52 protein-coding genes and 1 pseudogene (1 of these 53 running past the window's edge) are annotated in these 56,537 nt (G+C 65.7%); 24 read left to right on the top strand and 29 right to left on the bottom strand.

The window, feature by feature from the left end:
• The 11 genes from EV663_RS12785 to trpS form a co-directional block, all read right to left on the bottom strand.
• Nucleotides 1-72, bottom strand: the 5' portion of a protein-coding gene (locus tag EV663_RS12785; RefSeq protein WP_132952473.1) for a sulfite exporter TauE/SafE family protein. The gene continues 843 nt to the left of window position 1, outside the view; only the first 72 of its 915 coding nucleotides appear in the window; it begins with the start codon at nt 70-72; the stop codon falls past the left edge of the window.
• A 49-nt stretch (nt 73-121) separates the two neighbouring features.
• Entirely contained in the window at nt 122-1,087 is a 966-nt protein-coding gene (locus EV663_RS12780; RefSeq protein WP_132952471.1) for an ABC transporter permease, read from the bottom strand.
• The gene (locus EV663_RS12775; RefSeq protein WP_132952469.1) at nt 1,087-2,181 is read right to left on the bottom strand and encodes an ABC transporter permease; all 1,095 of its coding nucleotides are present in this window, start codon (nt 2,179-2,181) and stop codon (nt 1,087-1,089) included. The genes EV663_RS12780 and EV663_RS12775 overlap by 1 nt, the downstream gene beginning before the upstream one ends.
• A 3-nt stretch (nt 2,182-2,184) precedes the next feature.
• A complete protein-coding gene (locus EV663_RS12770) occupies nt 2,185-3,753 on the bottom strand; it encodes an ABC transporter ATP-binding protein (RefSeq protein WP_132952467.1) in 1,569 nt (522 codons plus the stop codon).
• 6 nt (nt 3,754-3,759) lie between these two features.
• Nucleotides 3,760-4,749, bottom strand: coding sequence for a BMP family lipoprotein (locus EV663_RS12765; RefSeq protein ID WP_132952465.1), 990 nt, complete (start codon nt 4,747-4,749; stop codon nt 3,760-3,762).
• 129 nt (nt 4,750-4,878) lie between these two features.
• Nucleotides 4,879-5,295, bottom strand: a complete 417-nt coding sequence (locus tag EV663_RS12760; protein WP_132952463.1) for a GNAT family N-acetyltransferase — start codon at nt 5,293-5,295, stop codon at nt 4,879-4,881.
• Complete coding sequence (gene tsaB, locus EV663_RS12755; protein WP_132952461.1) at nt 5,292-5,951, bottom strand: tRNA (adenosine(37)-N6)-threonylcarbamoyltransferase complex dimerization subunit type 1 TsaB; 660 nt, start codon at nt 5,949-5,951, stop codon at nt 5,292-5,294. Before tsaB ends, EV663_RS12760 begins: the two co-directional genes overlap by 4 nt.
• 3 nt (nt 5,952-5,954) lie before the next feature.
• Complete coding sequence (locus tag EV663_RS12750) at nt 5,955-6,515, bottom strand: NifU family protein (RefSeq protein ID WP_132952459.1); 561 nt, start codon at nt 6,513-6,515, stop codon at nt 5,955-5,957.
• A 74-nt stretch (nt 6,516-6,589) separates the two neighbouring features.
• Complete coding sequence (locus tag EV663_RS12745; protein ID WP_132952457.1) at nt 6,590-7,045, bottom strand: universal stress protein; 456 nt, start codon at nt 7,043-7,045, stop codon at nt 6,590-6,592.
• Nucleotides 7,046-7,243: 198 nt separating this feature from the next.
• Nucleotides 7,244-8,107: a branched-chain amino acid aminotransferase gene (locus EV663_RS12740; RefSeq protein WP_132952456.1), complete on the bottom strand. Its 864-nt coding sequence runs from the start codon at nt 8,105-8,107 to the stop codon at nt 7,244-7,246.
• Between the two features lie 295 nt (nt 8,108-8,402).
• The gene (trpS, locus tag EV663_RS12735) at nt 8,403-9,434 is read right to left on the bottom strand and encodes a tryptophan--tRNA ligase (protein ID WP_132952454.1); all 1,032 of its coding nucleotides are present in this window, start codon (nt 9,432-9,434) and stop codon (nt 8,403-8,405) included.
• 80 nt (nt 9,435-9,514) lie between these two features.
• Here trpS and EV663_RS12730 point away from each other — a divergent pair, with 80 nt between their 5' ends.
• Nucleotides 9,515-10,201 (top strand): rhomboid family intramembrane serine protease, encoded by a 687-nt coding sequence (locus EV663_RS12730; protein ID WP_132952452.1) that lies wholly within the window; start codon nt 9,515-9,517, stop codon nt 10,199-10,201.
• Here the strand turns inward: EV663_RS12730 and murJ are convergent.
• From murJ to EV663_RS12715, 3 genes are read right to left on the bottom strand one after another with little or no spacing between them, the layout of a single operon-like run.
• On the bottom strand, nt 10,192-11,736 hold the full coding sequence (murJ, locus tag EV663_RS12725; protein WP_132952450.1) for a murein biosynthesis integral membrane protein MurJ: 1,545 nt from the start codon (nt 11,734-11,736) through the stop codon (nt 10,192-10,194). The two genes, EV663_RS12730 and murJ, sit on opposite strands and share 10 nt — an antisense overlap.
• Nucleotides 11,733-14,549 (bottom strand): [protein-PII] uridylyltransferase, encoded by a 2,817-nt coding sequence (locus EV663_RS12720; RefSeq protein WP_165910195.1) that lies wholly within the window; start codon nt 14,547-14,549, stop codon nt 11,733-11,735. Before EV663_RS12720 ends, murJ begins: the two co-directional genes overlap by 4 nt.
• Nucleotides 14,509-15,675, bottom strand: coding sequence for a penicillin-binding protein activator (locus EV663_RS12715; RefSeq protein ID WP_132952446.1), 1,167 nt, complete (start codon nt 15,673-15,675; stop codon nt 14,509-14,511). Before EV663_RS12715 ends, EV663_RS12720 begins: the two co-directional genes overlap by 41 nt.
• Nucleotides 15,676-15,759: 84 nt before the next feature.
• Between EV663_RS12715 and rsmI the strand changes: the two genes are divergently transcribed.
• From rsmI to gshB, 3 genes are read left to right on the top strand one after another with little or no spacing between them, the layout of a single operon-like run.
• Nucleotides 15,760-16,620 (top strand): 16S rRNA (cytidine(1402)-2'-O)-methyltransferase, encoded by an 861-nt coding sequence (gene rsmI / locus EV663_RS12710; RefSeq protein ID WP_132952444.1) that lies wholly within the window; start codon nt 15,760-15,762, stop codon nt 16,618-16,620.
• Entirely contained in the window at nt 16,617-16,970 is a 354-nt protein-coding gene (locus EV663_RS12705; RefSeq protein WP_132952443.1) for a YraN family protein, read from the top strand. Before rsmI ends, EV663_RS12705 begins: the two co-directional genes overlap by 4 nt.
• A 59-nt stretch (nt 16,971-17,029) precedes the next feature.
• Nucleotides 17,030-17,971 (top strand): glutathione synthase, encoded by a 942-nt coding sequence (gene gshB, locus EV663_RS12700; RefSeq protein WP_132952441.1) that lies wholly within the window; start codon nt 17,030-17,032, stop codon nt 17,969-17,971.
• Here gshB and EV663_RS12695 read toward each other — a convergent pair.
• Entirely contained in the window at nt 17,968-19,485 is a 1,518-nt protein-coding gene (locus tag EV663_RS12695) for a YifB family Mg chelatase-like AAA ATPase (RefSeq protein ID WP_132952438.1), read from the bottom strand. The genes gshB and EV663_RS12695 overlap by 4 nt on opposite strands.
• 302 nt (nt 19,486-19,787) lie before the next feature.
• Here EV663_RS12695 and EV663_RS12690 point away from each other — a divergent pair, with 302 nt between their 5' ends.
• From EV663_RS12690 to EV663_RS12670, 5 genes are read left to right on the top strand one after another with little or no spacing between them, the layout of a single operon-like run.
• A complete protein-coding gene (locus EV663_RS12690) occupies nt 19,788-20,666 on the top strand; it encodes an RNA polymerase factor sigma-32 (protein ID WP_132952436.1) in 879 nt (292 codons plus the stop codon).
• Nucleotides 20,663-21,478: a ChaN family lipoprotein gene (locus tag EV663_RS12685; RefSeq protein WP_243697962.1), complete on the top strand. Its 816-nt coding sequence runs from the start codon at nt 20,663-20,665 to the stop codon at nt 21,476-21,478. Before EV663_RS12690 ends, EV663_RS12685 begins: the two co-directional genes overlap by 4 nt.
• A gap of 59 nt (nt 21,479-21,537) precedes the next feature.
• Nucleotides 21,538-22,743 (top strand): bifunctional phosphopantothenoylcysteine decarboxylase/phosphopantothenate--cysteine ligase CoaBC, encoded by a 1,206-nt coding sequence (gene coaBC, locus EV663_RS12680; RefSeq protein WP_132952434.1) that lies wholly within the window; start codon nt 21,538-21,540, stop codon nt 22,741-22,743.
• Nucleotides 22,740-23,207 (top strand): dUTP diphosphatase, encoded by a 468-nt coding sequence (gene dut, locus EV663_RS12675; RefSeq protein ID WP_132952432.1) that lies wholly within the window; start codon nt 22,740-22,742, stop codon nt 23,205-23,207. The genes coaBC and dut overlap by 4 nt, the downstream gene beginning before the upstream one ends.
• Nucleotides 23,207-24,247 (top strand): HesA/MoeB/ThiF family protein, encoded by a 1,041-nt coding sequence (locus EV663_RS12670; RefSeq protein ID WP_132952430.1) that lies wholly within the window; start codon nt 23,207-23,209, stop codon nt 24,245-24,247. The genes dut and EV663_RS12670 overlap by 1 nt, the downstream gene beginning before the upstream one ends.
• A 73-nt stretch (nt 24,248-24,320) precedes the next feature.
• On the opposite strand, the gene EV663_RS12665 is transcribed toward EV663_RS12670, so the two are convergent.
• Together EV663_RS12665 and EV663_RS12660 are read right to left on the bottom strand one after the other, a co-directional pair.
• Nucleotides 24,321-25,199, bottom strand: coding sequence for a cation diffusion facilitator family transporter (locus EV663_RS12665; protein ID WP_132952428.1), 879 nt, complete (start codon nt 25,197-25,199; stop codon nt 24,321-24,323).
• A 51-nt stretch (nt 25,200-25,250) separates the two neighbouring features.
• Entirely contained in the window at nt 25,251-25,769 is a 519-nt protein-coding gene (locus EV663_RS12660) for an SH3 domain-containing protein (RefSeq protein WP_132952426.1), read from the bottom strand.
• Between the two features lie 96 nt (nt 25,770-25,865).
• Here EV663_RS12660 and EV663_RS12655 point away from each other — a divergent pair, with 96 nt between their 5' ends.
• Together EV663_RS12655 and EV663_RS12650 are read left to right on the top strand one after the other, a co-directional pair.
• The gene (locus EV663_RS12655; protein WP_132952424.1) at nt 25,866-26,852 is read left to right on the top strand and encodes a 2-hydroxyacid dehydrogenase; all 987 of its coding nucleotides are present in this window, start codon (nt 25,866-25,868) and stop codon (nt 26,850-26,852) included.
• A 227-nt stretch (nt 26,853-27,079) separates the two neighbouring features.
• Nucleotides 27,080-29,578 (top strand): GcvT family protein, encoded by a 2,499-nt coding sequence (locus tag EV663_RS12650; RefSeq protein WP_132952422.1) that lies wholly within the window; start codon nt 27,080-27,082, stop codon nt 29,576-29,578.
• 112 nt (nt 29,579-29,690) lie between these two features.
• Here the strand turns inward: EV663_RS12650 and EV663_RS12645 are convergent, their stop codons facing one another.
• The 7 genes from EV663_RS12645 to EV663_RS12615 form a co-directional block, all read right to left on the bottom strand.
• Entirely contained in the window at nt 29,691-30,047 is a 357-nt protein-coding gene (locus EV663_RS12645) for a carboxymuconolactone decarboxylase family protein (RefSeq protein ID WP_132952420.1), read from the bottom strand.
• Nucleotides 30,048-30,121: 74 nt separating this feature from the next.
• Nucleotides 30,122-30,778: a DUF938 domain-containing protein gene (locus tag EV663_RS12640; protein WP_132952418.1), complete on the bottom strand. Its 657-nt coding sequence runs from the start codon at nt 30,776-30,778 to the stop codon at nt 30,122-30,124.
• Nucleotides 30,778-31,857 carry an NAD(P)/FAD-dependent oxidoreductase gene (locus EV663_RS12635; protein WP_132952416.1) on the bottom strand — a complete coding sequence of 360 codons (1,080 nt, stop codon included), beginning with the start codon at nt 31,855-31,857 and terminating at the stop codon, nt 30,778-30,780. The genes EV663_RS12640 and EV663_RS12635 overlap by 1 nt, the downstream gene beginning before the upstream one ends.
• A 98-nt stretch (nt 31,858-31,955) precedes the next feature.
• Nucleotides 31,956-33,035 carry a BMP family ABC transporter substrate-binding protein gene (locus tag EV663_RS12630; RefSeq protein ID WP_132952414.1) on the bottom strand — a complete coding sequence of 360 codons (1,080 nt, stop codon included), beginning with the start codon at nt 33,033-33,035 and terminating at the stop codon, nt 31,956-31,958.
• A gap of 50 nt (nt 33,036-33,085) precedes the next feature.
• Complete coding sequence (locus tag EV663_RS12625) at nt 33,086-34,018, bottom strand: ABC transporter permease (protein ID WP_132952412.1); 933 nt, start codon at nt 34,016-34,018, stop codon at nt 33,086-33,088.
• Nucleotides 34,018-35,103 carry an ABC transporter permease gene (locus tag EV663_RS12620; protein WP_132952410.1) on the bottom strand — a complete coding sequence of 362 codons (1,086 nt, stop codon included), beginning with the start codon at nt 35,101-35,103 and terminating at the stop codon, nt 34,018-34,020. Before EV663_RS12620 ends, EV663_RS12625 begins: the two co-directional genes overlap by 1 nt.
• A gap of 126 nt (nt 35,104-35,229) precedes the next feature.
• Nucleotides 35,230-36,750 (bottom strand): ABC transporter ATP-binding protein, encoded by a 1,521-nt coding sequence (locus EV663_RS12615; protein WP_132952408.1) that lies wholly within the window; start codon nt 36,748-36,750, stop codon nt 35,230-35,232.
• Nucleotides 36,751-36,931: 181 nt separating this feature from the next.
• Here EV663_RS12615 and dnaE point away from each other — a divergent pair, with 181 nt between their 5' ends.
• From dnaE to EV663_RS12570, 9 genes are all read left to right on the top strand, one after another.
• Nucleotides 36,932-40,435, top strand: coding sequence for a DNA polymerase III subunit alpha (dnaE, locus tag EV663_RS12610; RefSeq protein WP_132952406.1), 3,504 nt, complete (start codon nt 36,932-36,934; stop codon nt 40,433-40,435).
• 80 nt (nt 40,436-40,515) lie between these two features.
• Nucleotides 40,516-41,283, top strand: coding sequence for a glucose-1-phosphate cytidylyltransferase (gene rfbF / locus EV663_RS12605; protein WP_132952404.1), 768 nt, complete (start codon nt 40,516-40,518; stop codon nt 41,281-41,283).
• Nucleotides 41,284-41,286: 3 nt separating this feature from the next.
• Nucleotides 41,287-42,333, top strand: a complete 1,047-nt coding sequence (gene rfbG / locus EV663_RS12600; protein ID WP_132952402.1) for a CDP-glucose 4,6-dehydratase — start codon at nt 41,287-41,289, stop codon at nt 42,331-42,333.
• Nucleotides 42,330-42,875 (top strand): dTDP-4-dehydrorhamnose 3,5-epimerase, encoded by a 546-nt coding sequence (gene rfbC / locus EV663_RS12595; protein WP_132952400.1) that lies wholly within the window; start codon nt 42,330-42,332, stop codon nt 42,873-42,875. Before rfbG ends, rfbC begins: the two co-directional genes overlap by 4 nt.
• On the top strand, nt 42,872-44,101 hold the full coding sequence (locus EV663_RS12590) for a class I SAM-dependent methyltransferase (protein ID WP_132952398.1): 1,230 nt from the start codon (nt 42,872-42,874) through the stop codon (nt 44,099-44,101). The genes rfbC and EV663_RS12590 overlap by 4 nt, the downstream gene beginning before the upstream one ends.
• Nucleotides 44,098-44,943, top strand: coding sequence for an NAD-dependent epimerase/dehydratase family protein (locus EV663_RS12585; RefSeq protein WP_132952396.1), 846 nt, complete (start codon nt 44,098-44,100; stop codon nt 44,941-44,943). Before EV663_RS12590 ends, EV663_RS12585 begins: the two co-directional genes overlap by 4 nt.
• Nucleotides 44,940-45,995: a class I SAM-dependent methyltransferase gene (locus tag EV663_RS12580; RefSeq protein ID WP_165910194.1), complete on the top strand. Its 1,056-nt coding sequence runs from the start codon at nt 44,940-44,942 to the stop codon at nt 45,993-45,995. Before EV663_RS12585 ends, EV663_RS12580 begins: the two co-directional genes overlap by 4 nt.
• A complete protein-coding gene (locus EV663_RS12575; RefSeq protein WP_132952395.1) occupies nt 45,988-46,758 on the top strand; it encodes a cephalosporin hydroxylase family protein in 771 nt (256 codons plus the stop codon). Before EV663_RS12580 ends, EV663_RS12575 begins: the two co-directional genes overlap by 8 nt.
• A 3-nt stretch (nt 46,759-46,761) precedes the next feature.
• Complete coding sequence (locus EV663_RS12570) at nt 46,762-47,625, top strand: glycosyltransferase family 2 protein (RefSeq protein WP_132952393.1); 864 nt, start codon at nt 46,762-46,764, stop codon at nt 47,623-47,625.
• 2 nt (nt 47,626-47,627) lie between these two features.
• Here EV663_RS12570 and EV663_RS12565 read toward each other — a convergent pair whose 3' ends face one another.
• Genes EV663_RS12565 through EV663_RS12555 form a run of 3 tightly spaced genes read right to left on the bottom strand, consistent with a single transcriptional unit; the run spans nt 47,628 to nt 49,468 of the window.
• The gene (locus tag EV663_RS12565) at nt 47,628-48,524 is read right to left on the bottom strand and encodes a glycosyltransferase family 2 protein (RefSeq protein WP_132952391.1); all 897 of its coding nucleotides are present in this window, start codon (nt 48,522-48,524) and stop codon (nt 47,628-47,630) included.
• Nucleotides 48,521-49,213: an FkbM family methyltransferase gene (locus tag EV663_RS12560; RefSeq protein ID WP_132952389.1), complete on the bottom strand. Its 693-nt coding sequence runs from the start codon at nt 49,211-49,213 to the stop codon at nt 48,521-48,523. Before EV663_RS12560 ends, EV663_RS12565 begins: the two co-directional genes overlap by 4 nt.
• 51 nt (nt 49,214-49,264) lie before the next feature.
• Nucleotides 49,265-49,468 (bottom strand): SlyX family protein, encoded by a 204-nt coding sequence (locus EV663_RS12555; RefSeq protein WP_132952387.1) that lies wholly within the window; start codon nt 49,466-49,468, stop codon nt 49,265-49,267.
• Between the two features lie 89 nt (nt 49,469-49,557).
• Here EV663_RS12555 and hisS point away from each other — a divergent pair, with 89 nt between their 5' ends.
• From hisS to hisG, 3 genes are read left to right on the top strand one after another with little or no spacing between them, the layout of a single operon-like run.
• Nucleotides 49,558-51,063 carry a histidine--tRNA ligase gene (gene hisS, locus EV663_RS12550; RefSeq protein WP_132952385.1) on the top strand — a complete coding sequence of 502 codons (1,506 nt, stop codon included), beginning with the start codon at nt 49,558-49,560 and terminating at the stop codon, nt 51,061-51,063.
• The gene (locus tag EV663_RS12545) at nt 51,060-52,169 is read left to right on the top strand and encodes an ATP phosphoribosyltransferase regulatory subunit (protein ID WP_243697961.1); all 1,110 of its coding nucleotides are present in this window, start codon (nt 51,060-51,062) and stop codon (nt 52,167-52,169) included. Before hisS ends, EV663_RS12545 begins: the two co-directional genes overlap by 4 nt.
• The gene (gene hisG, locus EV663_RS12540) at nt 52,166-52,864 is read left to right on the top strand and encodes an ATP phosphoribosyltransferase (RefSeq protein WP_132952381.1); all 699 of its coding nucleotides are present in this window, start codon (nt 52,166-52,168) and stop codon (nt 52,862-52,864) included. Before EV663_RS12545 ends, hisG begins: the two co-directional genes overlap by 4 nt.
• A gap of 94 nt (nt 52,865-52,958) precedes the next feature.
• Here the strand turns inward: hisG and EV663_RS12535 are convergent, their stop codons facing one another.
• Entirely contained in the window at nt 52,959-53,396 is a 438-nt protein-coding gene (locus EV663_RS12535) for a DUF1489 family protein (protein WP_132952379.1), read from the bottom strand.
• Nucleotides 53,397-53,507: 111 nt separating this feature from the next.
• Here EV663_RS12535 and EV663_RS12530 point away from each other — a divergent pair, with 111 nt between their 5' ends.
• Nucleotides 53,508-55,805: an adenosylcobalamin-dependent ribonucleoside-diphosphate reductase gene (locus EV663_RS12530; RefSeq protein WP_132952377.1), complete on the top strand. Its 2,298-nt coding sequence runs from the start codon at nt 53,508-53,510 to the stop codon at nt 55,803-55,805.
• Nucleotides 55,806-56,108: 303 nt separating this feature from the next.
• On the opposite strand, the pseudogene EV663_RS16070 reads toward EV663_RS12530, so the two are convergent.
• Nucleotides 56,109-56,405: pseudogene (locus tag EV663_RS16070) on the bottom strand (IS3-like element IS1133 family transposase); the annotation flags it as partial.
• Between the last annotated feature and the right edge of the window lie 132 nt (nt 56,406-56,537).

Genomic DNA, 56,537 nt, shown 5'->3' with positions numbered 1-56,537 from the left:
GACCAGCCCACCCAGCCCCAGCAGCAGGAAGGCATTCACGGAAACCTCGGCGATGGGCAGGTAGATGTGCATGTCCGGTCCCTAGGCGAGCTGCCCCCCTTCTGGCAAGCATCCCGGTGATCTATCTTTCCTTGACATAGGGCTCGCCGCCCGCACGGGGAGGGATGGCGCGTCCGACGAATCCCGCCAGGATCACCACGGTCAGGATATAGGGTAGGGCGTCCATTGCCTGAACCGGAACCGTCACGCGGCCCAATTCGAGGCTCTGATAGCGCAGCGCCACCGCCTGCAAGAGCCCGAACAGCATGGTCGCCATCAACGCATGCCACGGCCGCCACTTGGCAAAGATCAGCGCGGCCAGCGCGATATAGCCGCGCCCCGCCGTCATGTCCTTGGAAAAGCCCGCCTGCAGCGCCGTGGCCAGATACGCCCCGGCGATCCCGCACAAGACCCCGCAGATCAGAACGGCCGCATAGCGGGTGCGGATCACCGAAACACCCGCGGTATCCAGCGCCTCGGGGCTTTCGCCGACTGCGCGCAGGCGCAGGCCGAAACGGGTGCGGAACAGAACCCACCAGGTCACCGGCACCATCGCGAAGGCGAAATAGACCGGGATCGTGTGGCCCGAGATCAGGTCGTGATAGATCGGCCCGAAAACCGGCACCGCGCGCAGGGTCTCGGCCAGGGGCAGGGTGATCGCCTCGAACCGCGCACCGCCCATCAGCGAGGGGGTGCGCCCGCCCTGCTGGAACCAGTCCTGCGCGATGACCACGGTCAGGCCGGCGGCCAGGAAGTTGATCGCCACGCCGGAAATCAGCTGGTTGCCCCGGAAGGTGATCGAGGCCAGCCCGTGGATCAGCGCCATCAGCAGCGCAGCAAGGATGCCTGCCCCCAGCCCCAGCCAGACCGATCCGGTGACCGCCGCCACCGCCGCAGACAGGAAGGCCGCGGCCAGCATCTTGCCCTCCAGCCCGATATCGAAGATGCCCGCGCGTTCGGAATAAAGCCCGGCCAGACAGGCCAGCAGCAGCGGCGTGGCCAGCCGCACGGTGGAGTCGAGCACTTGCAGAAGCGTCGCCAGATCCATCACCCGCGCCCCCTGCCAATTGCCATGAAGGCCCGTTCCAGCGGCGCGCGCACCATGTTGTCCAGCGCGCCGGTGAACAGGATCACCAGGGCCTGGATAACCACGATCATCTCGCGCGGGATCGAGGTCCACAGCGCCAGTTCGGCGCCGCCCTGGTAGAGGAACCCGAACAAGAGCGCCGCCAGCAGCACCCCGAACGGGTGGTTGCGCCCCATCAGCGCCACCGCGATCCCGATAAATCCCGCCCCCTCGACCGCGTTCAGCACCAGCCGCTCGGCCTCGCCCATCACGTTGTTGACTGCCATCATGCCCGCCAGCGCGCCAGAGACCAGCATCGCCAGCATCACGATCCGTACCGGCCGGATGCCGGCATAGACCGCGGCCGGTGCGGACTGGCCCAGCGCCCGGATCTCATAGCCCAGCCGCGTGCGCCAGATCAGCAGCCAGACCAGCACGCAGGCGGCCAGCGCGATCAGCAGGGTGACATTGGCCGGCGCCGCCTTGGAAAAATTGATGCCGATGGGCGCCAGCACTTCATGCAGCGTGGGCAGGTTGGTGCCCTCGGGAAACTTCGCCGTCGCCGGGTCCATCGAGCCCATGGGCCGCATCACGTTGACCAGCATGTAATTCAGCAGCGCGCCGGCGATGAAGTTGAACATGATCGTGGTGATCACGATATGGCTGCCCCGTGTGGCCTGCAGCCAGGCCGGGATCGCCGCCCAGGCCGCCCCGAACAGCGCCGAGGCGATCACCGCCGCAGGCAGGGCCAGCCCCCAGTGCGGCCAGGGCAGCGCCAGGCAGATCAGCGCCACGCCCAGCCCGCCCAGCGTGGCCTGCCCCTCGCCGCCGATATTGAACAGCCGCGCGTGAAAGGCCACGGCCACGGCCAGCCCGGTGAAGATGAAATTGGTGGCATAATAGAGCGTGTAGCCCCAGCCATAGGTCGACCCCAGCGCGCCCGTCACCATCAGCCTGACCGCGTTCACCGGATCCTCGCCGATGGCCACGATCACCAGCGCCGACAGCGCGAAGGCAAGGATCAGGCTGATCAGCGGGATCAGCAGCACATCGGCCCATTTCGGCATTCGCTCCATCGCCTACGCCGCCTCCGTCCGCATGCCGGCCATCATCAGGCCCAGTTCCTTTTCATCCGTCTGGTCCGCCGGGCGTTCGCCCATGATGCGCCCGTCGAACATCACCGCGATTCGGTCTGACAGCGACAGGATTTCTTCCAACTCGACGCTGACCAGGATGACCGCGGCGCCCGCATCGCGCAGGTCCAGGATGCGCTGGTGGATGAATTCGATCGCGCCGATATCCACCCCGCGCGTGGGCTGGCCGACCAGCAGCAGGTCGGGGGTGCGCTCGATCTCGCGCGCGAGGACGATCTTTTGCTGGTTGCCGCCGGAAAAGCTGCGCGCCGCCAGGTCGGGATTGGGCGGGCGCACGTCGAACCGCGCCATCTTGGCGGCGGCCTCGGCCCGGATGGCCGCATTGTCCATCAGCAGGGCGTTTGCCTGCCAGGCCGGGTCGTGGTGATAGCCGAAGATCGTGTTTTCCCAGGCGTGGAATTCCATGATCAGCCCTTCGCGCTGGCGGTCCTCGGGCACATGGGCGATGCCCGCCGCGCGCCGCGCCTGCCCGTCGGCGGCCCGCCCGGTCAGGGCGATGTCCTGCCCGTTCATCCGCAGCCTGCCGGTCGCGGCGCGCATGCCCCCCAGAACCTCCAGCAGATGCGACTGCCCGTTCCCGGCCACGCCCGCGATGCCGAGGATCTCACCGGCCCGCACCGTAAGCGAGACGTTCTTCAGCCGCTCCACCCCGTCCGCGTCGGTGAGGCAGATATTGTCGGCCTCCAGCACGGTGCGCCCCGGCTTGGCCGGGGATTTGTCCAGCCGCAACAGAACCTTGCGGCCCACCATCATCTCTGCCAGCGCCTCGGGCGTGGTGTCCGCGGTTCTGACTGTCGCGGTCATCTCGCCCCGACGCATGACGCTGACCGTGTCGGTCGCGGCCATGATCTCGCGCAGCTTGTGGGTGATCAGGAGGATCGTCTTGCCCTCGGATTTCAGGTTTTCGAGGATGCGGAACAGGTGGTCGGCCTCGGCGGGCGTCAGCACGCCGGTGGGTTCGTCCAGGATCAGGATACCGGCCTGCCGATACAGCGCCTTCAGGATCTCGACCCGCTGCTTCATCCCGACGCCCAGATCCTCGATCCTGGCGTCCGGGTCGACGTTCAGTTCGTATTCCTCGGCCAGCTTCCTGAGGATGCCGCGCGCCTTGGCCAGCGAGGGTTTCAGCAGCCGACCCTCCTCGACACCCAGGATGACGTTTTCCAGAACCGTGAAATTCTCCACCAGTTTGAAATGCTGGAACACCATGCCGATGCCCGCGCGGATCGCGTCGTGGCTGTCGTGGATTTCCGTCCGCTGGCCGGAGATGAAGATCTCGCCCGCATCGGCCTTGTAGAACCCGTAAAGGATCGACATCAGCGTGGATTTGCCCGCGCCGTTCTCGCCGATGATGCCGTGGATCGTGCCGGGCATCACGCGCAGCGAAATGTCCCGGTTCGCCTGAACCGGGCCGAACGCCTTGGAAATGCCCCGCAACTCGATGACGGGGGCGGCCGCGTCGGACCGCCCCTTGCCCCTGTCAGGCCCGGCCATGGCCGCCTACTGTACGGGGCAGGTGTTGTCGGACATGTAGTCGTGAACCACCAGCGCGCCCGAGATGATCTGCGCCTTGGCCGCATCGACCGCGGCGATCATCTCTTCGGTGACGAGGTCTTCGTTATACGCGTCCAGCGCATAGTCGATCCCGTTCTCGGCCAGCCCCAGAACCTGCACGCCGGGCGCCAGATCCGCGCCTTCTGTGAAGGCGTCATAGACCGCCACATCCACCCGTTTCAGCATGGAGGTCAGCATGTGCCCCGGATGCAGGTAGTTCTGGTTGCTGTCCACGCCGATGCCCAGGATTCCCTCATCCGCGGCGGCCTGCAGAACGCCCAGGCCGGTGGACCCGGCCGCGGCATAGATCACGTCCGCCCCCTGGCCGATCTGCGCGCGGGCCAGCTCGCTGCCCTTCACCGGGTCGGCCCAGGCCGCCGGCGTGGTGCCGGTCATGTTCTGGATCACGGTGGCGTCCGCGTTCACCGCCTTGACGCCCTGCGCATATCCGCAGGCGAACTTGCGGATCAGCGGGATGTCCATGCCGCCGACGAACCCGACCGTGCCGGTATCCGAGGCCATGGCCGCCATCATGCCGACCAGGTAGCTGCCCTCGTGTTCGGAAAACACGACCGAGCGCACATTGGGCTGATCGACCACCGCGTCGATGATGACGAAGCGGGTGTCGGGGTAATCGGGTGCGACCTCTTCCAGCACCGAGCCGAAGGCAAAGCCTGTCATCGCGATCGGGTTCATCCCGGCCTCGGCAAAGCGGCGCAGGGCCTGTTCGCGCTGGGCCTCGGACTGCATCTCGATCTCGCGATAGTCTTCGCCGGTCTCGTTGGCCCAGCGTTGCCCGCCATTATGAGCCGCCTCGTTGAAGGACTTGTCGAACTTGCCGCCAAGATCAAAAACCAACGCCGGCTCTGCGGTCGCGCCAATCGTGCCGAGCGCCAGCGCCGATACGGCGCCCGTAAGCGTTTTCACCAAGGTCATCAGGCTCTTCTCCCCGTGGGTGCTGCGGGTTTCGGGGGCATCGCGCCAATTGACTGTCTTCGCCCCCCTAATCCTTGGATTAAGGCCGCGCCCCCTTCCGAGCGTCAACAGGTTTCTCAGCCCCCGAGTTCAAGGCGCAAGACGCTTGTGGAGCACCAGCGCATCACTTCGGACACCGTCGGCAGAGCCATAATATCCTGGACGCCGACCGGCCTCGCGATAGCCTGCGCCGGCATATAGGGCGCGTGCCGCAATGTTGTCGGCGGCAACCTCCAGAAAGGCGGTCCCGGCCGAGCGGGCGCGCGCCTCCGCCTCGAATGCGGCAAGCCGCGCACGGCCCAGCCCCCGGCGCCGGGCCGCGGGTGCGACGGCGAGGGTCAACAGCTCTGCCTCGTCCGCGACTGCGCGGCCCAGTGCAAAGGCCGTGGAATCGCCGCAAAGATAGACGCCGGGCAGGCCCATCAGCGCGGCGAATTCCGCTGCCCCCCAGGGCCGTGGCGTAACAAAACACGCCGCGTGCAGCGCGGCCAGCGCATCGGGCGTCACGGCAGGATCACCGGCGGCGGATCAGAAGGCGGCGCGGCATCAGCCGGCCGCAGGTAAAGTGGCGCCGGACGCGGCTGCGCTTCGCCCAGGCGTGCGGCGGCCACGCGCGCGATGCGTGGCGCGATGTCGTCGATGCCGCGCGGCAGCGCCGGCAGGCCCAGACCCGCCCCCAGTATGCCGGCCTGCGCGCCGATCACCCGCGTGCCGGGCGCCAGCGTGAGTTCCGCGACGGCCTCGGGCGCAATCTGTATCGGCGCCGATACGTCCCGGCCATGCACCATCGCCTGAAGGTAAACGCTGCCGCGCGGTGCCGACAGGCTGACAAGGACCGGACCTTCCTCGCCCTCCGCCAGCGCCTCGAAGCTCGAAACCCCGATTGCGGGCACGCCAAGCCCCAGCGCCAGCCCGCGCGCCAGGGCCACCGAAATCCGGATGCCTGTGAAATTGCCAGGACCCACGCCGACACCCACCGCGTCCAGCCCCCGCCAGTCGGTTCCGCCCTCTTCCAGCAAATCCTCCAGCAGCGGCACGATCTGCTCTGCCTGGCCGCGCCCCATCTCGACGCGCCGGCTGACCAGGATACGGCCGCCCCGCAACAGGGCGGCCGCGCAATGCGCGGCCGATGTGTCAAAGGCCAGCAGGGTCGGGTTGCCCATGGATCACTCGGCCACGGGGCGAACCTCGATCACCTCGGGAATGTAGTGGCGCAGCAAGTTCTCGATCCCCATCTTCAGCGTCAGTGTCGAGGACGGACAGCCTGCGCAGGCGCCTTGCATGTGCAGGTAAACCACGCCGCGGTCAAAGCCGTGAAACGTGATGTCACCGCCATCCTGGGCTACCGCAGGGCGCACCCTGGTATCGAGCAACTGCTTGATCTGAGTAACGATCTCGGCGTCTGGACCATCATGTTCGGCATGTCCCGCCTGGGCCTCCGCGCCGGTGATAGCGGGTTGGCCGGACTGGAAATGTTCCATGATCGCCCCCAGGATCGCGGGCTTGATATGGTCCCATTCGACGGCGTCGATCTTGGTCACGGTCACGAAATCGGTCCCGAAAAAGACACCTCGCACCCCGTCTACCGCGAAGATGCGCCGGGCCAGGGGCGATGACCCGGCCGTGTCGGGCGCGGGGAAATCGGCAGTGCCCGCCTCCAGAACGGCCTGGCCGGGCAGGAATTTTAGCGTGGCAGGATTCGGCGTGGATTCGGTTTGGATAAACATGGATTTATTCCTTAGCTTTCCTGTCGGATATGCGCCCGCAAGCCGTGAATGTCAACCTTTGGAACGATTCCAACCTAGCAGACGGCCTCCAGCCCTTCCTTTGACAGGCTGCCCGGCACGACGGTCAGGGGCACCGGCAGGCTACCGGCTGTTTTCGACAATTGCGTCACCAGCGGCCCCGGCCCTTTCTTGTCAGCCCCCGCGCCAAGGACCAGGACACCGATATCGGGGTCATGGCGAATCTGGTCCAGGATCTCGGCAACCGCCTCGCCCTCGCGGATCACCAGTTCGGGGTCGATCCCCTGCCGGTCGCGCATCCACTTGGCAAAGACCTCGTAATGCGCCTCGATCCGCTCGCGCGCCTCTTCGCGCATCAGGTCGCCCACCCCGATCCAGTGGTTGAAATCCTCGGGTGGAATCACCGCGAGGATCTGCACGCCGCCACCGGTCTTGGCCGCGCGCATGGCGGCAAAGCGCATCGCGTTCAGGCATTCGCGGCTATCATCGAGAACGACAAGGAACTTGCGCATGGCTTTCTCCCTGGCTTGTCGGCAACCATGACCCAGCCGCTGCCCCGTGGCAACCACCCCCGCGCACCTGCCCGGTGCCATCGCGTCGCGGGGCTGTCGGACCACGGGTATTTTTACCAAGAAGAAGCAGCCCTGTCTTCTTCTTGGCCCAAATACCCATGTCCTTGCGCGGCCAGGCGTGCGCGGCCAGGCAGGGCATCAGGCGTTCGAATGGGCCCAGTCCCAGTAAAGTTCGCGTACCCGCGCGGTCATTTGACCGGGATGGTATTGCACCTCGTCGAAGGCCTTGACCGGGGTGACCTTCATCATGTTGCCCGAGAGGAAGACCTCGTCGGCGACGCGGAAATCATCGAAACTCAGAACCGTTTCGTGTACGGTTACGCCATCTGCGCGCAGGTTCTCGATGTGGCGCGCGCGTGTGATACCGGCCAGGAACGTGCCGTTGGCGATCGGGGTGAACACTTCGCCATCGCGCACCATGAAGACATTGGCCGTGGCGGTTTCGGCCACGTTGCCCATCATGTCGGCGACCAATGCATTGCCATAGCCCTTGGCCCGCGCCTCGGCCAGCATGCGGGCGTTATTGGGATAAAGGCAGCCCGCCTTGGCATTGACCACCGCGCAATCCAGAGTCGGGCGTCGGAAGCGGGTGGTGGTCAGAGTCGTGGCGCTGCCCGGTGCCGGCATCGGGATTTCTTCCAGCGAGATTGCAAAGCCGGTGGCGTCCGGCTTGGGCACGATGCCCAGGAAATCGCCTTCCAGGGCCCAGTACATCGGCCTTATGTAAACTGCGGCATCGGGGGCGTGGCGTTTCAGCCCGTCCAGGATGATGGAATACATATCCTCCGCCGGGACGGTGGGGGTGATCATCAATGCCTCGGCAGATCGGTTGACCCGTTCGCAATGGGCCATGAGATCGGGTGCGATGCCCTCGAAATAGCGCGCACCGTCAAAGACGGTGGTGCCCAGCCAACTGCCGTGATCGGCGGCGCGCATCACGGGGATATCCCCCCTGTGCCAGGCGCCGTCGAAATATGTCTGGATATTGATACCTGTGGCCATGGGTCAGTCTCCTCGCGGTCGGGCGCAGCCTAGTGGGGTGGCCGGGGGGCGTCCAGCCGGGAAAGCGGACGCCCCCGGCGGGGCCGCCGGGGGCGCTGTCGGGCTGGGCTGCCCGGCAATGGCCCCGGTGGCGGAACGGATGGGCGGATCGCGCCGGGCTTGGGGATGGGGCGCGCGCCTCCGGGGGCGCGTGCCGCGGCTCGGCGGCACGGGAACTAGGGTGCCTGGGGACGGATTCAGGCCCGTGGCGATTTCGAATCCGTTTTGTGAAAACTGCACCTTTCGTCGTGCGCGCTCAGCCCGCTCCCGTGCCGACCATTCCCACGATCTCGCAGGTGCGTTTCAGGATCGGCGCGGCGATCTCGCTGGCCCGCTCTGCGCCGCCGGCGAGAATGCGATCGATCTCGGCGGGGTCTTTCATCAAGCGGTCCATCTCGGCGGTGATGGGCGACAACCGCGCCACCGCCAGATCGGCGAGCGAGGGCTTGAAGGTGCCGAATTGCTGGCCGCCATGCTCGGCGATCACCTGCTCCGGGGTCATCTCGGCCAGGGCGGCGTAGATGTTGACGAGGTTGCGCGCCTCGGGCCGACCGTCGAGACCCTGCAGGGTTTCGGGCAGGGGCTCGGGATCGGTCTTGGCCTTGCGGATCTTTTTCGCGATGGTGTCGGCATCGTCGGTCAGGTTGATCCGGCTCATGTCCGAGGGGTCGGATTTCGACATCTTCTTGGTGCCGTCGCGCAGGCTCATCACCCGTGTTGCCGCGCCCTCGATCACCGGCTCGGGCGAGGGGAAGAACTCTATGCCGTAATCGTTGTTGAACTTGGCCGCGATGTCGCGGGTCAGTTCGACATGCTGTTTCTGGTCCTCGCCCACCGGCACGTGGGTGGCATGATAGGCCAGGATGTCGGCGGCCATCAGCGCGGGATAGGCGAACAGCCCCAGCGATACGTTTTCGGAATTCTTGCCGGCCTTGTCCTTGAATTGGGTCATCCGCTGCATCCAGCCCAGCCGGGCGACGCAGTTGAAGATCCAGCCGAGCTGGGCATGCGCGGGCACCTGAGATTGGTTGAACAGGATGGATATCGCCGGGTCGATGCCGCTGGCGATAAAGCCCGCCGCAAGCTCGCGCGTGGCGTGGGTCAGTTTCGCGGGGTCCTGCCAGACGGTGATCGCATGCAGGTCGACGATGCAATAGACGGTTTCGATCCCGCCCTTGTCTTGCGTTTCGACAAAGCGCTTGAGCGCGCCCAGGTAATTGCCCAGCGTCAGCCCGCCCGAGGGCTGGATGCCGGAAAAGACGCGCGGTGTGTGGACCACCTCGGCCATGATGCACTCTCCGTCTGGAATTCACTGCCCTGCTCGCTTACCCATGGGGGCGAGATGCGTCAACCGAAGGCTTTCCTGCCATGATACCCGATCCCGATGCGCCGCCGATCAATCCGCTGCCGGTGGTGGTATGGATGCTCGCGCTGCCGGTGATCGCGATCGAGGCTGTGTTTTCGCTGGGTGCGCGGGGGATCGTCGGAGGGCCGGGTGCTGTTGGCTGGCGCATGGCGGCGTTCCAGGATTATGCCGTCTCGGGCCAGGTTCTCGAGTGGATGTTGTCAAACGGGCGCTATCCGCCCGAGCATCTGTTGCGATTTGTCATCTACCCGTTCGTGCATGTCAGTTTCACCCATGCGCTGTTCGTGATCGTGTTCATACTGGCGCTGGGCAAGATGGTGGGCGAGGTGTTCCGCGCCTGGGCGGTGCTGGCGGTTTTTTTCGGATCGGCCATCGTGGGTGGCTTGGTTTACGGGGGGGTGTTGAACGACCCCGCGCCGCTGGTGGGCGGGTATCCGGCGGTCTATGGCCTGATCGGGGCGTTCACCTTCCTGTTGTGGATGCGTCTGGGGGCCACGGGAGACAACCAGTATCGCGCCTTCACGCTGATCGGGTTCCTTCTGGGTATCCAGTTGCTGTTCGGTCTCTTGTTCGGGGCCAGCAATGACTGGGTTGCCGACCTTGCGGGATTCGTAACGGGGTTTTTGCTGTCCTTCGTGGTCAGCCCGGGCGGCTGGGGCAATGTGCGGAGGCGGCTGCGTCACCGCTGACGGCGCAGCGCATGGCGGAATTCCGAAAGGCGGAACGCGCCCAGCAGGTGGCCCAGGCCGAAATAGGTCACGATGCCCAGCCCGATCAGAAGGGCAAGCGCGGGATAACGCACCGTATCGGCGACCAGCCAAGGCGCCATGGTCCGCGCCGCGCCCCACAGAACCGCCCCCATCAGCGCTGCGCTCAGCACGATGCGCGGCAGGCGGCGGACAAGGCGCGCATCGAGTTCTGCGGCCAAACCGAAACGGCGCGAGCCGCGCCACAGCAAGCCCACCATCGCCCAACCCGCGAGAGTCGTGCCCCAGGCAGCGGCGATATATCCGATGAAGGGCGCCAATCCGATGGCCAGGGCGGCATTCACCGCCAGCGCCCACAGCGCGTAATAAAAAGGGCGGCGCGTATCCTCGCGGGCAAAGAACAGCGGTTGCAGAACCTTTTGCATCACGAAAGCGGGCAGGCCCGCACCGTAAACTGCCACGGCCAGCGCGGTGGCCGCGCTATCGGCAGCATCGAAGGCGCCACGCTGGAACAGGACAGATACCAGGGGTAGTGGAATTGCCATCAGCGCCACGGCGGCGGGCACGGTCAGGGCCAGTGCGAATTCCGCCGCGCGGTTCATCGACTGTCGGCTGCCCGCGGGGTCGTCTGATTTCAGCCGCCGTGACAGGTCGGGCAAGAGCACCACGCCGATGGCGATCGCAACCACGCCCAGCGGGAGTTGATACAGCCTGTCGGCATTGTAGAGCCACGATACGGCCGAGTCGAAATAGCTGGCCACCTGTCGCCCAACCAGCAGGTTGACCTGAACAACGCCGCCGGCCAGCGCCGCGGGGGCGGCGATGATGGCCAGCCGTTTCAGTTCGGGCGTCAGGCGCGGGAGGTGCGGGATGATGCGAAACCCGGCCTCGCGCGCGGCCCACCAGACCAGGGCCATCTGTGCGATGCCCGCCACCGGAACTGCCCAGACAAGGGCCAGCGCCACGTCGGCCCCCGTTGCCGCGGCCCCGGCGATTGCCCCGATGAACAGGATGTTCAGCAAGACCGGCGCTGCCGCCGCGGCGGCGAAACGGCCCGTCGCATTCAGCACGCCCGACAACAGCGCCGCCAGCGAGATGAACAGGATATAGGGAAAAGCGATCCGCCCGTATATCACCGCAAGCTCGAATTGTTCCTGCCCATGGAACCCGCTGGCCATTGCCAGCACCAACCATGGCATGGCTGCCTGGGCGGCCAGCGTGAACAGGATCAGCCCCCCCCCCAGCGCCGAGAACGCGTCGCGGGCAAATCCCTGCGCATCCTCACCCGCCTCGAACCGCTTGGAAAACATCGGCACGAAGGCCATGTTGAATGCGCCTTCGGCAAAAAAGCGGCGAAACAGGTTGGGAAGCGAAAAGGCCACGACGAAGGCCTGGTGCGCGGGGCCGGTGCCCAGCCAGGCCGCGATCATGATGTCGCGCACGAATCCAAGAATCCGGCTGGCCATGGTCCAGCCGCCAACCGTCACAAAGCCCGCGACCAGACGGATCGGTTTCATCGCTGCCCGGCCCGTTCGGCACCCTGTGCGATCGCCGCGCGCAGCTTGCGTTCCAGCGACTCGCGGCGTGATTGCGCGTGCAGCTTCAACCCGAACATGTCCTTGACGTAGAAGCTGTCCACCACTTGCGCCCCGTAAGTCGCGATCACGGCCGAGGCGATATAGATGTTGCTGTCGGCCAGAACGCGGGTCAGGTCATACAAAAGTCCGGGCCGGTCGCGGGTGTCCACTTCGATGATCGTGTAAATCTCGGACCCTTCGTTGTCGAAGGTGATCGAAGTCGGGAAACGAAAGCCCTTCTCGCGCTTTTTCAGCTTGTCGCGGTCAGCCAGTTTCTCGCGCGGGCGGATTTCGCCCATCAGGGTCTTGTCGATCATCTGGCGCAAGCGCGTCAGGCGGGCGGTTTCATAGGGGCTGCCCTCCGAATCCTGGATCCAGAACACCGCCGTCGCGTAACCGTCCTTGGTGGTGTAGGTGCGGGCGTCCACGACGTTGGCGCCGACCAGCGCCAGCGCGCCCGCGAGGCGGGAAAAAATGCCCGGATGGTCGGACAGCGCGAAACAGGCGCGGGTGGCGTCGTGATCGTCGTCCTCGGCCAGGTCGATGCGGATCTCGTCATCGCGGATATCGCGCAGAAGCCGGGCAAAGACCACGTGGCTGGACCGGGGCAGACCCTGCCAATAGGGGCCGTAATGGCGCGCGATTTCCGTGCGCAGGTCTTTCTTGTCCCAGTCGGACAGGTCCTCGCGCAGGGCGCGTTTCGCCTCTGTCTCGCGTTGCTCGGTATTGACCGCCTCCAGGCCGGTTTCCAGCGCGTTCGCGGTTTCGCGATAGAGGCTTCGGATCAACTGGGCCTTCCAGTTGTTCCATGTACCCGGCCCCACCCCGATGATGTCGCAGACCGTTAGCACCGTCAGCAGGTCGAGCCGCTTTTTCGTTTTTACCGCCTTGGCGAAATCTCGTACCGTGCGCGGGTCAGACAGGTCGCGTTTCTGCGCCATGTCCGACATCAGCAGGTGATAGCGCACCAGCCACTCGACCGTTTCGCATTCGTCGGGCTTCAGCCCCAGCCGCGGCGCGACCTTGCGCGCGATCTGCGCGCCCAGGACGGAATGATCCTCGGGCCGCCCCTTGCCGATATCGTGCAACAGCAGCGCCACGTAAAGAACCCGCCGGTTCACGCCCTCGTCGAGGATGCGGCTGGCCACCGGCAATTCCTCGACCATCTCGCCCCTCTCGATCCGCGCCAGGGTCGAGATGCACTGGATCGTGTGCTCGTCCACCGTAAAGCTGTGATAGACGTTGAACTGCATCATCGCCACGATCGGCTCGAATTCCGGAATGAAGGCGGCCAGCACCCCCAACTCGTTCATCCGCCTGAGCGAACGTTCGGGATTGCCGTGTTTCAGCAGCAGGTCGAGAAAGATGCGCTGTGCCTCGGGGTCGTTGCGCACGCTGTCATCGATCAGGTGCAGGTTACCCGCGATCAGCCGCATCGCGTCGGGATGCAACAGGGTCCCCGTCCGCAGCGCTTCCTCGAACAGGCGCAGAAGGTTCAGCTTGTCCCTCAGAAAGGTGTCCGGGTCGGCGACCGTCATCCGGTTCTGCACGATCTCGTAGCCTTCGCGCGCCTTGCGCTTGCGCCGGAAAAGCCGCAGCAGCATCGGCTCTGTCTTGACATGCGCGGCCTCAAGCCCCGTCAGGAAGATGCGGGTCAGGTCGCCAACAGAGGTGGCGTGCAGGAAATAATCCTGCATGAACACCTCGACCGCCCGGCGCCCGGCGCGGTCTCGATATCCCATCCTCGCGGCAACCTCGATCTGCATGTCGAATGTCAACTGGTCCATGGCCCGGTCCGTGATCAGGTGCAGATGACAGCGCACCGCCCAAAGGAACCTTTCGGCCTGCAAGAAGCCGCTGAATTCCTCTTCCGTGAAAAGGCCCAGCTTGACCAGTTGCGAGGCCCGATCGACCCGGTAGATGTATTTCGCGATCCAGTAGAGCGATTGCAGGTCGCGCAACCCGCCCTTGCCCTCTTTCACGTTTGGTTCCAGCACATAGCGCTGGCCACCCTGTTTTCGGTGACGTTCCGAGCGCTCTGCCAGCTTGGCCTCTATGAACTCGGCCTCGGTGCCCTCGAACAAGTCGTTCCACAGCGCGTCGTTCAGTTCCTTTTGCAGGGGGGCGTGCCCGGCAAGAAAGCGGTTTTCCAAAAGCGCGGTGCGGATCGTGATGTCCTCTCGCCCCAGCCGCACACAATCTCTTACCGTGCGCGAGGAATGCCCCACCTTCAGCCGCAGATCCCACAGCATGTAGAGCATGGATTCGATCACGCTCTCGGCCCAGGGAGTGATTTTCCACGGCGTCAGGAACAGAAGATCCACGTCCGAATGCGGCGCCATTTCGCCCCTGCCATATCCGCCCACGGCAAAGACCGCCAGCCGCTCGCCCTCGGTGGGGTTTGGCAAGGGGTGCAGGTAATGGCTGGCGACGGTCAGCGTGGCGCAGACCAGCCGATCGGTCAGCCAGGTATAAGCGCGTATGGTGGGGCCGGCCTCGAATGGCTGCTCGGCGAAGGCGCGCGCGATCTCGGCGCGACCCGCACGGGCGGCGGCACCCAGATAACTGACAGCGCCCTTGCGCAGCGCGGCCATGTCACCCCCGGCCGAAAGTCGGGCCAGTTCGACGGCAAAGCCAGCGTCGTCAAAGATGCGGTCCGCCGGGCAAATCAGGTTGTCCGGTAGCGGGTGTCTGGGGCGGGAGGGCACCGGCCTAGAAGCCGGGGCCGCTGAAACGTCTTGGGGCAGGGTCAATCACGCTTACCTGGTTGTTCTCGATTTGCGCCACGGCCAGAGCACGTTCATTGGTGCCGTCAGGCAGCAGGCGGAAGGTTCCGTTAACACCGGCAAAACCCGCCTCCTGGGTCAATGCCCGCACGCTCAGCGTGTCGAATTTGCCCTTGCCCACCAGTGCCCCGATCGCGGCAATCCCGTCATAGGCGAGGGCAGCCGTGGGATGCGGTGGTGCGCCGTAGGCGGCTTCGAACCGGGTGTTGAATTGTTGTGTCATGCCGGGATCGGGCAACGCGAACCACCCACCCTGCAACCCCGGCAATGCCATCGTGGCCGGAGGGATATCCCACCGCGTCAGGCCGACGAAGCGGGTATTGTCGGGCCGGACGCCGTTATCGGGCAAAAGCTGGGCAAGCAGCGGTAGTGCGCCCGCGGTATTGGCGGTGAAAAAGATCGCGTCGGGCGCGGTTGCCTTGACGCTGTCGGCGATGCCGGGGGCCGCCTGGACCACGCCGTTCTGTGACAGTTCGTAACTGCCGGTGGCCACGATCCGCGTTCCGTTGCGCGCCGCCGCCTCGGCGATGGCGCTGCGGCCGACCTGGCCTGCGACATCGGGGTCGTGGACGATCATCAGGTCGTCCATCCCGCGCGAGGCCGCGTAGGACACAAGGCGCCGGGCCGTGTTTTCGAAAGTCGGCCCCAGCACGAAGACATTTCCACCCGCGATCTGCGAGTTGTTGGAAAAGCTCAGGACGTTGAGACCTCGCGAGGCCACGGCCAGGCCGGCGGCATTGGCAGACTGGGCATAGAGCGGCCCCAGGATGATCTTGGCCCCGTCGGCGGCGGCTTGTCGCGCAGCAAGCGCCGCTTGGTCGGGCTGTCCGGCAGTGGCATAGACCCGCAAATCGATCCGGACATCTTGCAAATCCGCCATCGCCAGCCGCGCGGCGTTTTCTAGGCTACGCGCGATTGCCGCGTCGCCCGGCGCGGGCGAGCCGCCCGGCACCAGGAGCGCAACGGGCACTGGGGCGCGGGCATTGATGCCGGGCCCGCCGCCGGTACCGACGGTCTGACAGGCGGCAAGCAGCACAAGTGCTGCCAGTGCCAGAACGAGCCGCTTGCGGGTGGTCGGGAAAACGGCGATCATGTCGGTCTCCGCTCTTTGGGGTCGGCGCGAGACTATGCGGATCGGTCGGCCAAGTAAACTCAGACATCCCTGACCGAGGCCCCCATGGAGATAATCCGCTCGCCCTTGTCCCCAGGCATCTATTTCGTGGCCACGCCCATCGGGGCGGCGCGCGACATCACGCTGAGGGCGCTCGATATCCTCGCCTCGGCCGATGTGATCGCTGCCGAGGATACGCGCACCGCGCGCCACCTGATGCAGATCCACGGGATCGCGGCGGGAGAGCGGCCGTTCATTGCCTATCACGACCACTCCGCCCCCGGCGTGCGCGCGAAACTGGTGCAGATGGCGCAGGCGGGTCAATCGGTGGCCTGCGTCAGCGAGGCGGGTACGCCGATGGTGTCCGATCCGGGCTACCCGTTGGCCCGCGACGCGATCGCGGCGGGCGTTGCCGTTCATGCCGCGCCGGGCCCCTCGGCGATGCTTGCCGCTCTCAGCGTGGCGGGGCTGCCCAGCGACCGGGTGATGTTTCTGGGGTTTGCCCCGGCGCAGGCGGGGCCGCGCAAGCGGATGCTGGAAGAAGTGGCCGGCCAGCAGGCGACGCTGGTCTTCTATGAATCTCCCAGGCGCGTTAGCCGATTGTTAGGGGAATTGGCAGAAATTCTGGGACATGATCGGCAGGCCGCGCTATGCCGGGAATTGACCAAGCGGTTCGAGGAAGTCGTGCGCGGCACGCTGGGCGAATTGGCGGAAGAATTCGCCGGGCGCGAGGTGAAAGGCGAAATTGTGGTGTTGGTCGGGCGTGGGAGCGACGTCGTCGCCGCGCAAGAGGACATGCAGGCCGCGCTTGTGGCGGCGATGGCGCGCGGTTCAACGAAGGATGCGGTTGCCGAGGTGGCCGCGGCGCTGAAGCTTCCCCGGCGCGAGGTTTACCAGGCAGCGCTGAAACTGGAGGGCAAGACATGAGCGGAACGGTTTCCTACCATGCGGGTCTGGCCGCCGAGGATAGCGTCGCGCGCGGATACGAGGCGCGCGGGCTGCCGATTGCCGCGCGCCGCTGGCGCGGTCGGTCGGGCGAGATCGACCTCGTGGCACGGGACGGGGATGGCCTTGTCTTCGTTGAAGTCAAGAAGGCGCGCGATTTTGTCCGCGCCGCCGAGCGCGTCGGGCGCCGCCAGATGGAGCGCGTGATGGGGGCCGCGCTGGAATTCCTGGCGGGGGAGCCGCGCGGACAGTTGACCGAGATCCGGTTCGACGTGGCGCTGGTCAACGCCATGGGCGAGATCGATATCGTCGAGAACGCGTTCTGTGCCTGAGACGTTGCAAAGCCTCGCCCGCTCGGCCATGTAAGGCGGGCCGGAACGGGGAGAGGACCATGCCGCTCAAGGTTGCCATTCAGATGGACCCGATCGGGGCCATAGACATTACGGCCGACACCACCTTTCGCATCGCCGAAGAGGCACAGGCGCGGGGGCACCGTTTGTTCTACTATACGCCCGACCGGCTGTATTGGGATCAGGGCCGCGTGATGGCCCGCGGCTGGCCGCTCGAGGTGCGTCGCGTGATCGGGGATCACCACACTCTGGGGCCGGAAGTGGCGGTCGATCTGGGCGAGTGGGACGTGGTCTGGCTGCGGCAGGATCCGCCCTTTGACATGGGGTATATCACCACCACTCATCTGCTTGAGCATCTTTCGCCCGGAACCCTGGTGGTCAACGATCCGTTCTGGGTACGCAATTTCCCCGAGAAGCTGCTGGTGCTGAAGTTTCCCGGGCTGATCCCGCCCACGGTGATCGCGCGGGATCTCGACACGTTGCGCGCCTTCAAGTCCGCGCATGGCGACATCATCCTCAAACCGCTTTATGGCAATGGCGGCGCGGGGGTGTTCCGCCTGGGCCATGCCGATCGCAACCTTGCCTCGTTGCACGAACTTTTCACCGGCATGAGCCGCGAACCGCTGATTGCCCAGAAATTCCTGCCTGCGGTCGAAAATGGTGACAAGCGGGTGATCCTGATCGATGGCGAACCGGTGGGCGCGATCAACCGCGTCCCCGCCGAGGGTGAAACGCGGTCGAACCTGCATGTCGGGGGGCGGGCCGAACGCGCCGCGCTAAGCGCGCGCGACCTGGAAATCTGCAAGGCCATCGGGCCGACCTTGCAGGCGCATAACCAGGTATTGGTCGGTATCGACGTGATCGGCGATTACCTGACAGAGATCAACGTGACATCGCCCACCGGCATCCAGGAGCTGGAGCGTTTCGACCAGGCCAATATCGCCGCGCGGATCTGGGATGTGATCGAGGCAAAACGCGCCTAGCGATCCCCGCCGCCCACCGCCAGGCGAAAGCTGACCGCCTCTGCCACATGCGTGCATGCGACCTGCGATGCGCCCTCGAGGTCGGCGATGGTGCGTGCCACGCGCAGCACCCGGTGATAGCCGCGTGCCGATAGCCCGAAGCGTTCGGCGACCCGCACCAGAAGCGCGCGACCCTCGTCGTCGGGGGTGGCGACCTGTTCCAGCAATGCGCCCTCGGCCTCGGCATTCACGCGCACCGCGCCGTGCTCGGCGAAGCGCGCCTGTTGCAGGTCGCGCGCCGCAGCCACACGGTCGGCTACGCGGGCAGAGGACTCTGCCGTCGTGGGCAGGTCGAGATCGGCATAGCTGACGGGGGGCACCTCGACCCGCAGATCGAACCGGTCCATCAGCGGCCCCGATATCCGGCCAAGGTAATCCTCGCCGCATTGGGGGGCGCGGGCGCATGCGCGGGCCGGGTCGGCGAGATAGCCGCATTTGCAGGGATTGGCGGCCGCGACCAGCAGGAACCGGCAGGGATAGCGGGTATGGGCATTGGCCCGTGCCACCACGATCTCGCCGGTCTCGATCGGCTGACGCAAGGTTTCCAGAACCGCGCGGGTGAACTCGGGGAACTCGTCCATGAACAGCACGCCGTTATGGGCCAGGCTGATCTCGCCCGGTTTGGCGTCGCGCCCGCCGCCGACGATGGCGGCCATGGATGCGGTGTGATGCGGTTCGCGGAAGGGACGGTGACGCGAGATTCCGCCCTCGTCCAGTAGCCCTGCGAGCGAATGGATCATCGAGGTTTCCAACGCCTCGACCGGAGAAAGCGGCGGCAGGATCGTGGGCATTCGCGCGGCGAGCATCGACTTGCCCGATCCGGGCGCGCCGACCATCAGCATGTGGTGCCGTCCCGCGGCGGCGATTTCCAGCGCGCGCTTGGCCCGTTCCTGTCCCTTTACATCGGCCAGGTCGCGGTGATCGCGCGGGGCGGTGACCTCGCCCGGTTCGGCGGGGGCAAGCGGGGCCTGCCCAGTGAAATGGCGCACCACCGCGGCCAGGTCGGGGGCGGCCAGAACCTGCGTGCCCCCAACCCATGCAGCCTCGGCCCCACATGCATGCGGACACAAGAGCGCGCGGTGGGCCGCGGCGGCGGCCATGGCCGCGGGCAGGGCGCCGATCACCGGGACCAGCCGACCGTCAAGCGAGAGTTCGCCCAATGCCACGGTGCCCTCGGCCGCATCGCGCGGCACGACGTCCAGCGCCGCCAGCAACGCCAGCGCGATCGGCAGGTCGAAATGCGACCCCTCCTTGGGCAGGTCAGCAGGTGAGAGGTTGATTGTGATCCGCCTGGAGGGCAGCGCCACCCCCATTGACACCAGCGCCGCGCGCAGCCGGTCGCGCGCCTCGCTGACCGCCTTGTCGGGCAGCCCGACGATGGAAAAGGCAGGCAACCCGGCCGAGACGGCGCATTGCACCTCGACGATCTGCGCCTCGACCCCGTCAAAGGTCACCGTGTAGGCCCGTGCCGTCATCCGCCGCTCCGTCGCTGTAACGTCCAAGGGCTACGCCGGCTTGGTTACCGAAGGGTAAATTTACTCGAAACTTCCGCGGAGCTTGCGGCGCGGATGGTCTGGCCCCGCGGTCGGGGGGGCGCGTCCTTTCCTGGCGGCAGATCGACCCACGGCGATAGCCGGGAATATTTGTGCGAATGCGCACAGCCGCGGCGCGTGAAATCAGGAGATGTCTCTCGGTTTTGTGTGATCCAGTGACCGGCTCGTTGCGTATCTTGGAGTAGTTGTAACGAGACGATCCAGCCAACACCCGGAGGGTTCCTATGGCATTCGATGGATACGAGAGCGGTTCCTTGTCGCGCCAGGCCATGAAGGCCGAGCTGCTGGATGCGGAAACCGAACTGAAGCTGGCTTATGCTTGGCGTGATGAACGTGACGAGGCTGCGCTGCACCGCCTGATCACCGCCTACATGCGGCTGGCGATTTCAATGGCCGCCAAGTTCAAACGATATGGCGCGCCGATGAACGACCTGATCCAGGAAGCGTCTCTCGGCCTGATGAAGGCCGCCGACAAGTTCGACCCGGATCGCGGCGTGCGTTTTTCCACCTATGCTGTCTGGTGGATCAAGGCCAGTATCCAGGATTACGTGATGCGCAACTGGTCCATGGTTCGCACCGGCTCCACCTCCTCGCAGAAATCGCTGTTCTTCAACATGCGCCGGGTTCAGGCCCGGCTCGAACGCGAGGCCAGCGCGCGGGGCGAGGTTCTGGACCGCCACCAGTTGCGCCAGATGATCGCGACCGAGGTCGGTGTGCCGCTCGCCGATGTCGAGATGATGGAGGGACGGCTGTCAGGGTCCGACTTTTCGCTCAACGCGACCCAGTCCACCGATGAGGATGGGCGCGAATGGATCGACACGCTTGAGGATGACAGCACGCAGGCCGCAGATCTGATCGAGGAGGGGCGCGACCGGGCGCAATTGCGTGACTGGCTGGTAGCGGCGCTGTCGCAATTGAACGAACGCGAGAGGTTTATCGTCCGCGAGCGCAAGCTGCGCGATGAGCCGCGCACGCTGGAAAGTCTCGGGCTGGAACTGGGCCTGTCCAAAGAGCGCGTGCGTCAGCTTGAGGCGGCGGCCTTTGGCAAAATGCGCAAAAGCCTTGAAACGCAGTCGCCCGAGGTCCAACACTTCCTCGCGTGAGACCGTTCATTTTCCTCTCTGCGGCCATCGCGTTGGCCGCCGGATCAGCCGGGGCCGAGCAGATCGCCCCGGCTGATCTGACGTCGTTACCCCCCGCCGATGTGATTGTGCTGGGGGAGCTGCACGACAATCCCCTGCATCACGTCAACCAGGCCAGCGCCGTGGCTGCCCTGCGTCCGGCAGCCCTGGTGTTCGAGATGCTGACGCCCGATCAGGCGGCCGGCGTGACGCCGGAGTTGCGCGACGATGCAGCCGCGCTGGGGGCGGCTTTGGAGTGGCAGGACTCGGGCTGGCCCGATTTCGCCATGTATCACCCGATTTTTACCGCTGCGCCGGATGCCGCGATCTTCGGGGCCGCGCTGCCGCGCGAGGAGGTGCGCCGCGCGGTGGGCGAGGGGGCGGCGGCCGTTCTCGGCTCCGACGCCGCCCTTTTCGGCCTGGATCGTCCCCTGCCCGAGGATCAGAAAGCCATCCGCGAGGCCGCCCAGATGGAGGCCCATTGCAACGCCCTGCCAGAGGCGATGCTGCCCGGCATGGTCGAGGCACAACGACTGCGCGACGCGGCCTTTGCGCGGGCCACGTTAAAGGCGCTGCGCGAAACCGGCGGTCCGGTCGTCGTGATCACCGGGAACGGGCACGCGCGCACCGACTGGGGTCTGCCCTATGCGCTGGGCCTTGCCGCGCCACACGTGTCCCTTTTGTCGGTCGGCCAGTTCGAGGCCGTGCCCGAGGGTGATCCCCCCTATCACCTGTGGCTGGTCACCGATCCGGCCGATCGTCCCGATCCCTGTGCTGTCTTTGACAAGGGCTGAGCTTGTCTCGTCTCCGTCCCCGGCCTAGACAGGGTCAAAGTGGCAACCGGGCGGGTCACATGCTGGCAGGAAAACGCATTCTCTTGATCGTCTCTGGCGGCATTGCCGCCGTCAAGGTTCCCGACCTGATCCGCCGCCTGCGTGACCGGGGCGCCGCCGTCACGCCGGTGATGACGCGCGCGGCAGAGGAATTCGTGACGCCGCTGGCCCTGTCTGCGCTGTCCGGTGAAAAGGTCTGTCGTGACCTGTTCGACCTGACCTCGGAGTCCGAGATGGGCCATATACAGCTATCGCGCGCGTCCGACCTGGTCGTGGTCGCGCCCGCCACGGCCAACCTGGTGGCGCGCATGGCAAACGGCATTGCCGACGACCTGGCCAGCACGCTTTTGCTGGCAACGGATAAGCCGGTTCTGATCGCCCCCGCGATGAACGTGCGGATGTGGCAGCACCCCGCGACCGCGCGCAACCTCGCGACGTTGCAGGGCGACGGCGTGCGGGTCGTCGGCCCGAATGCGGGCGACATGGCCTGCGGCGAACATGGACCGGGGCGTATGGCCGAGGTGGCCGAGATCCTGGCCGCCATCGAGGCGGCGCTGTCGGGCGGGCCGCTGACGGGGCGGCGTATCGTCGTGACATCGGGTCCGACGCATGAACCGATCGACCCCGTGCGCTATATCGCCAACCGGTCCTCGGGCGCGCAGGGCACGGCCATTGCGCGTGCCCTGGCGGGGCTGGGTGCCGAGGTGGTGTTCGTCACCGGCCCGGCGCGCGTGCCGCCACCTGCGGGCGTTCAGGTGGTGCGCGTCGAGACCGCGCGCGAGATGCTGGAGGCGGTACAGGCCGCGCTGCCCGCCGAGGCGGCGGTCTTCGCCGCCGCCGTCGCCGACTGGCGGGTGGCGAACGCGGCTGGGCAAAAGGTCAAGAAGGACGGGTCGGGCAAGGCGCCCGCGCTGGAATTTGCCGAGAATACCGACATCTTGGCCACTGTCGCGCAGATGGGCGAGGGCCGCCCGGTGCTGGTAATCGGTTTCGCGGCCGAAACCCACGATGTCGAGGCCCATGCCCGTGCCAAGCGTGCGCGCAAGGCCTGTGACTGGATCGTGGCCAACGATGTCTCGCCCGGTACGGGCATCATGGGCGGAGCCGAGAACGAGGTGACCCTGATCACCGGGGACGGGACGGAAACCTGGCCGCGCCTGACCAAGGACGAGGTTGCCGCCCGGCTGGCTGCGCGGATCGCACGAAAGCTGGAGGCGGGCGCATGAGCCCGGTCTTGCAGGTTCTGTGGGAGGACTGGGCCGACCGTGCGCTGGGCTTGCCCGGCTATGAGACATCCGGCGCCGCCGGGGCAGATATCCGTGCCAACCTGCCGCCGGCGGACCGGGCGGCGGGTCTGACACTGGCGCCTATGGCCCGTTTGGTGGTGCCCGCCGGGTTTCGGGTCGCGATCCCGGCGGGATTCGAGATGCAGGTGCGTCCGCGCTCGGGGCTGGCATTCAAACATGGTGTCACGCTGCCCAATACGCCGGGCACGATCGACAGCGACTATCGCGGCCCCGTGGGCGTATTGATGATCAATTTAGGTGAGACGCCCTACACGATCCATCATGGCGACCGGATCGCGCAGATGATCGTCGCCCCGGTGGTGCAGGTGGCTTTCGACGTGGTCGAGGCGCTGGACGACACCGCGCGCGGCGCGGGCGGGTTCGGTTCGACGGGGCGGCGCTGATGACGCTTGTGGTTGCGCTGGCGGCGGGGCTGTGGGGGCTGGGCGCACTGATGAGGGTGCCGCGACGAGCGCGTTGGGCGATGATCGCGGCGCTTTACCTCGGGGTTCTGGCGTTGCACCTGGTGCTGCCCGAGGGGCATGTCCTGCGCACGATGATCGGCGGCACGCCGGAGGGCTGGTTCGCGCTGGGGCTAGTCGTGGTGCTGGTGCTTGGCTACCGGGTTGTGCTGGGGGCGCTGCGCCGGCGCGTGCGCCCCCTTGCGCCGCCCGCCACGCCATCGGCGACGCTGAGCCCGGCGGAACTGGAACGTTATGCCCGCCATATCGTGCTGCGCGAAATTGGCGGTCCGGGCCAGCGCAAGCTGAAAGAGGCCCGCGTCCTGGTGATCGGCGCGGGCGGATTGGGTGCGCCGGTGCTGATGTATCTCGGTGCGGCAGGTGTGGGAACGCTGGGCGTGGTGGATGATGACGTGGTCTCCTCGTCGAACCTGCAAAGGCAGGTGATCCACACCGATTCCCGGATCGGACAGCCCAAGGTTTTCTCGGCCGCGGCGGCGGTCCGGGCGCAAAATCCGTTTGTCGAGCTGCGCCCCTATAACCGGCGGCTGGACGCGGTGACGGCCGGGGCGTTGTTTGCCGAGTACGACCTGGTGCTGGATTGCAGCGATACGTTCGAGACGCGCGCGCTGATCAACGCGGCGGCGGTGCATGCCGGCACGCCGCTGGTATCGGGCGCAATCGCGCAATGGGAGGGGCAGGTCAGCCTGTTCGATCCTGCCCATGGAACGCCCTGTCATGCCTGCGTCTTTCCGCAGGCCCCCGCACCGGGACTTGCGCCCGCCTGTGCCGAGGCGGGCGTGATCGGCGCGCTGCCGGGCATTGTCGGGTCGATGATGGCGATGGAGGCGATCAAGCATGTCACCGGGGCGGGCGAGACTTTGGCCGGACGCATGATGATCCATGATGCGTTGCATGCGCAGACGCGGGTGATCGCGTTGAACCGAAGGCCCGATTGTCCGGTGTGCGGCGACGGGGGCTGAGGGGGACGATTTTTCGGTGAAAAATCGTGCCTCCGGCGGGGGTATTTGCCCCAAGAAGAAGGGCTCGCCCTGTTCAGGTCAGGCAGGCGGGATCGAAATGGATGATGATGTCGGTGCCGGGATATTCGGCGAGGATGGCATGTTTCAGCGCCGCGCCGATTGCGTGGGCCTCGTGCAGGCTCTGGCGGCCATCGAGTTCGATATGCAGGTTGACGAAAAGCTGCGCGCCCGAGCGACGGGTCTTGAGGTCGTGAAAACCCAGCACGCCGGGTTGGGCGCGGGTGAGCGTTTCTATCCGGGCGATCACCTCTGAGGGGGCGGCGCGGTCCATCAGCGCGTCCCAGGCCTCGCGCCCGATGCCGACCGCGCCGACCGCGAGCATCGCCGCGGCGGCCAGCGCGATCGCCGCGTCGAGCCGGGCAAGTCCGAAGGCGGCCGAGGCCCAAAGGGCGAGGATTGCGCCAAGATTCGGCAGCAGGTCGCCCAGGTAGTGCAGCGAATCGGCGCGGATCACGCGGTTGCCGGTGCGTGCAGCCACCCGGCGTTGCCAGAGGACGAGAGCGAGGGTGATGACGCAGGAAAGGCCCATGGCGAGCATCCCCCGCCCTTCTGCGGTCAGCACGACCGGGTCGGTGGCGGTCAGGCGAGTCAGCGCGGCCATGCCGATCACGCCGGCCGATGCGAGGATAAAGAAAGCCTGGCCCAGGGCGGCGAGGTCTTCGGCGGCGGAATGGCCGAAGGCGTGATCATCGTCGGGCGGGCGGGCGGCATAGAGGATGGCGGCCAATCCGCCCAGCGACATCATCAGGTCGAGCGCGCTGTCGGCGAGCGAGGCGGCGACAGAGAGCGATTGCGTCGCCCCGAGCGCCCAGAGCTTGATCGCCACCAGCGTCAGCGCGACCGTGACCGATGCCAGGCCGGCGGAGAGGTTGAGGCGGTGTGCATCGGGCATTGGCGGTCTGCATCCGGGGCGTGGCGCCCGGCACGGGGCGTGGCGACCAGTCTAGTCGCGGATTTCGCCGGGGTCGACGCCCCAGAGCGCGGTTTTCGGCACCCAGCCCGATTGCCCCTCTGCCGAGATCCGGCACCAGTCGGGTTTGCACTCGCCCAGGCGCGCGATTACCCCCAGTTCCGCCCGGGCAAGCACCTGGCTGTCCGTGCTGGGGATACGGTGCAGTGCCAGCATGTCCTGTTCGACCAGCACGGTGCGCAGGCCCGAGAGCAGGGAATAGTGTATCCAGCCGCCCGCGCCGTCGCGATCCTGGACCCTGCGCCAATGGCCGTACTCTGCGGTGATCTGCAAGGGGACGCCACGGCGCTTGTAAACCCAGTCGATCCGGTGGCCGAGGCTGGGCCCGCGGCGGGCATTACCCTCGGCAGCCTTGAGTGAGACATAACGGGGCAGGGGCAGGTTGGTGACCGGTCCGCGGTCGGTTGCGCCCGCGGGCAGTGCCATGAGAAGCAGGAAGAGAGCCGCCGCGAGGGCGGCGCGTTGCGCCGATGCGGATGCGGTAATTGTCATGCGCTGGACTGCCTCTTGTTGCGGGGTCTTGTGCCGCGCCCCGATCTCGGACAGTTTGCCACTGATGCCACGGGGTGCAAGCAGGGAGGCCCACCGATGCCCGCTCAACGTCTGAGTGTTGTCGTGACGCGACGCTTGCCCGAGCCGGTCGAAACCCGGATGAAGGAGCTTTTCGATGTCGAGCTGAACGAGGCCGATGTCAAGATGACCCGCGACGAGCTGGTCGGGGCGATGCGGCGTGCCGATGTCCTGGTGCCCTGCGTCACCGACCAGATCGACCAGGCAATGCTGGCCGCGGCCGGCGACCGTTTGAAGCTGATCGCGAATTACGGGGCAGGGATCGATCACCTGGACGTGCAGACCGCGCGCCAGAGGGGTATCCTGGTCGCGAACACGCCCGGCGTGGTGACCGAGGACACTGCCGACATGACCATCGCGCTGATGCTGGCGGTGACTCGCCGCATTCCCGAGGGTTTGTCGGTGATGCAATCGGGTGCGTGGCAGGGCTGGGCGCCCACGGCCTTCATGGGGGGGCGCATCGGTGGGCGGCGGCTGGGGATTCTCGGCATGGGGCGGATCGGGCAGGCGGTGGCGCGCCGCGCGCGGGCCTTTGGAATGCAGATCCATTATCACAATCGCAAGCGGTTGCGTCCCGAGATAGAGGCAGAGCTCGAGGCGACGTGGTGGGACAGTCTGGACCAGATGGTCAGCCGGATCGACGTGCTGTCGATCAACTGTCCGCATACGCCGTCGACGTTTCACTTGATGAATGCCCGGCGGCTGAGGCTCATGAAGCCCGACGCGGTGATCGTGAACACCTCGCGCGGGGAGGTGATCGACGAGAACGCGCTGACCCGGATGTTGCGCGCGGGCGAGTTGGGCGGCGCGGGGTTGGACGTGTTCGAGCACGGCCACGAGATCAATCCCCGCCTGCGCGAATTGCCGAACGTGGTGCTGTTGCCGCATATGGGCTCGGCCACGGTCGAAGGGCGGGTGGAGATGGGTGAGAAGGTCATCATCAACATCAAGACCTTTGCCGACGGCCACCGGCCGCCGGACCTCGTGGTGCCATCGATGTTGTGAGAACTGGCAGGATGTGCCCAGAGTGCCGGGGCGGCACGCCGGGGGCGCCGCCCCCGGACCCCCGGGGTATTTCGACCAAGAAGAAGCCGGGTTTGCCGGAATGGGCGCCGCCACGGACGGGGCGGCAGGTCGCTTTCGCGCGCTGTTGGGTCGGATGGCCCTCGCCGCGGGAGGCCGAATTTGCGTAACTGGTTGGTAACTCGGACCGAGAGCGCGGAGTCGTGCCCATGAAGACCCATGTCAAAGCCCTTGTCGTCGGCGGCGGTGCCGTCGGCACCTCGATCGCCTATCACCTGGCCCGCGCCGGGTGGGACACGATGCTGCTGGAACGCGACGAGTTGACAAGCGGCTCGACCTGGCACGCGGCGGGGCTGCTGCCCTATTTCAACATGTCCTACGCGACGACCCATATCCACGATTATTCCATCAAGTTCTACAAGACGCTGGAGGAGGAAACCGGCCTCAACCCCGGCTTTTACGTGGTGGGCAACCTGCGGATGGCGCAGTCCAGGGCGCGGATGGACGAATACATGCTCTATGCCGCGACCGCGGAAACCGTGGGCGTGCCCTTTGAATGGCTGAGCCCCGATCAGATCAAGGAGCGCTGGCCGCTGGTGCGCACCGAGGATCTGGAGGGCGCGATCTACCACCCCACGGATGGCTACATCAATCCGGCCGATGTGACCCAGGCCATGGCAAAGGGCGCGCGCCAGTTCGGCGCGGTGATCGAGCGGAAATGGCAGGTGGACGGGTATGAATGGACCGGGTCCGAGTGGCGCGTCAGCGTTACCAGGATGGCCGAGAAGGGCGGCAACCTGATCCCGACCGAGGAAACCGCCGTCATCACCGCCGAACACGTGGTGACCGCCACCGGCAACCACTCGCAACGCACGGCGCGGATGCTGGGCATCAAGATGCCCGCAATCCCGGTGGAACATCAGTACATCGTGACCGAGCCCGACCCCGCGCTGGTGGACTGGCGCAAGGCCGGCAATCCCGAACATCCCGTGCTGCGCGATGCCGATGCCAAGTGGTACGTGCGCGAGGAGCGCGGCGGCTGGATCCTTGGCCCCTATGAACGCAATGCGCCCGCGCGCTTTGCTTATGGCTGCCCCGACAGCTTCCGCGCGGATCTGTTCCCGCTGGATCTGGAGCGGATCGAAGAGGAATACATGTCGATGATCCACCGGATTCCGTCCTCGGAAACCGTGGGTCTGAAGGACGACTATAACGGCCCGATCTGCTACACCCCCGATGGCAACCCGCTCTTGGGTCCCGCGCCGGGGCTGCGCAACATGTGGCTGGCCGAAGGCTTCAGTTTCGGCATCACGGCGGCCGGGGGCGCAGGGTACTACCTTGCGCAACTGATGACCGAGGGCGAGGCCGAGATCGACATGGGGAGCCTCGATCCCAAGCGCTACGGCGACTGGATGACCACCGAATATGCCTGCCGCAAGAACGAGGAAGCCTACGAACACGTCTACATCCTGCACCACCCGGACGAGGAGCGCCCGGCCTGCCGGCCCTTGCGCACCTCGCCCGCCTATGATCGGCAAAAGGCGCGCGGCGCCCAGTTCGGGCAGGTCAACGGGTGGGAGCGGCCCAATTACTACGGGCCCCTGGATGCGCCCGAAAGCTTCGACCATGACGCGCGGTCCTTCCGCCGGGGCGGCTGGTGGCAATACGCGGTGGACGAGGCACAAGCGATCCGCGAAACCGCCGGCCTGATCGACGCGACCGCGTTCACCAAGCACCGGGTGGCCGGGCCGGGCGCGACCGCGTTCCTGGACTGGTTCACCTGCAACCGACTGCCGAAAGTGGGCCGGGTGAACCTGACCTACGCGCTGTCGGTCAAGGGCACGGTGCGCACCGAATACACCATCGTCCGGCTGGCCGAGGACGAATACTATCTGGTCTCGGCCGGGGCCTGGCAGGCCTATGACCACGACTATCTGGTCAAGGCGGCCGAGGACAAACGCGCCGAATTCGGCTGGATCGAGGTGCAGGACATCACCACCCAATGGGGCGTCTTCGCGCTGGCCGGCCCCAATGCGCGCGCCATCCTGAACGAGGTGGTCAAGGATGCCGACCCCGCCACGGTCCTGTCCAATGCCCGCTTCCCCTGGCTGTCGGCCCGCGACATCGAACTGGGCATGTGCCCGGTCCGTGCCCTGCGCGTCGCCTATACCGGCGAACTGGGGTGGGAGCTGCATCACCCCGTAGAGATGCAGACCTACCTGTGGGACCTGCTGATTCAGGCGGGCAGCGGCCACGGGCTGAAACTGGTGGGGGCGCGCGCACAGAACTGGTTGCGGCAGGAGAAAAGCTATCGCGCCTTCGGCACCGAACTGGGCCGCGACGCCACCCCGCTGGAGGCCGGGCTGGACCGGTTCGTGGATCTCTCCAAGGACTTCCATGGCAAGGCGGCGATGGAGCAGACCGGCCTCCGCAGCAAATGCGTCACGCTGCTGGTCGACGGGCCCGAGGATGCCGACCCCTGGGGTCGCGAGGCGCTGTATGACGGCGAGACGCGGGTGGGGCGGCTGACCTCGGGCGGCTATTCGGTGGCGTTCGGCAAATCCATCGGCATGGGCTATGTGCGGCCCGATCTGGCGGTGCCGGGGCAGAAGCTGCAGGTGAAGATGCAGGACCGGCTCTGGGATGTCGAGGTGACCGAGGACTGCCCCTACGATCCGAAAAACGCCCGTATTCGGGCCGATGGCTGAGGGCCGGCGCAGGGTAGATTGTTCCGATCCGCTGCGCGCGAGAACCCGGGGCCTCGCGCTTGGGCGGGGGCCCCGGATAAGCAGGGTTTGGTGGGCGCGGCCGTGGCTGCGCTCAGCCTTCCTTGGCCTCTTTCTCGGCGATCAACTGGTCATAAGCTTCCATTGCGCCGGCGGCATACATCATGGCGGGGCCACCGCCCATCTGGATCGCCATGGCCAGCACGTCGCCCACCTCTTCGCGGGTCGCGCCGACGCGCACCAGCGCCTCCATGTGTAGGACGATGCAAGCCTCGCAGTGGGTGACGACGGCGATGCCGAGGGCAACGAATTCCTTTTGTTTGAATTCCAGCGTCCCGCCATCCTTGACCGCCTTGCCCAGCGCGCCAAAGGCGCGGGCGGCATCGGGGATCGCCTTGTTCAGGTTGCGCAACTGGTCCTTGGTGCCGTCGCGTTTCTTGGTCCAGTCCATGCCGGTCTCCTGTAGATGACTTTTCGCCGCCCTATCACCACTCTGGGCGCTGCGCCACCTTGATCCGGGTCAAATCAGCGTGGCTTTCTGCCGATTTGTGTCAAGTTGTTGGCGGGCATGGGGATTTCATCTGCGCCCTGTAACCCTGCCTGGTGGAACCAGCCCTGCACCTGCCGCACGGACTTGTAGCCGATCTCGGGGTCCTGTGCGGTCAGGCTGGCGTGAAAGGCCGCGTCGCCGTCGCTGGCAAAGCCGTGGTCGCGCCGGAAGGGGCCGTAGACCATCAAGATGCCGCCGGGGGCGAGCGCTGCGGCTGCTTCGCGGATCAGGCACTCGGCCTCGGGCGCGCTGACCAGATGCAGGATATTGGAGCAGAAGATCAGGTCCTGCCCGCCATGCTGGACGCCCCAGCCGGGATGGGTTGCGTCGATCTCGATTGCCGGGGCCAGGTTGGTCAGGGCGGCCTCTGCCGCCCAGGCGTCGATGCTGGCGCGCCGGGCGGGGTCGATGTCGCTGGGCTGCCAGGCAAGGCCGGGACAGCGGGCGGCAATGCGTATCGCGTGTTCGCCGGTGCCGCTGGCCAGTTCCAGCGCGCGGCCTGTCGGTGGGCCATGGGTGGCGATCACCTCGCAGATCGCGGCGGCGTTGCGCAGGGCAGAGGGCGCGGTCAGCCGCCCGTTTTCCGCCGGATGCGCGGTCGAGGCCGTGCTGGGCACGGGACGCCGGGCCATCAGGCGAACCGTGCGGGCGAAAAGGCGCGGGCCAGGTCCGCGCCGATCTCGGGTGCGCGCCCGGCAACGATGTCGGCGGCCAGCTGGCTGGCCGCAGGCGCCGTCTGAAAGCCCACGCCGCCCTGGCCTGCATGCCAGAAAAACGAGGGCTCGGTCGGGTCGAACCCGATCACCAGCAGCCGGTCGGGCGAAAAGGTCCGAAGCCCGGCCCAAGAGGTTTCAACCCGTGTCACCGGTTCTGTCACCATTTCCTCGTAACGCGCCAGCCCCTCGGCCAGCACCATGTCGTCGGCAAAGGCATCATGTGGTGGAACTTGGTCTTCCTCGGCGGGCGAGACCAGCAACTTGCCCGCATCGGGTTTGCAATACCACCGCTCGCCCGCGCCGACGACCATCGGCCAGCGCGACACCTCCCGCCCGCCCGGCGCGGGTAGCCGCGCGATCGACCGGCGCATCGGGCAAAAACCCAGCGGGGCGACTCCTGCCATTCGTGCCACCTGGTCGACCCATGCGCCCGCGGCATTGACCAGGATACGCCCTTCGAACTCCGCCGTCGCGGTTCGAACCAGCCACCCCGTTCCGGTCCGTGTGATCGCTTCGACCGCCGCCCGGGTCATGACCTTGCCGCCATTGCCGCGGATCTCGCGGGCAAAGTTCTGGATCAACAGGTCGGTATCCAGGTCCCAGGCCCTCTCGTGCAGCCCGGCAAAGGCCACGGCGCCCGGGTCCAGCACGGGCATCAACGCGCAGGCCTCCGGCGTGGTCAGGCGCGACAGGCCCATATGCGCGCAATCGGCCTCGAACAAGACCGCATCCTCGGCGCGGCCCACAACCATCAGGCCACGCTCCGACAGAACGCCGCCATTGGTCCCGGCATGATAGGCATGGCTCGCCCGGTTAAGCGCGACCACCTCGCTGCGCCCGAGGCATTCGTCGAACAGCGCGGCGGACCGGCCCGAGGCATGATAGCCCAGCCCGGACTCGCTCTCCAGCAGTATGACGCGGCCCAGTTGCGACAGCCGCGCCCCGATCGACACGCCGGCAATCCCTCCGCCGATGACGATGAAGTCACTCTCCATGCCCGCCCCCCGCGCGTGGTCTTCTTCTTGGTGCAAGTACCCCGGGGGGGCCGCCGCGCAGGCGGCGGCGGGGGCAGCGCCCCCACCCCCGCCTTGTCTTATTGCGGGATCTCGCCGGACAGTCCCTCGACATAGAAATTCATGCCCAGCAGCGTACCGTCATCTGCGGTCTCCCCCTCGGCCAGCCAAGGCGTGCCGTCCTGCCGGTTCAGCGGGCCCGTGAAGGGGTGATACGCGCCGCTGGCGATCGCCTCTTGCAAGGCCAGCGCCTCGGCCTTGATCTCTGCCGGCACCGCGTCTGTAATCTCGCCGATCTTGACCATGCCGGCCCCGATCCCGTCCCAGGTATCGTCGCTTTCCCAGGTGCCGTCGATCACCGCCTGGACGCGGTCTATGTAATAGGGCGCCCAGTTGTCGATGATCGAGGACACCCGCGGCATCGGCGCATATTCCGCCATGTCAGAAGCCTGCCCGAAGGTATAGACGTTGCCAGCCTTCTCGGCCGCGGCCTGCGGTGCGGTGGAATCGGTGTGTTGCAGGATGACGTCGGCACCCTGTTCGATCAGCGCGGTCGCGGCATCTGCCTCCTTGGCGGGATCGAACCAGGTATAGGCCCAGATCACCTTGAACTGGATGTCGGGATTGACCTTGCTGGCATGGATGTAGGCCGCGTTGATGCCGCGGATGACCTCGGGGATGGGATAAGAGGCGATATAGCCAACGATGTTCGACTTCGTGAGTTTCCCGGCAATATGTCCCTGCACCGCGCGGCCCTCGTAGAAACGCGCGGAATAGGTACCCACGTTGTCGGCGCGCTTGTAGCCTGTGGCATGCTCGAACTTCACGTTCGGGAATTTCGCGGCCACGTTCAGCGTGGGGTCCATATAGCCGAAAGAGGTGGTAAAGATCAGGTCCGCGCCCGACAGCGCCATTTGCGTCAGCACACGCTCGGCATCCGCGCCCTCGGGCACGCTTTCCTGGTAGATCGTTTCGACCGCGTCGCCGAAATGTGCCTCAACGGCCAGGCGGCCCTCGTTATGCTCATATGTCCAGCCGCCATCGCCGATCGGCCCGACGAAGACAAAGCCGACCTTGGTCTTGTCCTGGGCGATCGCCGTGCCGGACATCCCAAGGCCAAAGGCCAGCGCAGCAGACGCAAGCAGTGTTCTACGGTTCATGGTTCTATCCCTTGTTGTGGGGGGGAACGCGCCCCCCGGTTGGCGGCGCCTCAGGACGAGGCATGGAAAACCCGGCCAAGCGAACCCGGCGCGGCCACCGCCGCGCGGCTCCGGTCGGCAGAGATGATGACCAGCACCAGGATGGTGACAAGATAGGGCGAGGCCGACAAGAGCTCGACCGGGACCGCGATGCCCGCGGCCTGGAGGTTGAGTTGCAAAACCGCGACCCCGCCGAAAAGATAGGCGCCCAGCAGGACACGGCCCGCCCGCCACGAGGCAAAAACCACGATGGCCAGCGCGATCCAGCCCGCCCCAGAGGTCATGCCCTCGGTCCATTGCGGCACCCGCACCAGGCTGAGATAGGCGCCGCCCAGCCCGGCCATGGCGCCGCCGAAGGCGATGGCCATCAGCCGGATGCGCACCACCTTGTAGCCCAGCGCGTGGGCGGCCTCGTGATTTTCGCCGACCGCGCGCAGGATCAGCCCTGCCCGGCTGTGGCGCAGGAACAGCCAGACGACGAGCACCAGCACGAGGCTGGCATAGATCACGATATCATGAGAAAACACCATCCGGCCCAGCACCGGGATATCCGAAAGCGGGCCAAGATCCAGCCGATCGGTGGCCGGCGGCTTGAGACCGACGTAACCCTGCCCGATAAGCGCCGACAGACCTAGCCCGAAAAGCGTCAGCGCCAGTCCCGTCGCCACCTGGTTCGACATCAGGAACTGCGTGAGCAAGCCAAAGATCATCGACAGGGCCGCCCCGCCGATCATCGCGGCCAGAAAGCCCAGCGCGGGGCTGCCGGTCTCTACCGCGGCGGCAAAACCGCATATCGCCCCGGTGATCATCATCCCCTCTACCCCGAGATTCAGCACGCCCGATTTCTCGACAACCAGTTCGCCGATGGCGGCCAGCAGTATCGGGGTCGCCGCCACCATCAGCGAGGCGATCAGGATGACGGGGTTGATCGCGGACAGGTCCATCAGGTCACCTTTCGCCGGCCCAGCCGGACACGGAAATTCGACAACACGTCCAACCCCAGCAGGAAGAACAGCAACATCCCCTGGAAAGCCTGGATCGCGGCGGCGGGCAGGCCCAGCATGAATTGCGCAAGTTCCCCGCCGATATAGGTCAGCGCCATCAACAGCCCCGCCAGCAGGATGCCCACCGGGTGCAGCCGCCCCAGGAAGGCAACGATGATCGCGGTAAAGCCATAGCCCACGTTGAAATCAATGCTGATCTGGCCCGCCGGGCCCGCGACCTCGAACATACCCGCCAGCCCCGCCAGCGCGCCCGAAATCCCGAGGCAGATCATAACCAGCCGATTCGGGTCGACCCCCGCGAACCGCGCGGCGCGCGGGCTTTGGCCGGCCAGCCGGATCTGGAACCCCAGCATGTGACGGTTCAGCAGGATATAGGCCGCGATCACCGCGACAAAGCCCGCGACCACGCCCCAGTGCATGCCGGTTCCCGCAACCAGTTCCGGATTGGCGGCGGCGGGGTATTGTTGCAGGTTGCGGCTGCCCGGAAACCCGCCGCCCTCGGGGTTGCGCATCAGGCCCAGCGACATCGAGGCGAGGATCTGTTCGGCGACGTAGACAAGCAGCAGTGAAACCAGGATCTCGTTCGTGCGGAAACGGGTTTTCAGGATCGCGGGGATCATCGCCCAGGCCCAGCCGCCCAGGGCGCCGGCCAAGACCATCGTCGGGAATACGAACCACGCGTCCATCGGGTAAAGCGCCAGCGCCACGCCCGCCCCGCAGATCGCGCCCATGATGTATTGCCCCTCTGCGCCGATATTCCAGACGCCCGCGCGAAATCCAAGGCTGAGCCCGATCGCGATCAGGATCAGCGGCCCGGCCTTGACCAGCAATTGCGGCCGCGAATAGCTGGCGAACTGTTCGTTGAACAGCGGGTCCCAGAAGATCGTGCGGATCGCGGCCAGCGGATCGGTGCCCAGGGCCGCGAACAGGGCCGCCCCGGCCACCATGGTCAGTGCCACCGCCAGGAGCGGGGCCGCCGCGCTCCAGGCGCGTGAGGGCGTGGGACGTTTTTCCAGCGCGATCAAGGCTTGGTCCCCCTCGAGGCCATTTTTCGCCTCCGGCGGGGATATTTTTCTCCAAAGCAGGAAGGGGCGCGCAGCGCTTGATCTGCTTTGGGCCAAATATCCCCGCCGGAGGCGAAACCGGAGAACCTAGACCGCTGCATGGGCAACCTCCATGTCATGGGCGCCGCCCATCATCAGGCCGATCTCTTCGAGGCTCAGCCCGCGGGTGGGGCGGGGCGGGGCGAGCCGGCCCTCGTTCAACGCCGCGAAGCGGTCGGAAATCTCGATCAACTCGTCTAGGTCCTGGCTGATGACGACGACTGCCGCGCCATCGGCGGCGAGGTTGAGCAAGGCCTGCCGGATCGCGGCGGCGGCGGCGGCGTCCACGCCCCAGGTGGGCTGGTTCACGACCAGCACTTCGGGACGTTGCAGAACTTCGCGGCCGATGACGAATTTTTGCAGGTTGCCGCCCGAAAGCGAGCGCGCCGCGTTGCCCGGGCCGGGTGTGCGCACGTCGAAGGTTTCGATCACCTTTTCGGCAAAGGCGCGAGCAGCCGGCCACCTCAGGAATCCGCGTGCGGCCAGGCCCTCGCGGATTGCCGCGGTCAGCAGGGCGTTTTCGGTCAGGCTCATATCCGGCGCGGCGGCGTGGCCCAGCCGTTCCTCGGGGGCGGCCAGTACAGCGATACGGCGGCGTGAACCGGGGCCCAGGTCGCCGATCGGCTGGCCCTTGAGGCGGACCGCCCCGGCGCTGGCCGCGCTTTCGCCCGACAGCGCGGCCAGCAATTCGTCCTGGCCGTTGCCCGCGACGCCGCCAATACCCAGCACCTCGCCCGATTTCACGCTGAACGAGATATCGCGCAAGCTGGTGCCGAAGGGATTGGGGGAAGGCAGGCTCAGGCCCCGCACCTCGAGCACGACATCGCCAGTTTCGCTGGCCGCGCGCTGCGGGGTTGCCAGTTTCGTGCCCACCATCATCTCGGCCAGTTCGGCGGCCGTCTTTTCGCGGGGGTTGCAACTGGCCACGACCTTGCCCAGCCGCAGGATCGTGGCCCGGTCGCAAAGCGCGCGGATTTCTTCCAGCTTGTGCGAGATGTAGAGAATGGCGGTTCCGTTGGCAGCGAGCTTGCGCAGGGTTGCAAACAGGATTTCCGCCTCTTGCGGGGTCAGGACGCTGGTCGGTTCGTCCATGATCAGCAGCCGCGGATCCTGAAGCAGGCAGCGGATGATTTCGACGCGCTGGCGTTCGCCCGCCGACAGATCGCCCACCAGCCGCTCGGGGGCCAGCGGCAGGCCGTAGGTTTCGCTGACGGCGCGAATTCGCCCGGCCAGTTGGCCCATTGGCGGCGGGTTTTCCATGCCCAGCGCGATGTTCTCTGCCACGCTGAGCGCGTCGAACAGGCTGAAATGCTGAAACACCATCGCGACGCCGGCGGCGCGGGCGGCACGCGGTTCGGCGGGCGCGTAAGGGACGCCGCGCAGGGTCATATGCCCTGAATCCGGCTTGACCAGGCCATAGATCATCTTGACCAGCGTCGATTTGCCCGCGCCGTTTTCGCCCAGCAGGGCATGAACCTCGCCCTCGGCGATGTCAAAGCTGACGCGGTCATTGGCGACCACGCCGGGATAGACCTTGCCAAGGCCGTCGACTTTCAGAAGAGGTGTCACCCGGCGCCGTTCCCCAAAGCCGCGTTTCGGATTCCCCGCTTACTATCCCGCGCTGCCCGCCCATCGCAATGGCAGATGGTCACGGCGCGGTTCGACTGGCCCGGTTTCGGGGCGGCTGCCTGTTTTGTGGGCAGTTCCATGCGCCGTTTCCATCGCCGCCCGGCTGGGCTAGCGTGGAGTCATGGCCGAACCTCGATTCATCCATCTGCGTGTGCATACTGAATACTCGTTGCTCGAAGGGGCGGTACGGGTGAAACAACTGCCCGATCTGTGCCGTGCGGCGGGTATGCCTGCCATAGCCGTCACCGATACCAACAACATGTTCTGCGCGCTGGAATTTTCGGTGTTGGCCAGCGGTGCCGGGATTCAGCCGATCATCGGTTGCCAACTCGACTTGGCCTTTGATCCGGTTGAGCCGGGAGAACGGCCACGCCCTCCCGCGCCGGTGGTGTTGCTGGCGCAGGACGAGACGGGCTATGGCAACTTGATGAAGCTGAATTCCTGTCTCTACCTTGGCAAGGCGGGGCACGTGCCACAGGTCACGCTTGAGCAGCTCGAGGCGCATGGCGCCGGACTGATCTGCCTGAGCGGCGGTCCCGAGGGCGCGGTCGGCCAGTTGTTGCAGGCAGCTCAGCACGCCCGCGCCGAGGCATTGTTGGCACGCCTGGCGCGGGCCTTTCCCGACCGGCTGTATGTCGAGCTTCAGCGTCATGCGGGCGAGGGGGGGCAAGTGACGGCGGCCGAGGCCGCGACAGAGCGGGCCCATGTGGAAATGGCCTATGCGATGGACCTGCCGCTGGTGGCCACCAATGACGTTTATTTCCCCAAATCCGCGATGTACGAGGCGCATGATGCGCTGATCTGCATTGCTGATGGCGCCTATGTGGACCAGGCCGAGCCGCGCCGCCGCCTGACGCCGCAGCATTATTTCAAGACGCCTGACGAGATGGCGGCGCTGTTCGCCGACCTGCCCGAGGCCATCGAGAACACCGTGGAAATCGCCCGACGCTGTGCGGTCAAGGCGGAAAAACGCAAGCCGATCCTGCCGGTATTCGCCGATGACGAGGTCGAGGAGTTGCGCCGCCAGGCGCAAGAGGGGCTGGCCGCGCGGCTGGCCGTGATCCCGCATGCCGCCCCCGTCGAGGACTATGAAAAGCGGCTGGAATTCGAGCTGGGCATCATCGAGGGCATGGGCTTTCCCGGCTATTTCCTGATCGTTGCCGATTTCATCAAGTGGGCCAAGGATCACGATATCCCGGTGGGGCCGGGGCGGGGGTCTGGCGCGGGGTCGCTGGTGGCCTATGCTCTGACCATCACCGATCTGGACCCCTTGCGCTATTCGCTGCTGTTCGAACGCTTCCTGAACCCCGAACGGGTCTCGATGCCCGACTTCGACATCGACTTCTGCATGGATCGCCGCGAAGAGGTGATCCACTACGTCCAGGAAAGGTATGGCCGCGACAAGGTGGCGCAGATCATCACCTTCGGCGCGCTGTTGTCCAAGGCCGCCGTGCGCGACGTGGGCCGCGTCTTGCAGATGCCCTATGGCCAGGTTGACAAGCTGTCCAAGCTGATCCCGGTCGAGGGGGTCAAGCCGGTGTCGATCGAAAAGGCCCTTGCCGACGAACCCCGCCTGCGCGAGGCAGCCCGTGCCGAGGAAGTCGTGGACCGGCTTTTGACCTATGGCCAGCAGGTCGAGGGACTGCTGAGAAACGCGTCCACCCATGCCGCAGGCGTGGTGATCGGCGACCGGCCGCTGGACGAGTTGGTGCCGCTTTACCAGGACCCGCGGTCCGACATGCCCGCGACCCAGTTCAACATGAAATGGGTGGAACAGGCGGGGCTGGTCAAATTCGACTTTCTCGGTCTGAAAACCCTGACGGTGATCCAGAATGCCATCGACCTGATCCGACGCGGCGGACGGCAGTTGCACGAGGCCCCGGACGGTAGCCGCATCTACGAGCCCGCCGAAGGAGCCGAGAACGATATCGGACAGATCCCGCTGGACGATGCAAAGACATATCACCTGTATGCCAGCGCCAAGACGGTCGCCGTGTTCCAGGTGGAAAGCTCGGGCATGATGGATGCGTTGCGCCGGATGAAGCCCACCTGCATCGAGGATATCGTTGCGCTGGTGGCCTTGTATCGCCCCGGCCCGATGGAGAACATCCCGACCTATTGCGAGGTGAAACACGGGCTCAAGCCTCTGGAATCGATTCACCCCACGATCGACCACATCCTGGCGGAAACCCAGGGCATCATCGTCTACCAGGAACAGGTCATGCAGATCGCGCAGGTCATGGCGGGCTATTCCCTGGGTGGCGCGGACCTGTTGCGCCGGGCCATGGGCAAGAAGATTGCCGAGGAAATGGCCAAGGAACGCCCCAAGTTTATCGAGGGCGCCAAGGCCACCCATGGCGTCGATGCGAAGAAGGCGGGCGAGGTCTTCGACCTGCTGGAAAAGTTCGCCAATTACGGTTTCAACAAGTCGCACGCGGCGGCCTATGCGGTGGTCAGTTACCAGACTGCCTGGCTCAAGGCCAATCACCCGGTCGAGTTCATGGCAGGTGTCATGAACTGCGACATCCACCTGACCGACAAGCTGTCGGTCTATGCCGAAGAGGTGCGCCGCGGGCTTGAGATCGAGATCGTGCCGCCCTGCGTCAACCGTTCGCAGGCGACGTTCGATGTCCGGGACGGGAAACTGGTCTATGCGCTGGGCGCGCTGAAAAACGTGGGCGTGGACGCGATGGGCCTGATCGTTGCGGGCCGCGGCGACAAACCCTTTGCCACGCTTTACGATGTTGCCCGGCGGGTCGATCTGAAACGGATCGGCAAGCGGCCGCTGGAAATGCTGGCCCGCGCGGGGGCCTTTGACCAACTGGACCCCAACCGCCGCCGGGTTCTCGAAAGTCTCGATGCGCTGGTGGCCTATTCGGCCGCGATCTTTGATCAACGCGCCTCGTCCCAGGTGTCGCTGTTCGGTGAGGCGGGCGACGATTTGCCAGAGCCGCGCCTGTCGCCCGTGGCCGACTGGCTGCCCAACGAGAGGCTGGCCGAGGAACAGAAGGCCATCGGTTTCTACCTCTCCGGGCATCCACTGGATGACTACATGGCCGCGCTCAGGCGGAAAAAGGTGATGACCAGGGCCGAGATCGAACAGGCTACCAAGTCCGGCCCCACCATTGCCAAGCTGGCCGGCGCGGTGGCCGGGCGGCAGGAACGCAAGTCGGCCAAGGGCAACCGCTTTGCATTTGCGCAGTTGTCCGACCCGACCGGGCTTTACGAGGTGACGCTGTTTTCCGACGTGCTGGAGGTCGCGCGCGATCACCTTGAGGCCGGGATGAACGTAGTGCTTACCGTCGAGGCGACCCAGGAAAACGACCAGTTGAAATTGCTGGCCCGCGCGGTGCAACCCATTGACAGCGTGGTGGCCGATGCGGGCAGTGCCGGATTGAAGATCTACGTCGAATCTGCCGAGGCGGTGCAATCGGTTGCCGGTGTGCTGGAGCGTGCCAGGGGCGAGAGCGGTATCCGCGGACGTGGCCCTGTCCAGTTTTGCCTGATGGCGCCCGACCTGCCCGGCGAGGTCGAGATTGCCCTGCCCGAAAGCTATCCGGTCACACCGCAGATCAAGGGCGCGATCAAGTCCTTGCAGGGTATCGCGCTGGTCGAGGATATCTGAGGCAACGCTGCGGGGTGGCGTGGCCGAGGCAGGCGGCGTATGAGGGCGGGGACGGCTGGCGCGCAAAGGGACGGCACGAGATGAAGGCGGTAATCCTTGCAGGGGGGCTGGGCACGCGGATCAGCGAGGAATCGCACCTGCGCCCCAAACCCATGATCGAGATCGGCGGGCGCCCGATCCTGTGGCACATCATGAAGACCTACGGCGCCCATGGCGTGATGGAATTCGTGATCTGCTGCGGCTACAAAGGCTACCAGATCAAGGAATATTTCGCCAATTACTTCCTGCACATGTCCGATGTGACCTTTCACATGGACGAGAACCGGATGGAGGTTCACCAGCGCAAGGCCGAGCCGTGGAAGGTCACGCTGGTGGATACCGGCGAGAGCACCCTGACCGGAGGGCGGCTGAAACGGGTGGCCGAGCATCTGGACGATACCTTTTGCCTGACCTATGGCGACGGGGTTTCGAACGTGGATATCGGCGCGCTGATCGGTTTTCACCGCGCGCAAGGTACCGAGGCGACGGTTACCGCGATCCAGCCCGACGGCCGGTTCGGCGCGCTGGAGATCAAGGGCGACCGGGTGACCAGCTTCGAAGAGAAACCACAGGGCGACGGGCGCTGGATAAATGGCGGCTTTTTCGTGTGCGAGCCATCGGTCCTGGATCGGATCGAAGGCGATCAGATCCCTTGGGAACGCGCGCCGCTGGAAAGTCTGGCCCGTGATGGGCAATTGTCGGTCTATCGCCATGACGGCTTCTGGGCGGCGATGGACACGATGCGCGACAAGAACCGGCTTGAGGCGCTATGGGCCGAGGGCAACGCGCCCTGGAAGGTCTGGGGCTAGGCGATGGGGCTTTGGGCGGGCAAGCAGGTTCTTTTGACCGGTCATACCGGCTTCAAGGGCGCGTGGCTGGCAGAGATGTTGCTGGCGCGCGGGGCAGGGGTATTCGGCCTTGCCCTGCCACCCGATCACGACCCGGCGCTGTTCGACCAGTTGGGGTTGGCCGATCGGTTGGACCATGCGATTGTTGACCTGCGCGACCGGGCGGGGGTGGCCGCGCGGGTGGCGGCGTTTGCGCCCGACATGGTGTTTCACCTGGCCGCCCAGCCCCTGGTGCAGCGATCCTACCGCGATCCGGTGGAAACCTGGGCCACCAACGTGATGGGCACCGTGCATCTGCTGGACGCCTTGCGGATCGCGGGGCGCGCGGTGCCGGTTGTCGTGGTCACCACCGACAAGGTCTATGAAAATCGCGAATGGGTGCATGGTTATCGTGAAACCGATCGGCTGGGCGGGCACGACCCCTATTCCGCCTCCAAGGCCGCTTGCGAACTGGTGGCCGAAAGCTGGCGCAAATCCTTTGGTGCCGCGGGCCTGAAAATCGCCACCGTGCGCGCCGGCAATGTGATCGGCGGTGGCGACTGGTCGGAAAACCGGCTGATCCCCGATCTGGCCCGCGCCTTTGCCGCCGGGCAGCCGCTGAGGGTGCGCAACCCCGCCGCCATCCGCCCCTGGCAGCATGTCCTGGAACCGCTGAGCGGCTACCTGTTGTTGGCCGAGCGCCTGATGACGTCCGACGATCCGCGCTGGCAGGACGCCTTCAACTTCGGCCCCGAACCCGGCGATCTGCGCGCCGTGCGCGACTTGGTCGAGGCCGCCACCACCCTCTGGCCAGGCAAGTGGATCGACGCCACCGACCCGGACGCCCCGCACGAGGCCGGGCGGCTGTCGCTGACCATCGACAAGGCGCGGACCGAACTGGGCTGGGCGCCGCGCTGGGACATTGCGCGGGGGCTGGCGGAAACCGTCACATGGTATCGCGACGTCACCGCGGGCGCGGATGCGGCCGCGCTGACCCGCGCCCAGATCGCGGCGCATGGGGGGGCAGCATGATCTTTACGCCGCTGCCGCTGGAGGGGGCCTGGAAGGTCACGCTGGACCAGCGCGAGGACAGCCGCGGTTTCTTTGCCCGCGTCTTTTGTGCCCGCGAATTCGGCGCCCACGACCTGAACACCGAGTGGGTACAGGTCAACGCCTCGTTCAGCCGGGCCGAGGGCACGCTGCGAGGGTTGCATTTCCAGCGCCCGCCGATGGCCGAGGTCAAGTTGGTGCGCTGCGTGTCCGGTGCCATCTACGACGTGATTGTCGACCTGCGCGCGGGCTCGCCCACCTACGGGCAATGGACCGGGCTGGAACTGTCGGCGCAAAACGGCGCGATGATCTATATTCCCCGAGGCTTTGCCCACGGGTTCCAGACGCTTCGGCCCGATACCGAGCTTTTGTACTTCCATTCGCAATATTACAGCCCCGCGCATGAGGGCGGCCTGCACCATGCGGATCCGGCGCTAGGTATCAACTGGCCTCGCCCGGTGGCCGACCTTTCGCCCCGCGATGCCGGTTTTGCTGGGCTTGAAACGCTGGACCCTATCCCATGACCCAGACCTGCCGACACTGCCATGCGCCGCTGACGCGTCCCTTCCTTGACCTGGGCTATGCGCCGCCCTCGAACGCCTATCTCGCGCCCGAGGCGCTGCACCGGGCCGAGGTGACCTATCCGCTGCGCTTGATGGTGTGCGATAGCTGTTTCCTGGTGCAGACCGAGGATTTTGCCGCGCCCGAGGCGTTGTTCGATGCGGACTATGCCTATTTCTCGTCCACCTCGCGGGGGTGGCTTGACCATGGCGCGCGCTATGCGGCGATGGTGCGCGACAGGTTCGCGCTGGACGCCGACAGCTTCGTGATCGAGGTGGCTTCGAACGATGGCTACCTGTTGCGCAACTTCGTGCAGGCTGGCGTGCCCTGCCTGGGGATCGAGCCCACGGCCTCTACCGCCGCCGCCGCCGAGGCGCAGGGTATCCCCGTGCTGAGAGAGTTTTTCGGGCAGGCGCTGGGTGCGCGGCTGGCGGGCGAAGGACGGCAGGCCGACCTGATCGCGGGCAATAATGTCTTTGCCCATGTGCCCGACATCAACGATTTCGCGCGGGGGCTGGCGGGCGCGCTGAAACCCGAGGGCGTGATCACGCTGGAGTTCCCGCACCTGATGCGGCTGGTGGAATTCTGTCAGTTCGACACGGTCTATCACGAACATTATTCCTATCTCTCGCTGGTCAGCGTCCAGCGCATCCTTGCCGCGGCGGGCCTGCGGGTTTTCGATGTCGAGCAATTGCCGACCCATGGCGGCAGCCTGCGGGTCTATGCCTGCCATGAAACGGCCAGCCATCCCGAGCATCTGGGCGTGGCGGCGCTCTTGGCCGAGGAACGCCGCCGGGGGATGGAAAACCACGCCTATTACGATTCATTCCAGCCGCGTGCCGATGCGCTGAAGGATGCGCTGTTGCGGTTCCTTCTGGATGCCAAGCGTGACGGAAGGACGGTCGCGGCCTATGGCGCGGCTGCCAAGGGCAACACGCTGTTGAATTATGCAGGCGTTAAACCGGACCTGGTGCCCTTCGTTTGCGATGCGGCCGAGGCCAAGCAGGGCAAGTTCCTGCCGGGCAGTCACATCCCGATCCATGCCCCCGACATGCTGGATCGGGTCCGGCCCGATTTCGTGCTGATCCTGCCATGGAACATAGTTGACGAGGTGCGCGCCCAGCTTGACCACCTGGCGCGGCGGGGTACCCGCCTCGTGATCGCGGTGCCCGAGCTGACGATCCTATGACACGGGTTCTGTTGACCGGGGCCACGGGGTTTGTCGGGCGGCAAGTTCTGCGCGCTTTACGCGCGCAGGGCGCCGAGGTGGTTGCGGTGCTGCGCGAGGGGCGCGATCTGTCCGCGGACCTGGCCGGCGTGGTGCGCAGCGCCGATCTTTTTGCCGAGGATGCCGCCGCCTGGCGGCGGGCCTGCGCGGGGATCGACGCGGTGGTGCATGTGGCATGGTATGCAGAGCCCGGCAAATATCAGCATTCTCCGCGCAACCTTGATTGCCTCGCCGGCAGTTTGCGGCTGGCGCAGGGGGCGGCGGCCGCCGGGGTAAGGCGGTTCGTGGGCATCGGAACCTGTTTCGAATACGACCTTGAGGGGATTTTCAAACCTCTTTCCCCCGACGCGCGGCTGGCCCCGCGGACCCCCTATGGCGCGGCCAAGGCTGCCACGTATCTCGCGCTGTCGCGCGCGCTGCCGGGGATGGGGGTTTCTTTTGCCTGGTGCCGGTTGTTTTATCTTTACGGCGCGGGCGAAGATCCCCGTCGCCTGGTCCCCCATATCCACGCCCGTCTTGCACGGGGGGAACCGGCTGAATTGACCTCGGGCCGACAGGTGCGCGATTTCATGGATGTAACCGAGGCGGGTAACCAGATCGCCGCCGTCACGCTGGGGGCGCAGGTCGATGCGTTGAACATCTGTTCCGGCCAGCCAGTCACCGTGGCCGATCTTGCGGCCCGGATCGCCGATGAGTATGGTCGCCCCGACCTGATCCGGCTGGGCGCGCGGGCCGATCCGCCGGACGACCCGCCCTATGTGGTGGGCGTTCCCAGCCTGGCCCGGACATGGAAAGGCCGATGACCTTGCGAGAGCTTTACGCCCAGCACGCGCTGCCCGTCTTTCAGAACCGCATGTATGACAGCGCGGCAGAGGCGCGCGATTGTCCCAAGGGCGACATGCGGCTGGTCGAGGATATGGAAACGGGTCTTGTCTACAACGCCGCGTTTCAGCCCGAACTGTTGGATTACGACGCCAACTACCAGAACGAGCAGGGCCTCAGCCCGGCCTTTCGGGCGCATCTGGATGGTGCCGCCGACCTGGTCGAGGCGCATATGGGGCGCGAGGCCCTGGTCGAGGTCGGTTGCGGCAAGGGCACCTTCCTGGACCTGCTCTTGGCGCGCGGGGTTGACGTGACCGGGTTCGATCCCACCTACGAGGGCAACAGCCCCCGCGTGAGAAAGGTCTATTTCAACGAAGATCTGGGGATCTCGGGCAACGGGCTGATATTGCGCCATGTGCTGGAACATATCCCCGATCCGGTCGGGTTCCTGCATCGGCTGGCGGCGGCGAACGGGCACAAGGGGCTGATCTACATAGAGGTGCCGTGCTTTGACTGGATTTGCCGCAACCGGGCCTGGTTCGACATTTTTTATGAACATGTGAACTACTTCCGTCTTGGCGATTTTGCCCGGATGTTCGGGCGCACCCTGCACCTGGCGCGCAGCTTTGGCGGGCAGTACCTTTCGGTGGTCGCCGATCTTTCCACCCTGTGCGTGCCCCGGCGCGACCCGGACGATGCCGCCGACCTGCCTGCGGATTTCATCGATCGTTTCCGGGCCGAGACCTCGGGCGCGCAAGGCGGCAACGTGGTCTGGGGCGGCGCCTCCAAGGGGGTGATCTACGCGCTGATGCGCGAACGCGCGGGCAATCCCGTGGCGCGCGTGATCGACATCAACCCGGCCAAGCAGGGCCGGTTCCTGGCAGCGACCGGGTTGCAGGTCTTGTCGCCTGAGGCCGGTCTTGCGGAGCTGCCCGACAATAGCGTGATCACCGTGATGAACCCCAACTACCTGGACGAGGTGCGCGCGATGGCGGGCCCGCGTTTCATTTGCAAGGGAATGAGCGATGACTGAATTCGAGAAAGAGGTCGCCGCGCGGCTGGAACAGGTGCCGGGGGATGCGATCCTGCTGGAAAGCGGCGCGGACTTTTTGCAAAGTTCGATCGCGGCACGCTATTCCTACAATTTTTTCTGGCTTGGGCGGCCGATCATCCAGTACCCGCAGGATATCGTGGCGTTCCAGGAACTTGTCTGGCAGGTCAAGCCTGATGTGATCGTCGAGACCGGGATTGCCCATGGCGGTTCGCTGATCCTGTCGGCCTCGCTATTGGCGATGCTGGAACTATGCGAGGCGACGCAGGCGGGCGAGGTCGTGGACCCGAACGCGCCGCGCCGCCGCGTGGTCGGCATCGATATCGACATCCGCGCCCATAACTGCGCCGCGATCGAGGCGCATCCGATGGCGCCGCGTATCACGATGATCGAAGGATCGTCCATCGCACCCGGCATCGTGGACCAGGTGCGCGATGCGGTCGGGGCGGCGCAGACGGTCATGGTCTGCCTCGACAGCAACCACACCCATGATCACGTCCTGGCCGAGCTGGAGGCCTATGCTCCCATGGTCACGCCTGGCAGTTATTGCATCGTCTATGATACGGTGGTCGAGGATTTGCCGAAAGAGCTGTCCTTTGACCGGCCCTGGGGGCCGGGGGACAACCCGAAAACGGCCGTTCATGCCTGGTTGCCCGATCACCCGGAATTCGAGATCGACAAGAGCATCGACCGCAAGCTGATCGTTTCGGTTGCCCCTGACGGGTTTCTCAAGCGCAAGGGCTAGGCCATGGCCCCCCGCGTTTCCATCGGTGTGCCGATCTATAACGGTGCCTCGCTTCTGTCCCAATCCCTTGATTGTCTTGCGCGGCAAAGCCTGCGCGATTTCGAGGTGATCCTGTCCGACAATGGCTCGACCGACGCGACGCCCGATATCTGCGCGCGTTTCGCCGCGAAAGACAGTCGCTTTCGCCATGTGCGGCATACCAAGACCCTGCCGGTGCTGGAAAATTTTTACTTTGCCCGCGATGCGGCCGATGCGCCCTATTTCCTGTGGCGCGCCTATGACGATTTGTCCGACGACACCTATCTCGAGGTTCTGGCCGATCTTCTGGATGCGCGCGCTGAAACCGTGCTGGCCGTGCCGATGGTCCGGCGCGACGCCTCGGCTGGAACAACGGCGCGAGAGTTTCCATATCCGGACATCGACAGCGCTCCGCGCCTGTCGCGGTTGCACGCCCAGATGTTCGAAAATTCCGCGTGCTGGTTTTACGGCATGTGGCGCCTGTCAGCCTGCCGAGAACTCACCGGCCGTATTCATGCGCTATACCCTGATCCGTGGGGCGCGGATCACCTTGCGATTCTTGCTGCGGCGCTTGGAGACGGAGTTCGTGGCACCAACGCGACGGCCTTTCGGCAACGGATAATCCACGAGACGCGTGATTACATGCCGCGCCCCAAACCCGGTTTCGCCGAGATGCGTGACCGCAATGCCCGGTTTGGTGCCACCTGCCGGGCGCTGGTCGCGGCCTCTGATCTTGCCGCGGCGGAAAAGCGAAAGGTCGAGGGCTGGCTGCCGCGCTATGTTCGCCGGCGTTGTCATCGGCGCGACCGCATCTGGAAGGCGTGGCTGCGCCAGACCCTGCGGCACTAGCGTCAGCCGCGCAGCGCCTGTTCGATCTTGTGCAGCGCATAAAGCCAGCCTCGCGCCTTGACATCCTTGTAGACGAAGGGCCGGACCACGCGGGGATCTTTCGGGGTCAGGAAATTCTCGGCCACCGGCCAGACCGACAGGTCGCGCGATATAAGTCGCGCGATTTCCCTCTGCCCCATGTCCTCAAACGCCTTCACATGCCGCCCCACGAAGCGGCCCGCGATACGCGAGGCCAGCGTTTTCTTGTCGCGATTGCGAAAGAACGGCACTTCGGGGCAGAAGAACACGAAAGGGTCGGCCATCATCGGCATAGGCCCGAACAGTTCGCGCGCATGGTTGCCGATGGTGCCCTCGCCCGCCGCGTCATAGCGCCAGCCCGCCGCGCGCAGCCGGTCCACGCGGGCCATGTGAACATCGAAATAGGCCAGGCAATGACGCTGGGTGCGGGGATGGTCGGGCGGCGAAACATAGGCGCGTGCCGCGGGATCGGGGCGCAACTCGCGCCGGAACCGTCGCATCCGGTCGGCCTTCATGAAGAGTGGTGAGACAAAGGCGCGGTTGGTATCGGCCTGAAACAGCCCTTCGATCCTGAAAAGATCGTCGGGGGTGAGGTCGCGCACCACCTGCGTGTCGTCCTGCAACATCAGGATGATGTCGTGCTCGGCCCGGTCCAGCGCCGCGTTCATGTTGGCATAAAGCCCGCCATGGCGGGCCGCGTCACTGGCCGGGCGCAGAACAGCACGTTCGCCCAGCGTGGCGAGATAGGCACGCATCTCGGGATCGGTCGAGGCATCGTCATGGACGCGCAGCCGCGCGCCGGGAATGTGGCGTTCGACGGACTCTACGCAGTTCTTGAGGTAATCCGGTCGGTTATAGGCAAAGATCGCGACGTCGATCATCGCCAGTCCCAGTTGATTACCGGCCTGTCCATTCTGGCTGCGCGCCGTTTGAGCGCACGCGTGCGCGCGGCCAGAGAGATCACCGCGCGTTCATGCGTTTCAACAAAGACATGGCCGATCCGTGCCGCGACGGGATCGCCCAGAAGGCGTTCGAGCAAGGCCACCTCGGAGCCCTCGATATCGATCTTGAGCAGCTTTACGGGACGGTTCAGAGCGTGCAGGTAAGCCACGAAATCCTTGACCTCGACCTCGACCGTCTCGCCGCCCTCCATCCGCCGCTTGCCCTGCACCAGGGTCGACGAGACCGTGCGCCGGTCTGGGTCGTTGGCGAAATCGCGGTGACGCATCAGCGGCAGGGTTCCCGCCTGTGCGGCGGCCGCCGCCTGGATCAGGGTGACGTTGGCGCGTCCGGCCAGCCGTGCGGATAACAACTCAAAAGCATGCGGATCGGGTTCGAACGCGATTACGTCGGCGCCGGTTTCGGCCAGTGTCTCGGTGATCAGTCCGATATTGGCACCCAGGTCGATGGCCAGGTCACCTGGGCGCAGATCGGCGCGCGCGGCCTCGAATGCCTCGATCGCCGCGCCGCGGCGGCGGGTCTTTTCGCCGGTCGCCTTGCGGGCCAGGTGGCCCAGTTCCATTCGCACCCGTTCCAGGATCAAGCCCATGCCGCCCGTGCCCCCTGTCATGTCAGGCCCCGTGATGCCGGATGCCCCCCCCTTTGGCAACAGCTTTGCTCGTTACCAGTGCGGCGGTTTCTGATCGGCCAGCGGAATGCTGCCGCCGGTGTCCAGTTCGCGTTCGGCCTCGCGTGCCATCAGCATGGCCACCCGCCGGCTCAGCCGGTCAAGCTCGGACTGCTGGCGGGCGACGACCTCGGACAGTTCGTCGACGTGGCGGGTCAGATGCGCGATCCGCTCTTCCAGTTGCGTTCTGTGGTCCATGTCATACTCCCGTTGCCCTGCGCCACCTTGCCCCGCGCCCCCCCATCCGCTAGACCCCGCACGAACCCGGCACCAGCGGCGAGACAGCGATGGCCAAGATCCAGAAACCCCGGCGCCCCAAGGCCGAGACCCCAAAGGGCTTTCGCGACTATTTCGGCGCGGACGTGACCGAGCGCAAGGCGATGCTGGACAAGATCGCCGAGGTGTACCACCGCTACGGCTTCGATCCGCTGGAAAGTTCCGCCGTGGAAACGCTGGACGCGCTGGGCAAATACCTGCCTGACGTGGATCGCCCCAATGCCGGTGTCTTCGCCTGGCAAGAGGAGGATGGCGACTGGCTCGCCCTGCGCTATGACCTGACCGCGCCGCTGGCCCGCGTTGCCGCCCAGTTCCGCAACGATCTGCCGACCCCCTATCGCCGCTACGCGATGGGGCCCGTGTGGCGCAATGAAAAACCGGGGCCGGGCCGGTTCCGCCAGTTCTATCAATGCGATGCGGATACGGTGGGCGCGGCCTCGGTCGCGGCGGATGCAGAGATCTGCGCGATGCTGTCGGATGCCCTGGAAACAGTGGGCATTCCTCGCGGCGACTACATCGTACGGGTCAACAACCGCAAGGTGCTGAACGGGGTGATGGAGGTTGCCGGCGTTCTGGACCCCGCCGACCCCGAAAAGTTCGCGCATGAGCGCGGCATCGTCCTGCGCGCCATCGACAAGCTTGACCGGCTGGGGCCGGAGGGTGTGCGGGCGCTGCTGGGCAAGGGTCGAAAGGACGAGTCTGGCGATTTCACCGAAGGGGCGGGGTTGTCGCAGGATCAGGCCGAGGTGGTCATGGGGTTCATGGCGGCCCGCCGTGACACCGGGGCCGACACCTGTTCCCGGCTGCGCGAACTGGTGGCCGGGTCGCGGATCGGCGAGGAAGGCGTAGCCGAACTGGAAACCATCGCAGATCTGCTCTCCGCACAGGGCTACGGCCCCGACCGCATCGTGCTGGACCCTTCGGTCGTCCGCGGCCTTGGCTATTATACCGGCCCGGTGTTCGAGGCGGAACTGACCTTCGAGATCCTCGACGAAAAGGGCCGTCCGCGCCAGTTCGGCTCGGTCGCCGGGGGCGGGCGTTACGACGATCTGGTGAAACGCTTCACCGGGCAGGCCGTGCCCGCAACGGGCGTGTCCATCGGGGTGGATCGTCTGCTGGCCGCGCTGCGGGCCAAGGGCCGGGCGGGCGACAGGTTGCAAGGCCCGGTGATCGTTACCGTGATGGATCGCGACCGCATGGCCGATTATCAGGCCATGGTGGGCGAGCTGCGCAGCGCCGGCATTCGCGCTGAGGTCTATCTGGGCAATCCGAAAAATTTCGGCAACCAGTTGAAATACGCCGACAAACGCAATTCGCCCATTGCCATCATCCAGGGCGCGGACGAGGCCGCGCGCGGCGTGGTTCAGATCAAGGATCTCGTGCTGGGCGCCAAGATCGCCGAACGCGCCAGCCTGGAAGAATGGAAATCCCAACCCGCCCAGTTCGAGGCCGCCCGCGCCGACATGGTGACAGAGGTCGGGCGTCTGCTGGCCCAGGACAAGGACACCGCCCCGTGACCGACAAGGCCGATGTCCTAGCCCAGGCCGAACGGCTTCATGCCTTTTGCCGCAATGCGGGCGCGCAGCCGGTTCAGACCTCGATCCTGCAACCGGCTGAAACGCTGCTCGACCTTTATGGCGAGGATATCCGCGCGCGCGCCTACGTGACTTCCGATCCATTGCGCGGCGAACAGATGTTGCGCCCCGATTTCACCGTGCCCGTGGTGCAGATGCACATGGACAAGGGCGGCGATCCCGCCCGTTATACCTATATGGGCGAGGTCTTTCGCCGACAGGAACGCGACCCCAACCGCGCTAACGAATACATCCAGGTCGGCTATGAACTTTTCGGCGGCGACGATCCTGCCGCCGCGGATGCCGAGGTTTTCGCGCTTTTCGCGGAAATGCTCTCGCCTTTCGGGCTGCGCGCGGCGACTGGCGATATCGGGGTGTTGCTGGCCGCGGTCGAGGGCTTGTCGACCACCGACAAGCGAAAGTCGGCGCTCAAGCGCCATATCTGGCGCCCACGCCGGTTCCGTGCGCTTCTGGAACGCTTCGGCGGGCGCATGCCCCTGCCCGAACCGCGCAAGCGCTTGCTGGCGAAGTTGGAAAAACACGGTGTCCAGGCGGTGCTGGACGATGCGGGGCCGGAAATCGGCCTGCGTTCGCGCGAAGACGTGGCCGCGCGGCTGGCGGTGCTGGCCGCCGATTCAGCTCAGCCTCCCATCGCTGAGGCCGAGGTCGAGTTGCTCGAGGATATCCTGTCCTTGCGCGAAACCAGTCCCCACGCCCTGGCACATCTGCGCGATATCGCGGTGGACCTGGTCACCATCACGCCCGCGCTCGACCGAATGCAGGCGCGGCTGGACGCGCTGGCCGGTCTGGGGGTCGATGTCGATCTGCTGGATTTCGAGGCCAGCTATGGCCGCACCACGATGGAATATTACGATGGCTTCGTCTTTGGTTTCTATGCCGAGGGGCGGCCGGACCTGCCGCCCGTGGCCTCGGGGGGGCGCTATGATGCGCTGACGCGCATCCTGGGCCGGGGGCGTGCGGTGCCGGCCGTGGGCGGCGTGGTGCGCCCCGAACTGGTGCTGACGCTGACCGAGGAGGCCGCCCGATGACCCTGAAACTTGGTGTGCCCTCCAAGGGCCGGCTGATGGACAAGACCTTCGAGTGGTTTGCCGAGCACGGCGTGCGTATCGCGCGTACCGGCTCGGAACGAGAATATGCGGGCTCGGTCGAGGGAATCGCGGGGATCGAACTTGTCCTGCTCTCGGCGGGAGAAATCCCACGCGAATTGGCCGCTGGCCGCATTCACCTCGGCGTCACCGGTTCGGATCTTGTGCAGGAACGGATCGCGGATTGGGAAAACCGCGTTCAGGCACTCGAACCCATGGGATTCGGCTTTGCCGACCTGATCATCGCGGTGCCCCGGTGCTGGGTCGATGTCGATACGCTGGACGATCTCGACGCGGCCGCAGCGGCCTTTCGCGCGTTCCATGGCCACCGGCTGCGGATTGCCACGAAATACCACCGTCTCGTGCGCGAATTCCTGCGCGAGGCAGGCGTGGCCGATTACCAGCTTGTCGATAGCCAGGGCGCGACCGAGGGGACGGTAAAGAACCTCACCGCCGAGGCGATCGCCGACATCACCTCGACCGGCGAAACCTTGCGGGCGAACCACCTCAAGGTCCTGTCCGACGGGTTGATCCACCGCAGCCAGGCGACGCTGTTCAAGTCACGTACAGCCCCTTGCGACGACGCGTGCCGGGCAATCTACCGCGCCCTTGCCGACCGCCTGGCCCTGGGTAACTAGGCGTCGTCTTCCTGCTTCTTCTTGGCCGAAATACCCTGGGGGTCCGGGGGTGAACCCCCCGGCCTGCCGGCTTGTGCGCGCAAGACGATTCCGCTCAGCGAACTCCGATTTCCGCCAGCGCCGCCATCAATCCCGGCGGCAAGGCTTCCTCTGCCGGCCTCGGCCTGTCGGGCAGGTCGCGCGGGGCATCCTGCGCCGGCAGGTAGCGCCAGCCCTGGAACGGGCGCCGCACAACGGCCTCGGTTCGGATGATCCGCGCCTCCAGCACGATCCCGCACCGTCTTGTCCCGTCGCCCCCGGTCACCTCGTCCAGCCGCATTATACGCTGGCGCGCCAGGATCACGCCCTTGAAAACCCAGTAAAGCGATCCGCCGTTCAACAGCTCCCCGGATCGCTTGGGCCACATCCGGGTGACATGACGGGGCAGCCCGTCCGGCCCCTTGGCGCGGGCCGTTTCCTGCCAGCGCGCCAGATCCTCCACCCGCTCGGCACCGACGCAGAGCTTTACCAGGTTGACATGGTCTTGCGCCATCCTGGCCCCCCAGATCCTGTTGATGTCCAGACTGTGTAGACTACTTGTTGCGGAGTTCAAGCCAAAGCCCTATTGTCGACAACCTCTTTCCGCGCATCCAAGGACTGTCAGATGAGCCGCTTTTCCGCCCCCATCGCCGAACAGATATGGGATATGAAATACCGCCTGAAACAGGCCGATGGCACGCCCGTCGACCAGACGGTCGAGGATAGCTGGCGCCGCATCGCCCGCGCCCTGGCCGCGCCCGAGGCCGACCCGGCGGCATGGGAGGAAAAGTTCTACGCGGCGCTGGAAGATTTCCGTTTCCTGCCCGCGGGCCGGATCACCGCGGGGGCAGGAACGGGGCGCAACGTGACGCTGTTCAACTGCTTCGTGATGGGTACGATTCCCGACAGCATGGCGGGCATCTTCGACATGCTGAAAGAGGCCGCGCTGACAATGCAGCAGGGCGGCGGGATCGGTTATGATTTCTCGACGATCCGTCCCAAGGGGGCCAGCGTTCTGGGCGTTGCGGCCGATGCGTCGGGGCCGCTCTCCTTCATGGATGTCTGGGACGCGATGTGCCGAACGATCATGTCGGCAGGCAGTCGCCGTGGCGCGATGATGGCCACCATGCGCTGTGACCACCCCGATATCGAGGCGTTCATCACCGCCAAGCAGGACGCCGCCCGGTTGCGAATGTTCAACCTTTCCGTCCTCGTCACCGATGCCTTCATGGAAGCGGTCAAGGCCGATGGCCCGTGGGAGTTGCAGTTCGACGGCAAGGTCTATCACACGGTGCAGGCGCGCGACCTGTGGAACAAGATCATGCGTGCGACTTACGATTATGCCGAACCGGGCGTGATCTTCATCGACCGCATCAACCAGATGAACAACCTGCGCTATTGCGAGGAAATCGCGGCGACCAATCCCTGCGGCGAACAGCCTCTGCCGCCCTATGGTGCCTGTCTTCTGGGCTCGATCAACCTCGCGCGCCTGGTCCGCGACCCGTTCGAGTCCATCGCCGACCTGGACGAGGCCGAGCTGGATGATCTGGTCGCCACTGCCGTGCGGATGATGGACAATGTCGTCGAGGCGTCCAGGTTCGCGCTGCCCCAGCAAGAGCAGGAGGCGACGGATAAGCGCCGGATTGGGCTGGGCGTGACCGGGCTGGCCGATGCCCTGCTGATGGTCGGGTTGCGCTACGGTTCCGACGAGGCGGCGCGCCAGACCGAGCGCTGGTTGCACCGGATCGCCCGCGCCGCCTATCTGGCGTCGGTGCAATTGGCGAAGGAGAAAGGCGCGTTCCCCCTGTTCGATGCCGAAAAATACCTCGCCAGCGGGGCGCTTGCCCATATGGACGAGGACGTGCGCGCGGCCATTGCGGATCACGGTATCCGCAACGCGCTGCTCACCTCGATCGCGCCCACGGGCACGATCAGCCTTTACGCCGGTAACGTGTCCAGCGGCATCGAGCCCGTCTTTGCCTATGCCTATACCCGCAAGGTGCTGCAAAAGGATGGCAGCCGCACCGAGGAAGAGGTGGTCGATTATGCCGTGCGTCTGTGGCGCGAAAAGTTCGGCGAGACGGAGTTGCCCGATTATTTCGTGAACGCCCAGACCCTTGCCCCCATGGATCATGTCAAGATGCAGGCCGCCGCGCAGAAATGGGTGGATTCGTCGATCTCCAAGACCATCAACTGTCCCGAGGATATTTCCTTCGACGCGTTCAAGGATGTCTACCTGCAAGCCTATGAAACCGGGTGCAAGGGCTGCACGACATACCGGCCCAACGATGTCACGGGTAGTGTGCTGAGCGTGGTTGAGGAGAAACCCGAACACGCCACGGCCGAGCATGTGCCGGTCGACGATGGCACCCACCCCGTGCCCCCCGCCGACGTGGTCTATATCGCCGATCCGCTGGACCGCCCGCAGGCGCTGGAGGGCAATACCTACAAGCTGAAATGGCCCGACAGCGAACATGCGATCTACATCACCATCAACGATATCGTCATCGGCGGCCGACGGCGGCCTTTCGAGGTATTCATCAATTCCAAGAACATGGAACATTTCGCCTGGACGGTGGCGCTGACGCGAATGATCTCGGCGGTGTTCCGGCGCGGCGGCGATGTCAGCTTCGTGGTCGAGGAACTCAAGGCGGTGTTCGACCCGCGTGGCGGGGCGTGGATGCAGGGCAAATACATCCCCTCGATCCTGGCGGCCATCGGCGGCGTGATCGAGCGCCACATGATCGCGATCGGCTTCATCGACGGCGAGGGGATGGGCCTTAAATCCGACCCGCACCTTGAGGCCATGACCGCTGGCGAACCCCGCCGAGGCCGCGCCTGCCCAAGCTGCGGCGCCTACGAGATGCGGATGGTCGAGGGGTGTATGACCTGTATGAGCTGCGGGTATTCGAAGTGCAGTTAGGCATTCGATCTCACAACTTGTCTGGTGTCTGGTGGGGCAATTAAAGCCCATTTTGGAGATTTCGGCGCCCATTTTCAGGGGCTTTCGCGCCCATAGGTCGCTAAGTGCCTGAAATGTAATCGGTTTGGGGGAAGCCCGCCTGAGGGGCCCGTGTTCGGGCCTCTCGGGGGCGTCCCTGTCTCCTTTTCCCGGGGCTTTTCTGCCGAAGCCCCCGGGAAAACAGGCGAGCTTGACCCTGTGCTGATACCCGCGTGCAAGGCTCTGACGGCGAAAGAGCAAGCGGCGCTGCGCGCTGATGATGAACCGATCAAGCAGGCCGAGATCAACAACGCAAACGCGGCGCTCAAGCTCGTTCAGTTCCTCGGTCATCCGTGGTCGGCCATAGCTGCCCAGGCTCAACCGGTGCTGATCGCGGATATGGGCGAGGAGCACCATGTCCCGCCGCTGGCGATGCGACGGGGGCCGGTGCTTCCAGGCATGGAGCCCGCGTTCTGAGACGCCCATCAGGCGGCACAGATGGCCGCGGGTCAGTGTACCGCGATACGCGGCAATATACTGAAACTTCACGGCTTTTGAGCCGCGAAGAACATCGCCGCCTTCCTAAGAAACAGCCTCTGTCTGGGGAATGGGCTCCAATGCAAAACCGAGGGTCTTGGCGCGCCGTTGAAGGTTGGAGAGCACGCGTTTCCGATGTCGTTCATCATAGGCTGCAGCCCCTTGATCCTGATATGT

This window comes from Rhodovulum bhavnagarense (assembly GCF_004343505.1).
Lineage (GTDB): Bacteria > Pseudomonadota > Alphaproteobacteria > Rhodobacterales > Rhodobacteraceae > Rhodovulum > Rhodovulum bhavnagarense.
Note: the sequence above shows the minus strand (reverse complement) of the source record. Positions and strands in the feature narration are given on the sequence as shown.

Bases quoted from the DNA above. Each gene is read 5' to 3' on its own strand.
- EV663_RS12780 (WP_132952471.1), bottom strand. From the start codon at position 1,087: ATGGATCTGGCGACGCTTCTGCAAGTGCTCGACTCCACCGTGCGGCTG.
- EV663_RS12775 (WP_132952469.1), bottom strand. From the start codon at position 2,181: ATGGAGCGAATGCCGAAATGGGCCGATGTGCTGCTGATCCCGCTGATC.
- EV663_RS12770 (WP_132952467.1), bottom strand. From the start codon at position 3,753: ATGGCCGGGCCTGACAGGGGCAAGGGGCGGTCCGACGCGGCCGCCCCC.
- EV663_RS12765 (WP_132952465.1), bottom strand. From the start codon at position 4,749: ATGACCTTGGTGAAAACGCTTACGGGCGCCGTATCGGCGCTGGCGCTC.
- tsaB (WP_132952461.1), bottom strand. From the start codon at position 5,951: ATGGGCAACCCGACCCTGCTGGCCTTTGACACATCGGCCGCGCATTGC.
- EV663_RS12750 (WP_132952459.1), bottom strand. From the start codon at position 6,515: ATGTTTATCCAAACCGAATCCACGCCGAATCCTGCCACGCTAAAATTC.
- EV663_RS12745 (WP_132952457.1), bottom strand. From the start codon at position 7,045: ATGCGCAAGTTCCTTGTCGTTCTCGATGATAGCCGCGAATGCCTGAAC.
- EV663_RS12740 (WP_132952456.1), bottom strand. From the start codon at position 8,107: ATGGCCACAGGTATCAATATCCAGACATATTTCGACGGCGCCTGGCAC.
- trpS (WP_132952454.1), bottom strand. From the start codon at position 9,434: ATGGCCGAGGTGGTCCACACACCGCGCGTCTTTTCCGGCATCCAGCCC.
- EV663_RS12730 (WP_132952452.1), top strand. From the start codon at position 9,515: ATGATACCCGATCCCGATGCGCCGCCGATCAATCCGCTGCCGGTGGTG.
- murJ (WP_132952450.1), bottom strand. From the start codon at position 11,736: ATGAAACCGATCCGTCTGGTCGCGGGCTTTGTGACGGTTGGCGGCTGG.
- EV663_RS12715 (WP_132952446.1), bottom strand. From the start codon at position 15,675: ATGATCGCCGTTTTCCCGACCACCCGCAAGCGGCTCGTTCTGGCACTG.
- rsmI (WP_132952444.1), top strand. From the start codon at position 15,760: ATGGAGATAATCCGCTCGCCCTTGTCCCCAGGCATCTATTTCGTGGCC.
- EV663_RS12705 (WP_132952443.1), top strand. From the start codon at position 16,617: ATGAGCGGAACGGTTTCCTACCATGCGGGTCTGGCCGCCGAGGATAGC.
- gshB (WP_132952441.1), top strand. From the start codon at position 17,030: ATGCCGCTCAAGGTTGCCATTCAGATGGACCCGATCGGGGCCATAGAC.
- EV663_RS12695 (WP_132952438.1), bottom strand. From the start codon at position 19,485: ATGACGGCACGGGCCTACACGGTGACCTTTGACGGGGTCGAGGCGCAG.
- EV663_RS12690 (WP_132952436.1), top strand. From the start codon at position 19,788: ATGGCATTCGATGGATACGAGAGCGGTTCCTTGTCGCGCCAGGCCATG.
- coaBC (WP_132952434.1), top strand. From the start codon at position 21,538: ATGCTGGCAGGAAAACGCATTCTCTTGATCGTCTCTGGCGGCATTGCC.
- dut (WP_132952432.1), top strand. From the start codon at position 22,740: ATGAGCCCGGTCTTGCAGGTTCTGTGGGAGGACTGGGCCGACCGTGCG.
- EV663_RS12670 (WP_132952430.1), top strand. From the start codon at position 23,207: ATGACGCTTGTGGTTGCGCTGGCGGCGGGGCTGTGGGGGCTGGGCGCA.
- EV663_RS12665 (WP_132952428.1), bottom strand. From the start codon at position 25,199: ATGCCCGATGCACACCGCCTCAACCTCTCCGCCGGCCTGGCATCGGTC.
- EV663_RS12660 (WP_132952426.1), bottom strand. From the start codon at position 25,769: ATGACAATTACCGCATCCGCATCGGCGCAACGCGCCGCCCTCGCGGCG.
- EV663_RS12655 (WP_132952424.1), top strand. From the start codon at position 25,866: ATGCCCGCTCAACGTCTGAGTGTTGTCGTGACGCGACGCTTGCCCGAG.
- EV663_RS12650 (WP_132952422.1), top strand. From the start codon at position 27,080: ATGAAGACCCATGTCAAAGCCCTTGTCGTCGGCGGCGGTGCCGTCGGC.
- EV663_RS12645 (WP_132952420.1), bottom strand. From the start codon at position 30,047: ATGGACTGGACCAAGAAACGCGACGGCACCAAGGACCAGTTGCGCAAC.
- EV663_RS12640 (WP_132952418.1), bottom strand. From the start codon at position 30,778: ATGGCCCGGCGTCCCGTGCCCAGCACGGCCTCGACCGCGCATCCGGCG.
- EV663_RS12635 (WP_132952416.1), bottom strand. From the start codon at position 31,857: ATGGAGAGTGACTTCATCGTCATCGGCGGAGGGATTGCCGGCGTGTCG.
- EV663_RS12630 (WP_132952414.1), bottom strand. From the start codon at position 33,035: ATGAACCGTAGAACACTGCTTGCGTCTGCTGCGCTGGCCTTTGGCCTT.
- EV663_RS12625 (WP_132952412.1), bottom strand. From the start codon at position 34,018: ATGGACCTGTCCGCGATCAACCCCGTCATCCTGATCGCCTCGCTGATG.
- dnaE (WP_132952406.1), top strand. From the start codon at position 36,932: ATGGCCGAACCTCGATTCATCCATCTGCGTGTGCATACTGAATACTCG.
- rfbF (WP_132952404.1), top strand. From the start codon at position 40,516: ATGAAGGCGGTAATCCTTGCAGGGGGGCTGGGCACGCGGATCAGCGAG.
- rfbG (WP_132952402.1), top strand. From the start codon at position 41,287: ATGGGGCTTTGGGCGGGCAAGCAGGTTCTTTTGACCGGTCATACCGGC.
- rfbC (WP_132952400.1), top strand. From the start codon at position 42,330: ATGATCTTTACGCCGCTGCCGCTGGAGGGGGCCTGGAAGGTCACGCTG.
- EV663_RS12590 (WP_132952398.1), top strand. From the start codon at position 42,872: ATGACCCAGACCTGCCGACACTGCCATGCGCCGCTGACGCGTCCCTTC.
- EV663_RS12585 (WP_132952396.1), top strand. From the start codon at position 44,098: ATGACACGGGTTCTGTTGACCGGGGCCACGGGGTTTGTCGGGCGGCAA.
- EV663_RS12580 (WP_165910194.1), top strand. From the start codon at position 44,940: ATGACCTTGCGAGAGCTTTACGCCCAGCACGCGCTGCCCGTCTTTCAG.
- EV663_RS12575 (WP_132952395.1), top strand. From the start codon at position 45,988: ATGACTGAATTCGAGAAAGAGGTCGCCGCGCGGCTGGAACAGGTGCCG.
- EV663_RS12570 (WP_132952393.1), top strand. From the start codon at position 46,762: ATGGCCCCCCGCGTTTCCATCGGTGTGCCGATCTATAACGGTGCCTCG.
- EV663_RS12565 (WP_132952391.1), bottom strand. From the start codon at position 48,524: ATGATCGACGTCGCGATCTTTGCCTATAACCGACCGGATTACCTCAAG.
- EV663_RS12560 (WP_132952389.1), bottom strand. From the start codon at position 49,213: ATGACAGGGGGCACGGGCGGCATGGGCTTGATCCTGGAACGGGTGCGA.
- EV663_RS12555 (WP_132952387.1), bottom strand. From the start codon at position 49,468: ATGGACCACAGAACGCAACTGGAAGAGCGGATCGCGCATCTGACCCGC.
- hisS (WP_132952385.1), top strand. From the start codon at position 49,558: ATGGCCAAGATCCAGAAACCCCGGCGCCCCAAGGCCGAGACCCCAAAG.
- hisG (WP_132952381.1), top strand. From the start codon at position 52,166: ATGACCCTGAAACTTGGTGTGCCCTCCAAGGGCCGGCTGATGGACAAG.
- EV663_RS12535 (WP_132952379.1), bottom strand. From the start codon at position 53,396: ATGGCGCAAGACCATGTCAACCTGGTAAAGCTCTGCGTCGGTGCCGAG.
- EV663_RS12530 (WP_132952377.1), top strand. From the start codon at position 53,508: ATGAGCCGCTTTTCCGCCCCCATCGCCGAACAGATATGGGATATGAAA.